42 protein-coding genes are annotated in these 46,535 nt (G+C 30.7%); 29 read left to right on the top strand and 13 right to left on the bottom strand.

Translation table 11 applies throughout. The features are described 5' to 3' along the window. Nucleotides 1–96: 96 nt before the first annotated feature. Nucleotides 97–480, top strand: a complete 384-nt coding sequence (locus tag ACFQ1U_RS03240) for a hypothetical protein (RefSeq protein WP_386105264.1) — start codon at nucleotides 97–99, stop codon at nucleotides 478–480. A gap of 35 nt (nucleotides 481–515) precedes the next feature. Here ACFQ1U_RS03240 and ACFQ1U_RS03235 read toward each other — a convergent pair whose 3' ends face one another. After that, the gene (locus ACFQ1U_RS03235; protein WP_386105262.1) at nucleotides 516–878 is read right to left on the bottom strand and encodes an SPOR domain-containing protein; all 363 of its coding nucleotides are present in this window, start codon (nucleotides 876–878) and stop codon (nucleotides 516–518) included. A 214-nt stretch (nucleotides 879–1,092) separates the two neighbouring features. Between ACFQ1U_RS03235 and ACFQ1U_RS03230 the strand changes: the two genes are divergently transcribed. From ACFQ1U_RS03230 to ACFQ1U_RS03170, 13 genes are all read left to right on the top strand, one after another. Beyond that, complete coding sequence (locus ACFQ1U_RS03230) at nucleotides 1,093–2,388, top strand: c-type cytochrome (RefSeq protein ID WP_386105260.1); 1,296 nt, start codon at nucleotides 1,093–1,095, stop codon at nucleotides 2,386–2,388. A 31-nt stretch (nucleotides 2,389–2,419) separates the two neighbouring features. Continuing rightward, the gene (locus ACFQ1U_RS03225; protein WP_386105258.1) at nucleotides 2,420–5,542 is read left to right on the top strand and encodes a TAT-variant-translocated molybdopterin oxidoreductase; all 3,123 of its coding nucleotides are present in this window, start codon (nucleotides 2,420–2,422) and stop codon (nucleotides 5,540–5,542) included. A 25-nt stretch (nucleotides 5,543–5,567) separates the two neighbouring features. Beyond that, entirely contained in the window at nucleotides 5,568–6,968 is a 1,401-nt protein-coding gene (nrfD, locus tag ACFQ1U_RS03220) for an NrfD/PsrC family molybdoenzyme membrane anchor subunit (RefSeq protein WP_386105256.1), read from the top strand. Further along, on the top strand, nucleotides 6,958–7,485 hold the full coding sequence (locus tag ACFQ1U_RS03215; protein ID WP_386105254.1) for a DUF3341 domain-containing protein: 528 nt from the start codon (nucleotides 6,958–6,960) through the stop codon (nucleotides 7,483–7,485). Before nrfD ends, ACFQ1U_RS03215 begins: the two co-directional genes overlap by 11 nt. 5 nt (nucleotides 7,486–7,490) lie before the next feature. Beyond that, complete coding sequence (locus tag ACFQ1U_RS03210) at nucleotides 7,491–8,036, top strand: c-type cytochrome (RefSeq protein ID WP_386105252.1); 546 nt, start codon at nucleotides 7,491–7,493, stop codon at nucleotides 8,034–8,036. A gap of 23 nt (nucleotides 8,037–8,059) precedes the next feature. Next, nucleotides 8,060–9,694, top strand: a complete 1,635-nt coding sequence (locus ACFQ1U_RS03205; protein ID WP_386105250.1) for a quinol:cytochrome C oxidoreductase — start codon at nucleotides 8,060–8,062, stop codon at nucleotides 9,692–9,694. A 28-nt stretch (nucleotides 9,695–9,722) separates the two neighbouring features. Then, nucleotides 9,723–10,730, top strand: coding sequence for a cytochrome c oxidase subunit II (locus tag ACFQ1U_RS03200; protein ID WP_386105248.1), 1,008 nt, complete (start codon nucleotides 9,723–9,725; stop codon nucleotides 10,728–10,730). Nucleotides 10,731–10,762: 32 nt separating this feature from the next. Then, entirely contained in the window at nucleotides 10,763–12,532 is a 1,770-nt protein-coding gene (locus ACFQ1U_RS03195) for a cytochrome c oxidase subunit I (RefSeq protein ID WP_386105246.1), read from the top strand. Between the two features lie 140 nt (nucleotides 12,533–12,672). Further along, nucleotides 12,673–13,695, top strand: coding sequence for a Holliday junction branch migration DNA helicase RuvB (gene ruvB, locus ACFQ1U_RS03190; RefSeq protein ID WP_386105243.1), 1,023 nt, complete (start codon nucleotides 12,673–12,675; stop codon nucleotides 13,693–13,695). Continuing rightward, nucleotides 13,695–15,422 (top strand): SulP family inorganic anion transporter, encoded by a 1,728-nt coding sequence (locus tag ACFQ1U_RS03185; RefSeq protein WP_386105241.1) that lies wholly within the window; start codon nucleotides 13,695–13,697, stop codon nucleotides 15,420–15,422. The genes ruvB and ACFQ1U_RS03185 overlap by 1 nt, the downstream gene beginning before the upstream one ends. 8 nt (nucleotides 15,423–15,430) lie before the next feature. Then, nucleotides 15,431–16,837 (top strand): MBL fold metallo-hydrolase, encoded by a 1,407-nt coding sequence (locus tag ACFQ1U_RS03180; protein ID WP_386105239.1) that lies wholly within the window; start codon nucleotides 15,431–15,433, stop codon nucleotides 16,835–16,837. A 6-nt stretch (nucleotides 16,838–16,843) separates the two neighbouring features. Next, nucleotides 16,844–17,218, top strand: a complete 375-nt coding sequence (locus tag ACFQ1U_RS03175) for a rhodanese-like domain-containing protein (RefSeq protein ID WP_386105237.1) — start codon at nucleotides 16,844–16,846, stop codon at nucleotides 17,216–17,218. Beyond that, on the top strand, nucleotides 17,194–17,484 hold the full coding sequence (locus ACFQ1U_RS03170; RefSeq protein WP_386105235.1) for a heavy-metal-associated domain-containing protein: 291 nt from the start codon (nucleotides 17,194–17,196) through the stop codon (nucleotides 17,482–17,484). The genes ACFQ1U_RS03175 and ACFQ1U_RS03170 overlap by 25 nt, the downstream gene beginning before the upstream one ends. Nucleotides 17,485–17,551: 67 nt before the next feature. Here the strand turns inward: ACFQ1U_RS03170 and ACFQ1U_RS03165 are convergent, their stop codons facing one another. Continuing rightward, nucleotides 17,552–19,873 (bottom strand): TonB-dependent receptor, encoded by a 2,322-nt coding sequence (locus ACFQ1U_RS03165; RefSeq protein WP_386105233.1) that lies wholly within the window; start codon nucleotides 19,871–19,873, stop codon nucleotides 17,552–17,554. Nucleotides 19,874–20,214: 341 nt separating this feature from the next. Between ACFQ1U_RS03165 and ACFQ1U_RS03160 the strand changes: the two genes are divergently transcribed. From ACFQ1U_RS03160 to ACFQ1U_RS03150, 3 genes are all read left to right on the top strand, one after another. Next, nucleotides 20,215–20,700 (top strand): acetyl-CoA carboxylase biotin carboxyl carrier protein subunit, encoded by a 486-nt coding sequence (locus ACFQ1U_RS03160; protein ID WP_386105231.1) that lies wholly within the window; start codon nucleotides 20,215–20,217, stop codon nucleotides 20,698–20,700. A 1-nt stretch (nucleotide 20,701) separates the two neighbouring features. After that, nucleotides 20,702–22,138, top strand: coding sequence for an acetyl-CoA carboxylase biotin carboxylase subunit (gene accC, locus ACFQ1U_RS03155; RefSeq protein WP_386105229.1), 1,437 nt, complete (start codon nucleotides 20,702–20,704; stop codon nucleotides 22,136–22,138). Between the two features lie 126 nt (nucleotides 22,139–22,264). Then, complete coding sequence (locus tag ACFQ1U_RS03150) at nucleotides 22,265–23,806, top strand: acyl-CoA carboxylase subunit beta (protein ID WP_386105227.1); 1,542 nt, start codon at nucleotides 22,265–22,267, stop codon at nucleotides 23,804–23,806. A gap of 2 nt (nucleotides 23,807–23,808) precedes the next feature. Here the strand turns inward: ACFQ1U_RS03150 and arfB are convergent, their stop codons facing one another. The 6 genes from arfB to ACFQ1U_RS03120 form a co-directional block, all read right to left on the bottom strand. Continuing rightward, the gene (gene arfB / locus ACFQ1U_RS03145) at nucleotides 23,809–24,210 is read right to left on the bottom strand and encodes an alternative ribosome rescue aminoacyl-tRNA hydrolase ArfB (protein WP_386105225.1); all 402 of its coding nucleotides are present in this window, start codon (nucleotides 24,208–24,210) and stop codon (nucleotides 23,809–23,811) included. Further along, entirely contained in the window at nucleotides 24,210–24,863 is a 654-nt protein-coding gene (locus tag ACFQ1U_RS03140) for an AAA family ATPase (RefSeq protein ID WP_386105223.1), read from the bottom strand. The genes arfB and ACFQ1U_RS03140 overlap by 1 nt, the downstream gene beginning before the upstream one ends. After that, on the bottom strand, nucleotides 24,833–25,456 hold the full coding sequence (gene pnuC, locus ACFQ1U_RS03135; RefSeq protein ID WP_386105221.1) for a nicotinamide riboside transporter PnuC: 624 nt from the start codon (nucleotides 25,454–25,456) through the stop codon (nucleotides 24,833–24,835). Before pnuC ends, ACFQ1U_RS03140 begins: the two co-directional genes overlap by 31 nt. Continuing rightward, nucleotides 25,440–25,700, bottom strand: a complete 261-nt coding sequence (locus tag ACFQ1U_RS03130; RefSeq protein ID WP_386105219.1) for a thiamine-binding protein — start codon at nucleotides 25,698–25,700, stop codon at nucleotides 25,440–25,442. Before ACFQ1U_RS03130 ends, pnuC begins: the two co-directional genes overlap by 17 nt. A gap of 31 nt (nucleotides 25,701–25,731) precedes the next feature. Then, the gene (locus ACFQ1U_RS03125; protein WP_386105217.1) at nucleotides 25,732–26,718 is read right to left on the bottom strand and encodes a hypothetical protein; all 987 of its coding nucleotides are present in this window, start codon (nucleotides 26,716–26,718) and stop codon (nucleotides 25,732–25,734) included. A gap of 86 nt (nucleotides 26,719–26,804) precedes the next feature. Beyond that, the gene (locus tag ACFQ1U_RS03120) at nucleotides 26,805–27,431 is read right to left on the bottom strand and encodes a 4'-phosphopantetheinyl transferase family protein (protein ID WP_386105215.1); all 627 of its coding nucleotides are present in this window, start codon (nucleotides 27,429–27,431) and stop codon (nucleotides 26,805–26,807) included. 63 nt (nucleotides 27,432–27,494) lie between these two features. Here ACFQ1U_RS03120 and ahcY point away from each other — a divergent pair, with 63 nt between their 5' ends. Beyond that, nucleotides 27,495–28,811, top strand: coding sequence for an adenosylhomocysteinase (gene ahcY / locus ACFQ1U_RS03115; RefSeq protein WP_386105213.1), 1,317 nt, complete (start codon nucleotides 27,495–27,497; stop codon nucleotides 28,809–28,811). 73 nt (nucleotides 28,812–28,884) lie between these two features. Here the strand turns inward: ahcY and ACFQ1U_RS03110 are convergent, their stop codons facing one another. The 5 genes from ACFQ1U_RS03110 to ACFQ1U_RS03090 form a co-directional block, all read right to left on the bottom strand. Then, a complete protein-coding gene (locus ACFQ1U_RS03110; protein ID WP_386105212.1) occupies nucleotides 28,885–29,886 on the bottom strand; it encodes a TlpA family protein disulfide reductase in 1,002 nt (333 codons plus the stop codon). 71 nt (nucleotides 29,887–29,957) lie between these two features. Beyond that, on the bottom strand, nucleotides 29,958–30,368 hold the full coding sequence (locus ACFQ1U_RS03105; RefSeq protein WP_386105210.1) for a hypothetical protein: 411 nt from the start codon (nucleotides 30,366–30,368) through the stop codon (nucleotides 29,958–29,960). Nucleotides 30,369–30,440: 72 nt separating this feature from the next. Further along, nucleotides 30,441–31,976: a YifB family Mg chelatase-like AAA ATPase gene (locus ACFQ1U_RS03100; RefSeq protein WP_386105208.1), complete on the bottom strand. Its 1,536-nt coding sequence runs from the start codon at nucleotides 31,974–31,976 to the stop codon at nucleotides 30,441–30,443. Between the two features lie 48 nt (nucleotides 31,977–32,024). Continuing rightward, on the bottom strand, nucleotides 32,025–32,813 hold the full coding sequence (locus tag ACFQ1U_RS03095; protein ID WP_386105206.1) for a tetratricopeptide repeat protein: 789 nt from the start codon (nucleotides 32,811–32,813) through the stop codon (nucleotides 32,025–32,027). After that, nucleotides 32,810–33,370, bottom strand: coding sequence for an RNA polymerase sigma factor (locus tag ACFQ1U_RS03090; RefSeq protein ID WP_386105204.1), 561 nt, complete (start codon nucleotides 33,368–33,370; stop codon nucleotides 32,810–32,812). Before ACFQ1U_RS03090 ends, ACFQ1U_RS03095 begins: the two co-directional genes overlap by 4 nt. 78 nt (nucleotides 33,371–33,448) lie before the next feature. Between ACFQ1U_RS03090 and ACFQ1U_RS03085 the strand changes: the two genes are divergently transcribed. From ACFQ1U_RS03085 to ACFQ1U_RS03035, 11 genes are all read left to right on the top strand, one after another. After that, nucleotides 33,449–33,856 carry a hypothetical protein gene (locus ACFQ1U_RS03085; protein WP_386105202.1) on the top strand — a complete coding sequence of 136 codons (408 nt, stop codon included), beginning with the start codon at nucleotides 33,449–33,451 and terminating at the stop codon, nucleotides 33,854–33,856. 1 nt (nucleotide 33,857) lies between these two features. Beyond that, the gene (locus ACFQ1U_RS03080; RefSeq protein WP_386105200.1) at nucleotides 33,858–36,542 is read left to right on the top strand and encodes a CHAT domain-containing protein; all 2,685 of its coding nucleotides are present in this window, start codon (nucleotides 33,858–33,860) and stop codon (nucleotides 36,540–36,542) included. Between the two features lie 339 nt (nucleotides 36,543–36,881). Beyond that, nucleotides 36,882–37,400 carry a hypothetical protein gene (locus ACFQ1U_RS03075; protein WP_386105197.1) on the top strand — a complete coding sequence of 173 codons (519 nt, stop codon included), beginning with the start codon at nucleotides 36,882–36,884 and terminating at the stop codon, nucleotides 37,398–37,400. Then, the gene (locus ACFQ1U_RS03070) at nucleotides 37,381–40,113 is read left to right on the top strand and encodes a CHAT domain-containing protein (protein WP_386105195.1); all 2,733 of its coding nucleotides are present in this window, start codon (nucleotides 37,381–37,383) and stop codon (nucleotides 40,111–40,113) included. The genes ACFQ1U_RS03075 and ACFQ1U_RS03070 overlap by 20 nt, the downstream gene beginning before the upstream one ends. 41 nt (nucleotides 40,114–40,154) lie before the next feature. Then, nucleotides 40,155–41,732 (top strand): vitamin K epoxide reductase family protein, encoded by a 1,578-nt coding sequence (locus tag ACFQ1U_RS03065; protein WP_386105193.1) that lies wholly within the window; start codon nucleotides 40,155–40,157, stop codon nucleotides 41,730–41,732. A 114-nt stretch (nucleotides 41,733–41,846) separates the two neighbouring features. Further along, on the top strand, nucleotides 41,847–42,035 hold the full coding sequence (locus ACFQ1U_RS03060; protein ID WP_386105191.1) for a hypothetical protein: 189 nt from the start codon (nucleotides 41,847–41,849) through the stop codon (nucleotides 42,033–42,035). Nucleotides 42,036–42,089: 54 nt separating this feature from the next. After that, complete coding sequence (locus ACFQ1U_RS03055; RefSeq protein WP_386105189.1) at nucleotides 42,090–44,276, top strand: peptidase domain-containing ABC transporter; 2,187 nt, start codon at nucleotides 42,090–42,092, stop codon at nucleotides 44,274–44,276. An 80-nt stretch (nucleotides 44,277–44,356) separates the two neighbouring features. After that, nucleotides 44,357–44,569 carry a hypothetical protein gene (locus ACFQ1U_RS03050; RefSeq protein ID WP_386105187.1) on the top strand — a complete coding sequence of 71 codons (213 nt, stop codon included), beginning with the start codon at nucleotides 44,357–44,359 and terminating at the stop codon, nucleotides 44,567–44,569. An 11-nt stretch (nucleotides 44,570–44,580) separates the two neighbouring features. Beyond that, nucleotides 44,581–44,814 (top strand): hypothetical protein, encoded by a 234-nt coding sequence (locus ACFQ1U_RS03045; RefSeq protein WP_386105185.1) that lies wholly within the window; start codon nucleotides 44,581–44,583, stop codon nucleotides 44,812–44,814. 41 nt (nucleotides 44,815–44,855) lie between these two features. Further along, nucleotides 44,856–46,148, top strand: a complete 1,293-nt coding sequence (locus ACFQ1U_RS03040) for an HlyD family secretion protein (protein WP_386105183.1) — start codon at nucleotides 44,856–44,858, stop codon at nucleotides 46,146–46,148. Nucleotides 46,149–46,233: 85 nt separating this feature from the next. Continuing rightward, nucleotides 46,234–46,452, top strand: coding sequence for a hypothetical protein (locus ACFQ1U_RS03035; RefSeq protein ID WP_386105181.1), 219 nt, complete (start codon nucleotides 46,234–46,236; stop codon nucleotides 46,450–46,452). Nucleotides 46,453–46,535: the final 83 nt, after the last annotated feature.

The raw sequence follows: 46,535 nt of genomic DNA, 5'->3' as shown, positions 1-46,535 counted from the left end.
ACCAGAGAAGCTAGCTTCTCTGGTTTAAATATATTTTTTAAAACTGTCAACCTATTTTAGGACGACTCATATTTAAGAAAATAAAATTTATCAATAATGAAATGGATACTTGTTATATGCATTAGTTTTTTAACTTGGAATACTAATGCTCAAGAAAGAAAATTACTAAACTTACAAAATAATGTTAAGTTATCTGTAAAAGAAGGTAAGCTGTTTTATCAATCACCAAAAGGAGAAGGTGTATATAATTTATCTGCTTCAGAAAAATCTTACATTAACAATAAGGTTCAATCATTTAAATCAAAATCTATTGTTGGTGAAGATTCTGTTATACAGACAGTCAATCCTAATAAATTGCTGGTAAACGGTAATTATTACGATTTGGATTTATTTTTAAGTGATGCATCTTTCTCTAAAATAAAACAATTATTAGTGAAATTAGATGTTGTAAAGAATGAAGTCATTAGTACTACAAACTAATAAAAAAAGCGAGTTTTAAACTCGCTTTTTTATATTTAGATCTCTAGTATAAAAGCACCAGAAAATTTCTCTCTAATTTTATTTAATGCCCTATCAGCATCCAGTTTTGTTTTGTAACTACCTACCTGAACTTTCCAATCAGGTTGTTCATAGGTTAATTTAGTAAAAACACCAGGAAAATCTCTTTCAAAACTACTTTTTAAACTACGTGCTCTCTTTTCACTACCATTGTAGAGTTGTATTCTAAAACCAGCTCCATTTTTCTTATTAAAGCTTCTTTTTTTCTGTAGTAAACTATTGATATTTTTGTTGTCTGTATAGCTAGATTGTGCTGATAATGAGTGTAAACCCATCAAAGCAAATAGCATAAACGTTAAAAATGCCTTGTTTTTTTTCATAAATTAGTTCTTTATACAAAAGTAACGACTTGTTGGCTAATAGATTGCTTTAAAATGTTATTTAGAATAAGTATAAATTACAAATTAGGATTCTCTTAACATTTCACAATTTAGTTATATGTAGTACTTTTGTGCGAGTTTCTATCACCTATTTTTAATTAGGTAGTATAGAAAAAATCGTACCAAAATAGATACAAAAATTATATTTTATAGTATGAAAAGTGTGAAACATCACAGTAGATTTACTCAAGTACTCTTAAAGAGTTTTACTTTCCTTATTGTCTTTTTATTAAGTTTTTCAGCGCGCTCTCAAGAGGTTGATGCGGCGAGGCAGAAAGAAGGAAAAAAGTTATTCAAGTCTCTTTGTGCATCTTGTCACAAATTAGATAAAAAACTTGTAGGTCCTGCATTAGCGGGAGTTGAAGAAAGAAGGTCAAACGAATGGTTGAAAGCGTGGATACGTGATAATGCTGCGTTAAGAGCTTCTGGAGACAAAGATGCAATTGCAATTTATGAAGAGTACAATCAGTCAAACATGACTGCTTTTCCTCAGTTGTCAGATCAAAATATCGATGATATTTTATATTACACAACTGTAGGTGAGATTGGTGGAGGTCCACAAGATCCAAAAGTTAAAGATCAAGAAGTTAAAGAAGCTGCTCCAAAGTGGTTGTTAGGTATTTTAGCTGCTGCAATTGTGGTTGCGTTCTTAATTATTGGAAGTTTATTAAAAACTATCAGTGAGTTAAGAGGGGCGCCAAAAACTCCTGGTTTAATGGGACAGGCTGCTGAGTTGTGGGCTGGAATCAAAAAGAATACATTTTTACATGTGTTAGGTGTTATTTTTGTTGCTTTAGTTGGTGCGTACTTCTTGTTTGGTACTTTGTTCAAAGTAGGTGTAGATCAAGGGTATCAGCCAATACAGCCAATCGCTTTTTCACATAAAATTCACGCAGGTGATAATAAAATTGAGTGTCAATACTGTCACTCTGCAGCTAAGCATAGTAAGCATTCTGGTATTCCATCAGTAAATATTTGTATGAACTGTCACATGAATATATCTGAGGTAGCTGAAGATACTAAAGTTATTTTGGAAGATGGAGGAACTGTGTTGACTAAGGCTGACTTAGATAAAGAAATTCAAAAGATTTATGATGCCGCAGGTTGGGATAAAGATAAGTTAGCTTACACTGGTGAGCAAAAGCCAATTAAGTGGGTTAGAATTCATAATTTACCAGACTTTGCTTACTTTAACCACTCACAACACGTTGCTGTTGCAGGTGTTGCTTGTCAAAAATGTCATGGTCCTATTCAGGAGATGGATGAAGTGTATCAACATTCTCCGTTAACAATGGGTTGGTGTATTGATTGTCACAAGCAAACAAAAGTAGACTTGAAAGGGAATGAGTACTATGCTAAAATTCATGCAGAATTAGCTAAAAAGTACGGTGTAGATCAAGTTACGATTGCACAGTTAGGAGGAAAAGAGTGTGGTAAGTGCCACTATTAATAATTTAGAAAGTAGAAAAACACATATATAAATGGCTTCAAACAAAAAATACTGGCAAAGTGTTGAAGAACTAAAAGGTAGTTCTGTTGTTGAAACGCTACGTAATACAGAGTTTGTAGAAGAGATTCCAACAGATGAGTTTTTAGGAGATAAAGAAACCTTAGAAACATCTTCTACTTCTCGAAGAGATTTTTTAAAGTACGTTGGGTTTACTACTGCTGCTGCTTCCTTAGCAGCTTGTGAAGGTCCAGTGCGAAAATCAATTCCATACGTTGTTCAACCAGACGATTTAATTGTAGGTGTTGCGGATTGGTATGCAACTACAATTGCTGATGGTTTTGATTTTGCAAATGTTTTAGTAAAAACACGCGAAGGACGTCCAATTCAAATTATGCCTAATAAAGAAGCTGGTGGAGCAACTAATGCTCGTATTCAGGCTTCTGTTTTGTCGTTATACGATGAGAAATTACGTTTAAAAGAACCAAGAAAAGGAGACGCTCAAGTATCTTGGGCTGATGCTGATAAAGAAATTGTAGCTAAATTAAATGAATTAAAAGCAGCTAACGCTCCAGTAGTTTTATTAACTAGTACTTTAGCAAGTCCATCTACTGAAAAAGTTATTGCTGATTTTATAGCTCAATATCCAAATGTAAAGCATGTAGTTTATGATGCAGTATCTGAAAGTGGAACTGCAGATGCATTTGAAGCTATGTATGGTAAACGTGCTTTACCAAATTACGATTTTTCTAAAGCAGAAACTATTGTTTCTATCGGAGCTGATTTCTTAGGAGATTGGCAAGGTGGTTACGAGAAATCATATGCTGATGGTCGTAGACCTGAAACTGGTAAAATGTCTTACCATGTTCAAATAGAAAGTAATATGAGTATGGCTGGAGCTAACGCAGATAAGCGTTTAGTTGTTAAGCCATCTGAACAGGTTTATGCATTAATAAACTTATATAATTTAATTACTGGTGAAAACAAGCCTTCAAAAGTTACTCCTGTAGATGCTGAGTTGAAAAAACTTGCAAAAACATTAAAGAAATCAGGAAGTAAAGGTGTTGTTTTAACTGGTTTAAATGATAAAAATGCTCAATTAGTAGCATTAGCGATTAATAAAGCTTTAGCAAGTACTGTTATCGATGTTGCTTCACCAAGCTACGTTCGTGAAGGTAATGATACTGAAGTTGCTAATTTAATTAGTGGTTTAAAATCGGGGTCTGTTAAAGGATTAGTTACTTACAATGTAAATCCAGTATATACATTACCAGGTTTTGAAGATGCTGCTAAAAAAGCAAGTTTGTTTGTTTCGTTATCAACTCAAGATGATGATACAGCAAGCATAGCTCAATATGCTTTACCAACTCCACACAACTTAGAGAGCTGGGGAGATGTAATGGCTGTTGAAGGTAAGTATAGTTTAGTTCAACCTACTATTGCTCCATTATTTAATTCTCGTCAAATACAAGACGTTTTATTAAAGTGGACGGGAAGCACTAAAAATTATTATGATACTTTAAAAGAGTTCTGGAGCGATAATGTATTAAACGGAGCATCATGGAATAAAGCATTACATGATGGTTTCTTTAAATCATCAAACCAAACAGAAGTTGCTGTTAATGATGTTGATTTATCAGCTGCAATTTCAGAATTAAATAAAAATACAAAGCCATCTCAATTCGAATTGAATTTATATACTTCAGTTGCCTTAGGAGATGGAAAACAGGCTAACAACCCTTGGTTACAAGAATTACCAGATCCAATTACTAGAGCTTCTTGGGATAACTACTTAACAATGTCTATTGCAGATGCAAAAGAGTTAGGTTATGAAAATCCAGTAAGAGATAACGGAGCTATAGATGGTGATTACGCTAACGTAACAGTAAATGGTGTTACTGTTAATAATATACCTGTAATTATTCAGCCAGGTCAAGCTAAAGGATCTTTTGGTTTAGCTCTTGGTTATGGAAGAAAACATGGGTTAAAAGAAGAAATGCAAGTAGGTGTTAATGCATACCCTTTTTATATAAACGCTAGCAACGTTCAGTACGGTGTTACTATTGAAAAGACTTCAGGAGCACATAAATTTGCTTGTACCCAAGTTCAAAGTACTTTAGCGGGTAGAAATGATATTTTAAGAGAAGCAACATTAGCTGATGTTAACAATAAATCTTTAGATCCTAAGCATACTTGGAACCAGCCATTCATGGTTTCTTATGATCACCAAGAGGTAGAGGGAAGTACAATTGATTTATGGGATGATCACGATAGAAGTTTAGGTCACCATTTCAATTTGTCTATTGATTTAACTTCATGTACAGGATGTGGGGCTTGTGTAGTAGCATGTCATGCAGAAAATAATGTTCCTGTTGTAGGAAAAGATGAAGTTCGTGTAGGTAGAGATATGCATTGGTTACGTATTGATCGTTACTACTCATCAACTGTAGAAGATAAGCAATTTGAAGCTTCTATGACTATGGAAGAGTTCAAAGCTCAAAACCCTAATATTGCTAATAAAGACTTAGAAAGAAAGTACACAGAAAAAGTGTTGCAAATTAGCAAAGGAGAATTATTTGATGCTTTAGAAAATCCAGCAGAAAATCCACAGGTAGCTTTTCAACCTATGATGTGTCAGCACTGTAATCACGCACCATGTGAAACAGTATGTCCAGTAGCAGCTACTTCTCATGGTCGTCAAGGTCAAAATCAAATGGCTTATAACCGTTGTGTAGGTACTCGTTATTGTGCAAACAACTGTCCATACCGTGTACGTCGTTTCAACTGGTTTAACTATGCAGAGAACAATGAGTTTGATTTCAATATGAACAATGAATACGGAAAAATGGTATTAAACCCAGACGTAGTTGTTCGTTCTCGAGGAGTTATGGAAAAATGTTCTATGTGTATTCAAATGACGCAAGCTACTATCCTAAAAGCTAAAAAAGAAGGTAGAGCTGTACGTAAAGATGAGTTCCAAACTGCATGTTCACAAGCATGCTCTACAGGAGCTATGGTGTTTGGAGATGTTAATAATACTGAAGACACTGTTACTGCGTTAAAAGAAGATAAAAGAGCTTTCCACGTGTTAGATTATATTGGTACAAAACCAAACGTAGTTTATCAAGTAAAAGTTAGAAATACAAACGAAGCATAATAACAAAATAATAAGAATATAGATTATGTCGTCTCATTACGAATCATCTTATAGAGAACCTCTAATTTTGGGTGACAAAAGTTACCACGATATTACTGAGGATATCGCAAGACCTATTGAAGGTAAAGCCAATAAAAATTGGTATGTAGCATTCTATATCTCTTTAGCAGCAATGTTATGGGGATTTGGATGTATATTTTACACCGTTGGAACAGGTATCGGTGTATGGGGATTAAGTAAAAACATTGGTTGGGCATGGGATATTACCAACTTTGTATGGTGGGTAGGTATTGGTCACGCTGGTACACTTATCTCTGCTGTATTATTACTTTTCCGTCAAAAATGGAGAATGGCAATTAACCGTTCTGCTGAAGCAATGACAATCTTTGCGGTATTTCAAGCAGGATTGTTCCCGATTATTCACATGGGACGTCCATGGAACGGATATTGGGTATTACCAATTCCAAACCAATTCGGTTCATTATGGGTTAACTTTAACTCACCGCTTTTATGGGATGTATTTGCAATTTCAACTTATTTATCAGTTTCGTTAGTTTTCTGGTGGACTGGTTTACTACCTGATTTTGCTACAATACGTGATAGAGCAGTTAAACCTTTTCAAAAGAAGATATATGCTTTATTATCATTTGGATGGTCTGGTAGAGCAAAAGATTGGCAACGTTTTGAAGAAGTATCATTAGTATTAGCTGGTTTAGCTACTCCATTAGTACTTTCTGTACACACGATTGTATCTTTTGACTTTGCTACATCTATTAACCCAGGATGGCACTCTACAATTTTTCCTCCTTATTTCGTAGCTGGGGCAATCTTTTCAGGATTTGCAATGGTACAAACTTTATTAGGAGTTATGCGTAAAGTAACAAATCTTGAAGCTTATATTACACGTTTACACGTGGAGTACATGAATATCGTAATTATCTTAACAGGTGGTATTGTTGCAGTAGCATATGCAACTGAATTTTTTATCGCTTGGTATACGGGATCTCCATATGAAAACTATACATATTTATCTTTTGGTGCCGAAGCTGGTGCTTATGGATGGGCTTTCTGGTCACTTTTAATTTGTAACATCTTCACTCCACAATTATTATGGTTTAAAAAGATAAGAAGAAGCTTTGTTTGGTCTTTCGTTATCTCTATCGTAATTAACATTGGTATGTGGTTTGAGCGTTTCGATATTATTGCAATTGTATTAAGTAAAGGTCAGTTACCATCAACATGGTGGCGTTTTGAGCCTACTTTTGTTGATGTAGGTATCTTTATCGGTACAATCGGTTTCTTTGGAGTGTTATTCTTACTATACGCAAGAACATTCCCTGTTATACCAACTGCAGAGGTTAAAACAATCTTGAAATCTTCAGGAGAAAACTTTAAAAAATTAAGAGAGGAGAACAATGAGCACTAATAAAGTAATTCACGCATTATACAATGATGATGATATCTTAATGGATGCTGTAAAAACAGTAAAAGATGCACATTATCATATCGAGGAAGTTTTTACTCCTTTTCCAGTTCACGGTTTAGATAAAGCAATGGGATTAGCTCCAACGCGTTTAGCAATAACAGCTTTTCTTTACGGTATTACAGGTACAGCTGTAGCAACATGGTTAACTTGGTATACTATGATTGCAGATTGGCCACAAGACATAGGAGGAAAACCTAGTTTTTCTTGGGCTGAAAATATGCCTGCATTTGTGCCAATTTTATTTGAGTTAACCGTATTTTTCGCAGCTCACTTAATGGTTATTACTTTTTATATGAGAAGTAAAATTTGGCCTTTCAAAGAAGCAGAAAATCCAGATCCAAGAACTACAGATGATCATTTCTTAATGGAAATTTCTGTAAATGAAAATGAAGAAGAATTAAAAGCTTTGTTACAAACAACAGGAGCTGTAGAAATTAACGTAGTAGATAAGCACTAAGAGATATGAAGAGTTTAAAAATAATTATCGCTTTAGTAGTAGTTGCAAGCTTAGCTTCTTGTAATAATAAACGTAAGCCACAATTACAATATATGCCAGACATGTATGTTTCTGTTCCTTACGATGCAAATGGACCAAGTTCAGCAGGAAATAAAGTAGTAAATAGGTTACCAGTTGCTGGTACCGTTAGTAGAAAAGGTATTGTTGCTTATGATATCCCAAATTCTAACGAAGGTTATGAAAAAGCCAAAGCTGAATTAAAGAATCCTTTAAAAGTTACTGAAGAAAACTTAGATAAAGGAAAAGAATTATTTGGGATTTACTGTGCAGCATGTCATGGTACAAAAGGAGATGGAAATGGTATTTTATCTCAAAGAGATAAATTTAATGGTATACCAAACTATAAAGATAGAGATATAACAGAAGGAAGTATTTATCATGTTTTAATGTATGGTAGAAACCTTATGGGATCTCATTCATCTCAACTTACTTACAATGAGCGTTGGCAAGTTGTACAGTATGTACAGAAATTAAAAAGTGAATTAAAATAAGTCTATAATTAGATAGTAAAGATATGTACCAGTTTTCAGGAAAATTAAAAATGCTTGCTTTAGCTCTTATTGTTATAGGAGCCGTAGGTACAGCAATTAGTTTCTTATCAGCACCTAAAACTATTGAAGATGCTAAAGATATTTTAGCAGCTCAACATGCACATCACGGAGCATCTCATGGAAATGATCATGCTAGTGAAGGTTCGCATGATTCTCATGCTGAAGAAGTAAAACATGAAGTAAAAGAACACGTTGAAGCTACACACCAAAAAGATTCAACTCATACACAAGAAACTAGTGGTCACGCTACTGATTCTACTGTTGTTTCTCACGAAGAGGTTGCACACACAGCAGATTCTGTTTCTCATCAAGAAGAATCACATGCTGCTTTAATGTCAGATTCAACTAAAGTAGGTTCACACAATGATCATGAAGTAAAAGAGGCACATGCTACCGTTGCTCACGATACTCATGCTGCTGACTCACATGGATCAGATGAAGATCATCATGCAGAACATGCGTTACACCAAATGCAAAATAGACCATGGTCAGCTTTTTATGTAGCAATGTTATTCTTTTTAGGAATTACATTATTAGTATTAGCTTTCTATGCAGCTCAAAGAGTAGCACAAGCAGGTTGGTCTGTAGTTTTATTTAGAGTTATGGAGGCAATATCAGCTAATTTACACTATGTAAGTATTTTTATGTTAGTGTTTTTAATAGCAACCTTTGCACACATGAACCACTTATTCTCTTGGATGGGAGAAGGTGTAGTGGATCCAACTAGCCCTAACTATGATGCAATTGTTGATGGTAAAAAATGGTGGTTAAATACTCCAGGTTGGTTAATTAGAAGTATCTTCTATTTAACAGGATGGAATGCCTATCGTTTCTTTATCAGAAAAAATTCTATTCAACAGGATAATGGTGACTTAAAATTACATAAGAAGAACTACAACATGTCTGTAATATTCATTGTTTTCTTTTTAGTAACAGAATCTATGGCATCTTGGGATTGGATTATGGGATTAGATCCTCACTGGTTCTCAACATTATTTGGATGGTATGTATTAGCTACCTTCTTAGTTTGTGCTGTTACTGTTGTTGCAATGGTTACTATCTATTTAAGATCAAAAGGTCATTTACCTTTCGTTAACGATAGTCATATTCATGACTTAGCTAAATTTATGTTTGGTTTCTCTGTATTCTGGACATACTTATGGTTCGCTCAATTTATGTTAATCTGGTATGCAGATATGCCAGAAGAAACTACTTATTATTTAGCTCGTTTCAATGAATATAAATTACCATTTATAGGTATGGTAGCTTTAAACTTTGTATTCCCTGTATTATTATTAATTAACAGTGATTTTAAAAGTATTCCTTGGTTTGTAGTATTAGGTGGTATTGTAATTTTAGTAGGTCATTATGTTGATTTATTTGTTATGATTATGCCAGGAACAGTTGGTGCTTATTGGGGATTAGGTATTGGAGAAATAAGTGCATTCTTATTATTCTTAGGCATCTTTATTTATGCAACATTTAGTGCCTTTGCCAAAGCAAATCCTTTAGCTAAAGGTAACCCATTCGTACATGAAAGTGAAACTCACCACTATTACATTATAGAACATAGAGGGGAAGAAAATTCACATCATTAATTTTTAAAACAATAATAGTTTAGATAATATGCTCGCTTTATTTTACATTTTTATTGCAGTTGCACTAGGAGTAAGTTTTTGGCAAATTACACGCGTAATGAATTTACGTGAAGTAATAGCTAACGATAAAGATAATGATACACAAGGAAAAATAGCTATAGGTTTCTTAGTAGGTTTATATGCTATGATGATTTACTGCTTAATAGCAATGAATGTTATCATGTTGCCAGAAAGTGCCTCTATAGAAGGAGAACACGATGATAGATTATTTAGTATCACATTCTGGATCATAGGTATTGTTCAATTTGCTATGCAGTTTGTAATTTTTTACTTCTCTTATAAATACAGAGGTAAAAAAGAAAACAAGGCTCTATTCTTTGCTGATAGCCACAAATTAGAATTAATTTGGACAGTTATTCCAGCTGTAACAATTATTTTATTAATTGGATATGGTTTATGGGCTTGGAACAATGTAATGTACGTTGGTGAAGATGAAGATCCAATAGTTATTGAAGTTTATTCTCAACAATTCCGTTGGGATGCTCGTTACGCTGGTGCAGATAACGAGTTAGGTTTAGGAAACGTTAACTTTATAAAAGGTATCAACACAATGGGAGTTGATATGAGTGACCCTAAATCGCAAGATGATAAACAAGTAACAGAATTATATTTACCAAAAGGTAAAAAAGTTTTATTTAAGTTCCGTTCTCAAGATGTTTTGCACTCAGCTTATATGCCTCACTTTAGAGCACAAATGAACTGTGTTCCAGGAATGGTTACTCAATTTGCTTTTACTCCAAAGTATACAACTGAAGAGATGAGAAATAATGAGGAAGTTATTGCTAAAACTAAAGGGATTAACAAAATAAGACAAGTAAAAGGAGAAGATCCTTATGTGTTTGACTACTTGTTATTATGTAATAAAATTTGTGGAGCATCTCACTACAATATGCAAATGAAAATTACAGTTGTAGAAGAAGATGAGTACAACAAATGGTTAGGTGAGCAAAAAACATTAGCTCAAGTTGTAAAATAAGATATTTAAAAAAAAGTTATAATAGATAGATTATGTCAGATCATCATCACAAAGAAACATTTGTAACCAAATACATTTTCAGTACCGACCATAAGATGATTTCTAAACAGTTTTTAGTAACTGGTATGTTTATGGGAATTATCGGGGTATTTATGTCAATGTTATTCCGTTTACAAATTGCATGGCCAGAAAAATCATTTTCTATAATTGAAGCATTTTTAGGAAATCACCAAACAGATGGTGTTATGGATCCTGATATGTATTTAGCATTAGTTACAATTCACGGTACCATAATGGTATTCTTTGTATTAACTGCAGGTTTAAGTGGTACCTTTTCTAACTTATTAATTCCATTACAAATTGGTGCACGTGATATGGCATCAGGATTTATGAATATGGTATCTTACTGGTTATTTTTCTTATCTTCTGTAGTTATGGTTGCTTCTTTATTTTTAGAAGCAGGACCAGCATCAGCAGGTTGGACAATTTATCCACCACTATCTGCTTTACCTCAGGCAATTCCTGGTTCTGGTGCAGGTATGACTTTATGGTTAGTTTCAATGGCTATATTTATTGCATCGTCTTTAATTGGATCATTAAACTATATAGTTACAGTTTTAAATTTACGTACAAAAGGAATGAAGATGACAAGATTGCCTTTAACTATTTGGGCATTCTTCATTACAGCAATCATTGGTGTTATTTCTTTCCCTGTATTATTATCGGCTGCTTTATTATTAATCTTTGATAGAAGTTTTGGTACTTCATTCTACTTATCTGATATATTTATTTCAGGTGAAGTTTTACACTATCAAGGAGGCTCGCCAGTATTATATGAACATTTATTTTGGTTCTTAGGTCACCCAGAAGTATATATCATTTTATTACCAGCATTAGGTATTTCATCAGAAGTTATATCTACCAACGCTCGTAAGCCTATTTTCGGTTATCGTGCAATGATTGGTTCTATTTTAGGTATTGCTTTCTTATCTACAATCGTATGGGGTCACCATATGTTCGTATCTGGGATGAATCCATTTTTAGGATCAGTATTTACATTTACAACAGTTTTAATTGCAATTCCATCAGCAGTAAAGGCGTTTAATTATGTTACTACACTATGGAAAGGTAATTTACAAATGAATCCAGCTATGTTATTCTCTATAGGATTAGTTTCTACCTTCGTAACTGGAGGGTTAACAGGATTAGTTTTAGGAGATTCTGCTTTAGATATTAACGTTCATGATACTTATTTCGTTGTAGCCCATTTCCACTTAGTAATGGGGGTATCTGCGTTATTTGGAATGTTTGCAGGAGTTTATCACTGGTTCCCTAAAATGTATGGTAAAATGATGAACAAAACATTAGGTTATTGGCATTTTTGGCTAACTATTATAGCTGCTTACGGAGTATTCTTCCCAATGCACTTTATTGGTTTAGCTGGTTTACCACGTCGTTACTATACAAATACAAACTTCCCAATGTTTGATGATTTAGCTGACATTAACGTTTTTATGACTGTTATGGCTATCATTGGAGGTTTAGCTCAGTTAATATTCTTAGCAAACTATTTTATTTCAATATACAGAGGTAAAAAAGCCGAGCAAAACCCATGGAAATCTAACACTTTAGAATGGACTACGCCAGTTGAGCATATTCATGGTAACTGGGATGGACCAATTCCTGAGGTACACCGTTGGGCATACGATTACAGTAAAACTGATGAAAACGGAAATTATGTACACGGTCAAGATTTTGTTTTACAAACAGTACCGTTAAAAGATGGAGAATTACCTTCATAATTTCAAAATATAATATTTTAAAAGCCTTTCAATTTGAAAGGCTTTTTTATTTTTTATGGAAACCTTTTGTTATTTTTAAGGTTTCAAGTGTGTAATATTTGTTACATACTAAACTTCATAATTAAAGTATCTTTGTATTAATGAACGAGAATTTGAATCCAGATAAATCACACTTTTCAAAAGACGAATTTGATGTAGAAAAAAAGCTACGTCCATTGTCATTTGATGATTTTACTGGACAACAGCAGGCGTTAGAAAACTTAAAAATCTTTGTTGAAGCAGCTAATCTTAGAGATGAAGCTCTTGATCATACGCTTTTTCACGGTCCTCCAGGTTTAGGTAAAACAACTTTAGCACATATTTTAGCAAATGAACTAGGTGCTGGTATAAAAGTAACTTCAGGACCTGTTTTGGATAAACCAGGGGATTTAGCAGGCCTACTTACCAACCTTGATGAACGAGATGTGTTATTTATTGATGAAATACACCGGTTAAGTCCCGTAGTAGAGGAATATCTGTATTCTGCTATGGAAGATTATAAAATTGATATAATGATTGAGTCTGGTCCTAATGCCAGAACTGTCCAAATTAACCTTGAACCATTTACATTAGTTGGAGCAACTACCCGATCAGGTTTATTAACCGCTCCAATGAGAGCAAGGTTTGGAATTAGTAGTAGACTCCATTATTATTCTACAGAGCTATTATCAACAATAGTTCAAAGAAGTGCTCACATTCTTGGTGTTCCAATTTCAATGGAGGCAGCTATAGAAATTGCAGGAAGAAGTAGAGGGACACCACGTATAGCCAATGCTTTACTTCGTAGAGTACGAGATTTTGCACAAATTAAAGGAGATGGTACTATTACCATACAAATTGCTAAATATGCTCTTAAAGCGTTAAATGTTGATGCACACGGGCTAGATGAAATGGACAATAAAATTCTAACAACAATTATAGATAAGTTTAAGGGAGGTCCTGTTGGAATCACAACCTTAGCAACAGCGGTTGCTGAAAACGCAGAAACTATTGAAGAGGTTTATGAGCCTTTTTTAATTCAGCAAGGTTTTATAATAAGAACTCCCAGAGGAAGAGAAGTAACCGATTCAGCTTATAAACATTTAGGAAGAATAAAATCAAGTAATCAAGGAGAATTGTTTTAGTGAGCTTACATAAAATCATACCAATATTATCGTGGTTGCCTAACTACAAAAAATCGCAATTAAAAGGTGATTTAATTGCTGGTTTAACTGTGGCTATAATTTTAATTCCGCAAGGTATAGCATATGCATTAATAGCAGGTTTACCACCAATTTATGGTTTGTATAGTGCACTCGTACCTCAAATAGTATATGCAATTTTTGGAACCTCTAGACAAGTAGCCATTGGGCCTGTGGCCATGGATTCTTTAATTGTTGCAACAGGAGTATCTACTCTAGCTTTAGCAGGTTCAGAAAGTTATATAGCAATTACTATTCTTTTAGCATTAGTAGTTGGTGTTATTCAATTATTGATGGGGATATTTAGATTAGGTTTTATTGTTAATTTTTTATCTCGTCCTGTTATTACTGGATTTACATCAGCTGTTGCGCTAACTATTGGTTTAAATCAATTTAGAAATTTATTAGGAGTAGATTTTATTCAAAGCGATCAAGTTCATGTATTATTATTTGATATTATTACTAAGCTAAAAGATTTCCATCTAGAAACTACTTTAATTGGAGTTTTTGCATGTTTAATAATTATTATTTTTAGAAAAATCAATAAAAAAATACCCAATGCACTCATTGTTGTAGTTTTAGGGATATTAGTTGTTAAATTTTTCAATGCAACATTTCATGGAGTTTCAATAGTAAAAGACATCCCTTCAGGTTTACCCTCTTTCTATTTTCCTGAGTTAGATATTGCTCAAATAAAAGAATTAATGCCTATTGCTTTCACGCTTGTTATGGTTGGTTACTTAGAGACTATATCTATAGGAAAAACCTTAGAGGCTAAACAAGATGAATATAGAGTAGATGCCAACCAAGAATTAGTAGCGTTGGGTTTAGGCAATATAACAGGATCTTTATTTCAAGCATACCCATCAACATCTAGTTTTTCAAGGTCAGCAATTAATGCAGAATCTGGTGGTACAACAGGGGTATCAGCATTAGTGTCAGCTTTATTAGTAGTAATTACATTACTTTTTTTAACCCCTGTCTTTTATTATTTGCCAAAAGCAGTATTAGCAGCTATTATTGTAGTGGCAGTGTTTAATTTGATAAGTTTAAAAGAAGCTAAGTTTTTATGGAAAGCCAATGTACTTGACTTTTGGTTACTAGTAGCCACTTTTGTATCAACACTAGTTTTTGGAATTGAATATGGTATTTTAATTGGTGTAGGCTTATCAATTGTAGTGTTAATTTTTAGAACATCGAGACCTTATGTAGTTGAATTAGGAAAAGTACCAGATTCTGATTTTTACAGAAATAAAGCACGTTTTAGTGAGGTAATTGTAGATGATATTGTTTTAGTATTTAGGTTTGATGCTCAGTTATTTTATGCAAATGCAAATTATTTTAGAGATAAATTAGATGAACTTGCAAATCAAAAAGGAAAAAAACTTGAACTTATCGTACTCGATGGTGAAAGTATTAATAGGGTAGATAGTACTGGAGTAGAAATGTTAAAAGACCGTATTAAATTTTTCAGAAAAAAAGGAGTAACATTTTATTTTGCAGGTATTAAAGGTCCTGTTAGAGATGCACTTTTTAGAGGAGGATTATTAGAGATTATAGATATTAATCATTTTTTTATGCGTGCTAACGACGCAGTGATTTTTCATAAAACAGGAGATAACGAGAGCCAAAAGAAATATGCTCAATACATTCATCAATCATATAAATAAATAGCCATATGAAGATAGAACAAATTTATACAGGTTGCCTTGCACAAGGGGCTTATTATATAGAAAGTAACGGAGAAGTAGCTATTATAGATCCATTAAGAGAAGTTCAGCCTTATATTGAAAGAGCTGAAAAAAATAATGCTGTAGTGAAATACATTTTTGAAACACATTTTCATGCCGATTTTGTTAGTGGTCATGTAACGTTAGCAGAAAAAACTGGAGCAAAAATTATATACGGTCCAACAGCAAAAACAAGTTTTGAAGCTTATATAGCTTCAGATGAAGAGGTGTTTACTTTAGGAAATATTACAATTACCGCTTTGCACACACCAGGTCATACATTAGAAAGTACTACTTATTTATTGAAAGATGAAAATGGTAAAGACCATGCCATTTTTAGTGGAGATACCTTATTTTTAGGTGATGTAGGAAGACCAGACTTGGCTCAAAAAGGAACTATCACTCAAGAAGATTTAGCAGGAATGCTTTTTGATAGTTTACGAACCAAAATAATGCCTTTATCAGATGACGTAATTGTATATCCTGCACACGGAGCTGGTTCGGCTTGTGGTAAAAACTTAAGTAAAGAAACCGTAGGAACTATTGGCGAACAGAAAAAAACAAACTACGCGTTAAGAGCTGATATGACAAAGCAAGAGTTTGTGAAAGAAGTTACAGATGGTTTATTACCACCTCCAGAATACTTTCCGTTAAACGTAAAATTAAATAAAGAAGGTTATGCTTCTATTGATGACGTTTTAGCCCAAGGGACACAATCATTATCAGTTAATGATTTTGAACGCACAGCTAATGAAAATGATGCTTTAATTTTAGATGTAAGACATCAATCAGAGTTTATTAAAGGATTTATTCCACAATCAATTTTTATAGGTTTAGGAGGAACATTTGCGCCTTGGGTAGGAGCATTGATAAAAGATATACACCAACCAATTTTATTAGTAACTCCAGAAGGAAAAGAAGAAGAAACAGTTACAAGATTGTCTCGTGTTGGCTTTGACAACGTTTTAGGATATTTAAAAGGAGGTTTTCCAACATGGAAAGAGGCAGGTAAACAGGTTGATCAAATTACATCGGTTGATGCTGCTACCTTATCAAAAGCTATGTCAAACAATGCTATAGTTTTTGATGTTAGAAAGCCTGGTGAATATACCAGTGAACATATTGTAAATGTAGCGAACACACCTTTGGATTATTTAAATGAACACCTTTCAGAATTTCCAACAAAAGAAAAATTTTATATTCATTGTGCAGGAGGATATAGATCTGTAATTGCAGCATCAATTTTAAAAGCAAGAGGTTTTCATAATGTAATAGATGTTGCAGGAGGTTATAAGGCAATTAAAGAAACAGAAATAGAACGAACAGCATATGTTTGTCCATCAACCATAAAATAATTAAAAATGAAATTTAAAGTAATTATTATAATGCTATTTATGCTAACAATAGCATGCAAGCAAGATGTAAAAGGTGTAGTTAATGTGTCTGTTTCAGATATGAAAACAGAAATGACAGAAGGTGAAATTCAATTATTAGATGTTAGAACACCTGAAGAGTGGTCTAATGGAGTAATAAAAGGAGCTGAAAAAATAAACTTTTATGATGATAATTTTGAGGCTACTGTAGCTAATAAAATAGATATGAATAAACCCGTTTATGTTTATTGTAAATCTGGAGGAAGAAGTTTACAAGCTTCAGAATTATTAGTAAAAAAAGGGTATAAAGTGTACAATATGTTAGGTGGTTACGACCAATGGAAAGAGAAATACGAAGAATAATGGAGTTACAATTTAATATAGAAAATTTAAAATGTGGTGGTTGTGCCAACACAATTATAAAAGAAATAGGAAGTCTTGAAGATGTTTTGGATGTCACTGTTTCTGTTGATGCAGCAATGGTAACCATTAATGCTAATTCAGATGTTTCTGTGTCTGTGAAAGAAAAATTATCCCAATTAGGATATCCTGAAGTAGGGGATAAAAATAGTGTAATTCATAAAGCAAAATCATTTGTGAGTTGTGCTGTAGGTAGAGTAAAATCATAATTAAAAATCCCGTGTTAACTTAATAACACGGGATTTTTGTTTCTTCTTTTTATAACGCATTCCCCAATTAAAATTTAAAAGTAACTCCTGCTAAGAAGTTAATAGTAGCTTGAGGATAATATCCTTGAACCTCAAAAGAGGTTGGTCCAGACCAATAATCTAAATACGTATATCCTCTATCAACGTATTTTTTATTTGTTAAATTGTTAATTAAACCAGTTATAATAATAGATTTAAATATCTTATTAGTCTTAATTTCATATACTAAATTTAAATCGTTAGTAAAATAACCATCAATTTTAGAAGCTTCAGTATCTGTATTACTTAAATATTGAGAACTTACATACTTTCCTAATAAACTTATTTGAAAATTATCTGTAGGTTTTAAAGTTAAACTACTTCCAGAAATAATATTAGGAGAAAAAGCAATATTAGTTGTTCCTAAATTTACAGTTTGACCATCTCTTTCTATGGTTAAATTGTTAATTTTATTAGTGCTAATTGCTAAATTAGATTGAAAAGTTAATTCATCTGTAATTAAAAAAGTTCCGTCTATTTCTATACCTAAACGATAGCTATCTTTAACATTTTCTCTTAAATATTCTCCAACATCATCAATAGCACCAGTAAGTACTAATTGATTGTTGTAATCCATGTAATAAATGTTGGTATTCATATTTACTCTTTCAGAATTAAATCTCCAACCTAATTCAAAGTCGTTTAAACTTTCATGTAAAACATTAGGATTTCCTTCAAAGTCATTTCTGTTAGGTTCTTTGTTAGCTCTTGCGTAAGAGGCATATAAGCTAAAAGTATCATTAATAGTATAGGTTAAACCTACTTTAGGATTAAAGAAACTAAAATTAGTATCAATATCTATTGGATTAATATCAGAAGTAATACCTCCTGTGTCATAACTAACAAATCTTCCTTGTAAATCAATATAAGCCTTTAAACTTGGTGATAATTTAAAGTTTGCTTTAGAGAAAATACTAAAATCACTCTTTTGTGCATCACTAAAATAATAACGATCTTTAATATTTGTACCGTCTGCTAAATCACTTCCCCAAATTATTTCTCCGTAATGATCATTAAAATATTCACTGTATGAAACTCCAGATATTATTTCTAAATTATCATTTCTGAAGGTAGCATTACCATTAGCAACATAAAAATGATTATCTAACCACCTTCTTACTATTACATCGCTATCATCTACAATTAAATTGTTATAATCAGCGGCACTCTCACCGTCTTTAAACTGCTCAAAAAAACCTTTACCTCTAGTATAGTTTAAGCCAATGTTTGTTGACCAATTTTTATTTAGTTGCTCGTTCCAATGAAGTTGGTAATGATCTTGTTGATAATCATCTACCTCATTTTCATAGGTATATGGGTTTTGTCTTCTGTCTTCCTCTAGCTCTTCAGCAGATAAACCATACCAAGCTTGGTAAGTTCTTTCTTTACCACCAAAAACAAGTGCTTTAATTAAGGTGTTATCATCAGTATAACTACCTTGTAAAAAGTAAGATTTTAAATCTGTAAAAGCTCTATCAACATACCCATCAGAATAAATGTTAGAAACTCTACCAGCAAGTTCGAAATGATCATTTAATTTTCCAGTAGTATACTTTACGGTATGCTTTCTGGTACCAAAAGAACCAAATGAATTAGAAATTTCTCCTCCGGCTTCTTCGGAAACAGCATCAGTTAAAATATTTAAACTAGCTCCAAATGCACCAGCACCATTGGTAGATGTACCCACACCACGTTGTAATTGAAGGTTTTCTGTTGAAGAAGCGAAATCTCCTAAATTAACCCAAAATGTACCTTGACTTTCAGCATCATTGTAAGGAATACCATTAATAGTTACATTTACTCTTGTTGCATCTGAACCACGAACACGTAAATAAGTGTATCCAACACCTGCTCCAGCATCTGAAGATGAAATTACAGACGGTAAATAATTAACCAACATAGGTATATCTTGACCAAGATTTCGTTTGGCAATTTCCTTTTTAGTTAAGTTGGAGTGTGTAACTGGTGCATCTGCTTTAACTCTTACAGCAGAAACTAATACTTCATCTAAAACATCATTTTCTAAATCAAGTTCAATAACAATGTCTTCATCTTGTTGAATAGTTTGGTTAAAATAACCTGTTCTAAAACCTACATAAGAAACTTTAATAACATAGTTTCCTTTAGGTAAAGCAAAGGTAAATTTACCATCAAAATCAGACGAAGTACCTTTTTCAAGGTCTGTAATGACAATAGTGGCACCAGCTAGTGGTTCTTGATTTTTATCAACCACTTTTCCTTTAAGTGTATACGTTTGTGCTTGTAGTGAAAAGGCTACAAACAGAAGTAAAAAAGATACTAAAAACTTCACTTTTTTACAGTTGAATTGTACATTCATTTAAAAATATAGGAATAAAAAGAGGCAATTATTCGTTTTTAACAATTGAATAATAGTATGTGAGCTATCATTAAATAATGAATAGCTTTTTTCCAATTTGACGATTCTTTCGTCTCCCTAAACAGCATTACCTGTTCTAGGTTCAATGGGTATGATCTCAGCCCGAATTTTGAATAAACTGTAATAATAATTATTACAGTTTAATTAAGGCACCCCTTTATGAGAACGCTGCAAATTTACATCGTTAATTTCAAGAAACATATCAATAAAGCTATATTTTTTTGATATTTTTATAGGCGAAATTCAATTATGTTATGAGTAAAACTTTTCAATTAAAGGTTAACGAAACCTATAGTTTTGATATAACAGAAGCAGAAATTAATGCTTTTGATAGTATTAAAACAGAAGTTAATAACCAACACATTTTACACAACAATACTTCTTTTAAAGCACAAATTATATCTCAAAATTTTAATAAAAAAACATATACCGTTCAAGTAAACGGTAATGTATATGAGGTTGCTATTGCTAATGAGTTAGATATGCTGATTAACCAGTTAGGTTTAGAGGTTACTTCTGCAAAGAAAGAAAACGATATGAAAGCACCTATGCCCGGACTTATTGTTTCGGTTGATGTAGTAGTAGGTCAAGAAGTAGCAGAAGGAGAAGGCGTTTTAGTCCTTGAAGCCATGAAAATGGAAAACACATTAACAGCACCAAAATCAGGAGTCATAAAATCGATAGCAGTTTCAACAGGAGACAAAGTTGAAAAAAATGCTGTATTAATAGAAATGGAATAACATGAAGAAAATATTAGTAGCCAATAGAGGAGAAATTGCGTTACGTGTAATGCGTACAGCTAAAAAAATGGGTATTAAAACGGTAGCTATTTTTTCTGAAGCAGATAGACATGCACCGCATGTACAGTTTGCAGATGAAGCCGTTTGTATTGGTCCAGCACCATCTAATCAATCATATCTTTTAGGAGATAAAATTATTGAAGTTGCGAAATCGTTATCGGTAGATGGAATTCATCCAGGATATGGTTTTTTAAGTGAAAATGCTGCTTTTGGTGAAGCAGTTGCCAAAAGTGGAATAACCTTTATAGGACCTAAAACTAAGGCTATTGAGGTTATGGGTAGTAAATTAGCCGCAAAAGAAGCCGTAAAAGCGTATGATATACCAATGGTGCCAGGAATTGATGAAGCAGTAACAGATGTAGCTTATGCTTCTAAAATTGCTGATGAAATAGGATATCCTATTTTAATAAAAGCTTCTGCTGGAGGAGGAGGTAAAGGAATGCGTGTTGTAGAAAAGGCTACCGATATTAAAGAGCAGATGCAAAGAGCTATTTCTGAAGCAGAATCTGCATTCGGAGACGGATCTGTTTTTATTGAAAAGTATGTAGGCTCGCCAAGACATATAGAAATTCAAGTATTAGCAGATAGGCATGGTAATGTGGTTCATTTATTTGAACGCGAATGTTCAGTGCAACGTCGTCATCAAAAAGTAATAGAGGAAGCCCCATCTAGTGTTTTAACTCCTGAAATTAGAAAAAACATGGGAGAGGCTGCTGTTAGAGTAGCCAAAGCATGTGATTATTTAGGAGCAGGAACAGTTGAGTTTTTATTAGATGAAAATAAAAACTTTTATTTTCTAGAAATGAATACGCGTTTGCAAGTAGAGCATCCGGTTACAGAATTAATTACTGGTATTGATTTAGTTGAAGAACAAATAAAAATAGCAAGAGGTGAGGCATTGTCTTTTACACAAGATGATCTAGAAATAAAAGGTCATGCACTAGAGTTGAGAGTTTATGCAGAAGATCCACTAGATGGTTTTACACCAAGTATAGGAGTTTTAGAAACCTATCAGCCACCAGTAGGAAAAAATATAAGAGTTGATGATGGATTTAAAGAAGGAATGGAGGTTCCTATTTATTATGACCCTATGATTTCTAAATTAATTACTTACGGAAAAACTAGAGAAGAAGCCATAGAGTTTATGAAACAGGCTATTGATAATTATAAAATTAAAGGTATAGAAACAACCTTGTCTTTTGGGAAGTTTGTATGCGAACATGAAGCTTTTACTTCAGGGAATTTTGACACCCATTTTGTAAAAAAGTATTACGCTCCAGAATTGTTAGAAGCTACATACAAAACAGAAGCAGAAATAGCTGCACGTATTGCTTTACAACAATATTTAAAAGAGCAACGTATTTTAAAAACTTGTTAATAAACTTGCGTTAGGGATTGACACGGTATCCTTTTGTTACAAGTGTAATGTTATTAATACATATAAAAATTAGACAAAAGATATAGTGGAAAGCCCGACCGAAGGGAACGCCCAAAAAGAACAATCATGAAATCTAAAATAGAAGAATTACAAGATAAAATTTCTGAAGCCAAATTAGGTGGAGGTCAAAAAAGAATTGATCGTCAGCATCAGCAAGGAAAACTAACAGCAAGAGAGCGAATAGATTATTTATTAGATGAAGGCTCTTTTGAAGAAGTTGGTATTTTAGTTACTCATAGAACCACAGATTTTGGTATGGACCAACAAAAGTTTTACGGTGATGGTGTTGTGACAGGTTACGGTACTGTTAATGGAAGACTTATTTATGTTTTTGCTCAAGACTTTACAGTTTTTGGAGGATCATTATCTGAAACACATGCTGAGAAAATATGTAAGATTATGGATTTGGCAATGAAAATGAGAGCGCCATTAATTGGTTTAAACGATTCTGGAGGTGCTAGAATACAAGAAGGAGTTAGATCATTGGGAGGTTATGCCGATATTTTTTATAGAAACGTACAAGCATCTGGAGTAATTCCACAAATTTCAGCCATCATGGGGCCTTGTGCAGGAGGAGCAGTGTATTCTCCAGCAATGACCGATTTTACCATCATGGTTGAAAATTCTAGTTATATGTTTGTAACAGGACCCAATGTAGTAAAAACTGTCACCAATGAAGAGGTTACATCAGAAGAGTTAGGTGGTGCTAGTACCCATGCTACAAAATCTGGTGTTACACATTTAACAGCAGCTAATGATGTGCAATGTTTGGAAGATGTGAAAACCTTATTAAGTTATATGCCTCAAAATAATGAAGAAACTACGGAAAAGTTACCATTTGATTTAGGAGAGGAGTTACGAGAAGAGTTAATAAACATTGTGCCTGATAATGCTAATAAGCCGTATGATATGCGTGCAGTAATTGATGGTATAGCAGATGAAAATTCATTTTTTGAAATTCATAAAGATTATGCAGATAATATTGTAGTTGGTTTTGCTAGAATTGCTGGAAGAAGTATTGGTATAGTTGCAAATCAACCAATGAGTTTAGCTGGTTGTTTAGATGTAGAAAGTTCTAAAAAAGCTGCACGTTTTACTCGTTTTTGCGATTGTTTTAATATTCCATTATTAGTTTTAATTGATGTACCTGGTTTCTTACCAGGAACAGATCAAGAATGGAATGCTATTATTACCAACGGAGCAAAATTATTATATGCTTTAAGTGAAGCAACAGTTCCGAGAGTAAGTGTTATAACAAGAAAAGCTTACGGAGGTGCTTATGATGTTATGAACTCTAAACATATTGGAGCAGATATGAACTTTGCGTGGCCAACAGCAGAAATTGCCGTAATGGGAGCAAAAGGAGCAAGTGAGATTATTTTTAAGAAGGAAATAGCAGAAGCTACCGATCATGAAGCTAAATTAGCTGAAAAAGAAGCAGAATACGCTGATAAATTTGCAAACCCATATAGAGCAGCAGAACGTGGTTTTATAGATGAGGTAATTTTACCACAAGAAACCCGTAGAAAACTAATTAAAGCTTTTGCTATGCTAGAAAATAAAAAGGTAGAAAGACCCAATAGAAAACACGGTAATATACCTTTGTAATACTACAATTTAAATTTCTTGCGGTTTTCTTTTTTTTCAGAAAGCCGCTTTTTTTCATTTAAACGTTTTTGTTTTTGTAGTTTACTAGGTTTGGTAGCTTTTCTTTTTTTAGGAACAAATAATCCTTGTTTTAAGGTAGTTAATAATTGTTGAATTACTTCTTCTTTATTTTGGTGTTGAGACCTACTGCTTTGACAGCTTATTTGAATAATCCCTTGCTTATTTAATTTATTTGCTAGCTTTTTTGTTAGTTTTTCTTTTTCATCTTCTGAAAAAGCTTCAGAATTCACAAGGTTAAAAAACACAACTACTTTTGAGGATACTTTGTTTACGTGTTGTCCGCCAGCACCAGAGCTTCTTACAGCTTTAAATTGAAGTTCTTTAAGAAGTTGTTCTATATTCATTATAAATCGTAATTAGTAGTGTTGGCAGATTGATGCATAAAATGTAAGTCTAAATCAATTAAGTTATTTGAATAAGTATATAAGTTGCTTTTTTTAGCAATTAGTTTATCGATTATAGCGACTGCTTTTTTTAAACGAGTTTCTTTATCTCCTTTAAGTAAAACATAAGGGCGGTTGTATTTTTGTAATGTCTTTTCAAAAGCCTGAAACATTTCTAAACGTTGTTCAGGTCGGTCTCTTAAATCATCTTCTTCCCAAGGAGTATCTATATACGTTAAAAAGTAAATATCGTAGCTGTTTTTTATAGCAGCTTCATCTAATTTAGGATCAACAAAACCGCCATAGTATTCTTCAGAATATACTTTGGTCTCTAGTAAATCAGTATCACAAATAAGTAGTTTGTCGGCTTTTTTTGCTAATTGATTTTCTAGTTGAATTTGTCCTTCAGCAATAGGTATAATATCTTTTTGTTCACAAATTTTACGCTCATTATTCCATTTGTTTTGAAGATATTCACGGGCGAATTCTGGCGTCCAAACAGTATTGTAATAACGTGCTAACTGACGAGATAATGTAGTTTTTCCTGTGCTTTCTGGACCAAAAAGTACAACTTTAACTAAGTTTATTGGTTGTTGCGTAAGTGTTTTTTCCATGCTATATATCCAGCTATTGCTATAAAGGTAAATATTAAATATTGAAAGCTTGTAAAGGTAAACCCTTTATAAAAGTATAATGGAACAGAAATAATATCACCAATAATCCAATAAACCCAATTTTCAATTTTTCGTCGTGCCATTAACCACATTCCTACAAAAAAGATGGCTGTAGTAAAGGTATCTACATAAGCAGTCCAATGTGTCCACTTGTTGAAAGTAACATAAACAAGATAAACAAATAGGAGCGTAGCCGTAAAAATTGCTATGCTTATTTTCTTTTCCTTTAAAGTCGTTCTTGAAATAGGATGTACTACTTGTCCGTCTTTAGTTTGAGTCCAAATGAACCAACCGTAAACGCTCATGATAAAATAATAACCGTTAATCATCATGTCACCAAGTAGTTCCCATTTAAATAAAAGGTATACAAAAATGGCCGTACTAATCATTCCAGTAGGAAAGACCCAAATTTTATTCTGTTTTGAATACCAGACAGATAAAAATCCAAAGATTACAGCAATGATTTCTAACCAAATATCTATAGTTGCATATTCGGAATATTGACTGAAAAGAAAATCAAAAATTTGGTTCATAATCGCTTCTATCCGTTTTTACAATTTTCATTTGAAGCAATCCATTATCTATGTTTTGAAAAGCTTCTTTAACTTCGGAAGTTAATAATTGCATTACCTTATCGTAGTCGCCATATACTTGTGTGCTTAACGGATTTTCAAGAATAGTTAAACCAGAAGCTCTAAGTTTTTTGATGAAATTAATAATAGGTGCTTCAAAATTATCTTGAAGAGGTGTGAATGTTAACTCTACTGATATTTTCATTGGATAGTATTTACTACAAAAATAAGGACTATTATTCAAATAGTTTTTTCAGATTTTGTTTTGAAGTTTTTTTCATATTTAAAGTTATCTCTGAATTATTAGTGATTGAATTTAAGTTTTTTTCATCATAAAACGTTCCTTGTAAATTTTTGCCAATGGTAATTAGTTTAACTTTTCCAACTATTGGGACGTCTGGAAAGAATAACAAATTATTTGTTACTGAATAACTAATAAATGAATTTAGGTTTTCATACTTAATGTAAATATTGAAACCAGAAAAGTTATCATGTTCTTTAATTTTAAAAGTGAGTTTTCTCTCAGGATTTACTAATCTATCAATATTAATCCATTTCCAATATTTTTGATCTAAAACGAAAAAAGTATTAATTTCATTATCTATATCTATGGAGTTATTATCATAAACACCTAATAAATCATTTCCAGTATTTTCATTATAATTTTCTAAAGAGTCATTTCTAATTGTAATAATTTTTGTTAGTCCACCACCAATATTAACTATTGCTCTTGTAAAATTTTGATTAGTAATATTCCATTTGATATTAGTTATAGAATCTTTTTCTGACAAGAAAATATCATTGTTTTTTAACCTTCCTTTTGGAGGGTAAACTATTAATTTTTCACCATTACGAATTTTAAGTTCTTTTCCGTTAGAAGTAAATTTAATTTTTAATACTCCCGATGTTTCTAACAATTCATCTTTTGTTGTTACGGTTGGAATATTTCGATAAAGAATTTCTTTAAAATCATATAATTCAATTAATTCTAATTGAATAGGATCCTTATAAATAGTATCAAAGAGTTCTCGATAATACATAATTTTTGTACCGTGTTTTCCAATAATTGTTTTGTACTCTAAAGTATCTAAATCAAAAAACTGTGGCTTTTCAGTTTGAAAACTCTCTAAATGGTTTTCTGAAACAAATGGTTCTAATTTGTCTGTTTTACAATTGAAGAATAAAATTGTTACACTGACTAATAATATGTATTGTAATTTCATAGTAATTTAGTTTTTAAGTTATGAGTAGAACAAAATCAAAACTCATACCAAAAACTTTTCTCTTTTCTTTTCTCTCTTTTTATTAATTACAGCGCATACACACAGGTAAAATCTTCTATTTCTTCAAAATAAATATCGTATTCAGAAGTAACACCTTCGTATAATATTTTTCCAGTAGTTGAATCCGTGTCAAAAGAGAAATCTTCAATATAAATATGATCCAAGAATAGCAGTTTTTTCTTTCCATAAATTTTATACAAACTTTCTTTTGCGCCCCAAACAATGGTTAACTTACTTACTAACGCATCATGGTTAGCAATGGATTTGTACTCTTCTATTGGAGTAAATTTATGCGCAATTTTTACAATCTTATCTCGTCTTTTTTCAATATCAATTCCAACTTTATTTTCTTTAGAAATAATTAAAGCTGAAAAAGTAAAAGAATGAGTTATTGAAATATGAGTTCCGTCTTTTAGATGTGGTTTTCCATATTCGTCATAAAACAAATCGCTGTCGTTGTAATCAATTTCTTTCAATAAATGGCGAATACTTAAAAAACCTCTTTGATGAAGATCAGATTTCATTCCATTAACTCGCTCTGCACTATTTTTTGTAAGTTCTATTCCTTTAGATAAGGTTTCAAAAGACTCTTCAATCTTCCAAATCAAAACTTTAGCATCATTGTTAATATGGATTGTTTTATATAGCGGCATGTTTTAGAAAGTTATTTTGTAATTTTGCATAACAAATACAAGATTAATAAATATACAAAAAATATGAGCACAAAAACAGCTACATACGTTCCTTACAAAGTTAAAGATATTTCTTTAGCAGACTGGGGAAGAAAAGAAATTGAATTGGCAGAAGCTGAAATGCCTGGGTTAATGAGCCTACGCGAAGAATATAAAGACGAGCAACCGTTAAAAGGTGCAAGAATTGCAGGATGTTTACACATGACCATTCAAACGGCTGTTTTAATTGAAACTTTACAAGCTTTAGGTGCTGAGGTTACTTGGAGTTCTTGTAATATTTTCTCCACTCAAGATCAAGCTGCTGCTGCTATTGCTGCTGCTGGTACTCCAGTATATGCTTGGAAAGGAATGAATGAAGAAGAGTTTGATTGGTGTATTGAACAAACGTTATTTTTTGGAGAAGACAAGAAGCCTTTAAACATGATTTTAGATGATGGTGGTGATTTAACAAACATGGTGTTAGATAAATACCCTGAGTTAGCTCCAGGAATTAAAGGTTTATCTGAAGAAACTACTACTGGTGTACACCGTTTATACGAACGTATGAAAAACGGAACATTACCTATGCCAGCTATTAATGTAAATGATTCTGTTACCAAATCTAAGTTTGATAACAAATACGGATGTAAAGAGTCTGCTGTAGATGCAATTCGTCGTGCTACAGATGTAATGTTAGCAGGAAAAAGAGTTGTGGTTTGTGGATATGGAGATGTAGGAAAAGGTACAGCTGCTTCTTTCCGTGGAGCTGGATCTATTGTAACGGTAACTGAAATTGATCCAATTTGTGCATTACAAGCTGCAATGGACGGATTTGAAGTGAAGAAATTAGAAACTGTTGTTGGTAATGCAGATATCGTTATTACAACTACAGGAAATAAAGACATCGTTCGTGGAGAGCACTTCGAAGCAATGAAAGACAAAACAATTGTTTGTAACATTGGACACTTCGATAACGAAATCGATATGGCTTGGTTAAATGGAACGTACGGAGCATCTAAAGTTGAAATTAAACCTCAAGTTGATAAGTATAATGTAAAAGGAAACGATATTATTGTTTTAGCTGAAGGTCGTTTAGTAAACTTAGGTTGTGCAACTGGGCATCCGAGTTTTGTAATGTCTAACTCATTTACAAACCAAACATTAGCACAAATCGAATTATGGAATAATGCTGATGCTTATAAAAATGAAGTGTATATGTTACCAAAACATTTAGATGAGAAAGTAGCAAAATTACACTTAGCTAAAATTGGTGTTGAATTAACAGAGTTACGTGAAGATCAAGCAAGTTATATTGGAGTAACAGTTGAGGGACCATTTAAACCTGAACATTACAGATACTAAAATATTTTAGTTTTAAGAATAAAAAAAACCGCAACAAATTTGTTGCGGTTTTTTTTTATAAATTCAATATTGTTTACAGAATGTTATTCAGTACTTCAATAAGTTTTGGATTAGAAGGTCTTGGTGCATTAGAATCAACAATATTTCCGTCTTTATCTAATAAAATAAAACGAGGAATTCCACTTACTCTATATGCTGTGGTAAACGTTTTATCATCACCAGCGTATAATTGAACGCCACCTAAGTTTTTATCTTTAACCATATTTTTCCAGGCATCATGATCTTTTTTACTATCGATAGAAATGCTAACAAATTCAATGTTTTTATTATGAAATTGCTTTTCTATTTTTTGTAAATAAGGGATTTCGGCTTTACAAGGTTGACACCAAGTAGCCCATAAATCTATGTACACATATTTGCCTTTTAAATCTTGTAAAGAAGTAGTACCGCCTTTATAATTTTCATAATTAGTAAATACAGGAGATGGTTTTCCTTTACTTAATACTGTAGCGACATAGTTTCTTTCTTCAAAAATTCTACTAACTTGATTTTGTAAATTGGCTATGTAATTTTTTTGTGTAACAACAAAAGCGCTGTCTAACTCTTGATTACTTAAGTTTTTATTAAAGTCGGTAACAAAACCATTTAATTTACTTTCGAACTCATCTTTTTCTAAGCTAAATAAAGTTTGATTTTGTAATAGTTCTTTTTGTCCGTTAGTAGAAGTAACTAAAAAGTTACTTTCTTCTGCACCTTTGCCTGAAAAAGTTAACGTTTCATCATAATTTTGAGTATCAAAACTCATGTTTATGTCATCTCCTTTTTGAAAGTAGGTTGTTAGGTATTGTTTACCATCAAAAACAGAGAAAAAACCATTTTGTTGAAGTTGTAAAGTATCTTTAAAACTTCCATTTTCGTCTAATTTAATAGTTTTTGTATAACCAAATTGCGGATTAGCAATAACCAACGAGTCTGAATTTGGGTTAGTGATACTTCCAGAAAAAGTAACAGCATCATTTTTAGTACATGCAATGGCAGTTAATGCAATTGCTGATAAATAAAATATTTTTTTCATTTTAAATATATAGTTTGAAGGGAAAGTGTAAAAGTACGGCAATTATATGGTTTTTTATTCTGTAGAAATTGTTAATTACAATTTAGTTTTCTGAAAATATTCATTTTTTGAATAGATACTTTTTCACCATTAATTTCATAATCATTTTTAGCTTTAGGAAAAATTATGGCAATAATCCTTATTACTATAATTAAAAAAGGAATACAAAATATTATTACTAAAAGAGCTAGAATAATTTTAGATAGTATATTTCCTTCAATATATTTTTCATTTTTATCATGGCAGTAAGCAACAAAACAATGTTTAATTCCATCTATAGGTTTAAAAGAAAAGTCCACTATACTTTCTAAAACCTTCCAGTAATTACTAGGGTTTCCTTCTTGGCTATGCATAAAATACCCAATTCTTGCCGAAACGGTATTATCTGGGTTTCCCATAGCTATGGCATTTCCTAATTGGTCTAAAGAAACAAGAATGTTCATTAGCCAACTGGTTTTTCTATGAATGCTATTTTGTTGTATTAAGGAGCAATAGTTGTGTTTATTCATTGTAAGTTAGCTTAGCCAACCTTCTCTATCTAAGCTTCTGTATTGAATAGCTTCTGCGATATGGTTGGGTCGAATGTTTTCTGAAGCATCTAAATCTGCAATTGTACGAGAAACTTTTAAAATCCTGTCGTAAGCTCTAGCAGATAAATTAAGTTGCTCCATGGCGTTTTTTAATAAATTTTTACTTTCTGTTGATAGTTTGCAATAGTTTCGTATTTGTTTAACGCTCATTTGAGCGTTATAATGTGTGTTTTCATGATTTTTAAATCTTGCTGATTGTATTTCTCTAGCTTGGGTAACGCGTTCTCTAATTTCAGTACTATTTTCTCCTTTTCTTTCATCAGATAGCTTATCAAAAGGAACAGGTGTAACTTCAATATGTATATCTATTCTATCGAGTAACGGACCTGATATTTTACTTAAATAACGTTGCATTTCAGCAGGTGATGAGGTTACAGGGCTGTTTTCATCATTAAAATAACCAGATGGACTAGGATTCATACTTGCCACTAGCATAAAACTACTAGGATAATTTACGGTAAAACGTGCTCTGGAAATAGTAACCTCTCTATCTTCTAATGGTTGCCTCATCACTTCTAATACACTTCTTTTAAACTCAGGAAGCTCATCTAAAAATAATACTCCATTATGAGCTAAGGAAATCTCTCCAGGCTGTGGATATTGTCCGCCACCTACCAATGCTACATCAGAAATAGTATGATGAGGTGACCTAAATGGACGTTGATACATAAGTCCTGTATTAGTAACTTTTCCAACTACTGAATGAATTTTAGTGGTTTCTAATGCCTCATGTAAAGTCATTGGAGGTAAAATAGAAGGAAGTCTTTTGGCTAGCATAGTTTTCCCAGCTCCTGGAGGACCTATTAAAATGATGTTATGTCCACCTGCAGCTGCTATTTCCATACATCTTTTTATAGATTCTTGTCCTTTTACATCAGCAAAGTCAAATTCTGGGAATTCTAAATTTTTGTAAAATTCTGCTCTGGTATCTACAATGGTTGGTGTAATTTTTTCAGTTTCATTAAAATGATTAATAACCTCTAAAATATTAGATACACCTAAAACTTCGAGGTCATTAACAATAGCAGCCTCTTTAGCATTTTCTTTAGGTAAAATAAAGTATTTAAAACCTTCTTCTCTAGCTTTTATGGCAATAGGTAAGGCTCCTTTTATTGGTTGTAAACTTCCGTCTAAAGAAAGTTCGCCCATAATAATATACTCTTCAATAGCGGGAGAGTTAATTTGGTTAGAAGCTGCTAAAATTCCAATAGCTATTGTTAAATCATAAGCAGCACCTTCTTTTCTAATATCAGCAGGTGCCATGTTTATGATTATTTTTTTACCAGGAAGTTTAAAGTTGTTATTTGCTAGTGCGGCTGAAATTCTGTAAGAACTTTCTCTAACAGCGTTATCAGGGAGTCCTACCAAGTGATAGCCAATTCCTTTATCAATATTAACTTCAACAGTAATTGTAGTAGCTTCAACGCCAAAAACAGCGCTGCCATAGGTTTTTACTAGCATACTTTTTCTTTTTTTGTTGAAAGATAAAGAAAAAGTATGAATGTCATTTTACAAAATGCTTAATAATTCTATAGCTTCTTCTTTTTTATACAGAGAGTTATCAACTATTTTTTGTAAAGTTTTTTTGGCTTTATCTACTTGTTTAGATTTTATATAAAGTAAACTTTTATACCAATATCCTTTTTCAGCATCTATTAAATCACTTTTAATTAAAGCGTCTAAAATATTTTCAGCTTTTTCATATTTGGATAGTTCTATGTAGGCAATAGCTAAATAAATGAAAATATTACTATTGGTTTTGTTGCTTCTATATTCTTGAGTAAAGTTATTTATAGCTTCTTTATAATTTTTTTGTTTGAAAAGTTTTTCTGCTTTGATTAACTTTTTTTGAGAGTTTTCAACATCTCTTGTAACAAAAGAGGGCAATTCGTTGAGTGCTATATTTTGTTTATACAATGCATCTAGATCTGTGTTCTGGTAAAAGAAAAGGGTAGAAAGTATTAATAAAGTAAAAGATGCAGCAACTAATGAGAAAAAGATAGTTTTATTCTTTTTTTTAAGTTTTTTGTTGATTAGCACTTTTTCTATCGTGTTTTTTACCTTTTTAACATCATCACTTTTGTAAATAGCAGTATATTGCTCAATTTCATCTTTGTTTGGGTTTTCTATAAAACTCCAATCTTCTTCATTTAAAGATTCAAAAAGCTGTTTTTCTAAAATAAACTGAGCTTTAAACTCAGGGTTTGTATTCACTTTTTCTAAAAAAGAAGCTTTTTCATTATCTGAGAGCTCATTTTTCAAGTATTTCTCTATCAATATATCTTCCTCTAAACTCATAACTCTATTAGTGAATTATACCTTGCATCTTGTTTTATTAAATCGGTAAGTTTTTTTTTGCATTTAAATACGCGTTGTCTTACCACAGTTTCAGAATTATAATCTGTTTTTGCTACAATTTCAGCATAGCTTCTTTTCTGAAAAAATAAAGATAATATCAATCTACAGTTTTCAGATATTACATTTAGTTTTTCTATAAATAACTCTTGTCTTTTTTGTTCAATAATGGCCAGAGAGTTTTCGTTTGATTCACTTATAAGTTCCACAACTCCTGAATCTGTTACCCTTTTTTTATGTAAATTTAATTCTCTACGCCATAAATTTTTACAAACTGTAAAAAAATAGGCTTCAAAGTTAGTGTTAATGACTAATTCTTCCTTTTTTGCCCTAACTACTAATTGTAACAATGCTTTTTGAAAAATATCTTCGGCATCTTCAGCGTTTCCTTTATTATTGATAATAAAGCGTTTTATTTTATAAAAAGTGGTGTCGTATATAGATGATATAATTTTAGAGTCACCTTTTACAAGACCGTTTATGTATAAATTGGTATCCATAAATAGTTGATGTAGTACAAAAATATAATTTTATACATTTGTTGGCTAACAAATTTTAAAAACTAATTATACATAACTATGAAAAAGTTAACTTTTTTTTTCATATTCTTTTTTTTAATTATATCAATTTTAGCTTTCAAATCAAAAACTTTATACAATCAAGACTCTATAAAGGTTTACATTACATATAGTTTTGAAGATAATTTACAAATAAGAGAACAAAAAAGACTTTGCTTTGCGAGTTCTATGGGTGCAGACATAAAAGAAATTAGATTATTGGTTGGGGTGCCAAATACAGAAATGATTGAGTTGTATAATTTTTCATATCCTATTCCAGGAAATGGAGGAGATCTTGAAAATACAGATCCGAAAGAAGGACATCCAAACAGCAATTTGTACCTTTTTTTTAATAATTTAAATTTAGCCATACAATCTTGTAATGTGAAGATTTCCTTTGAAAGCAACAAGAAGATAAAAATTAATTAGTTTGATAAATAATAAATTTTTTTTAGTTTTTTTTTTATTTGTAACATCTGTAAATGCTCAGTATTCTAAAGATTATATTTTACAATTTTCAAATAAATTAGAATTAAACGAATCAACAATAGATAGTATATTAACTTCTATTCCTAAAAAAGATTCGCTATATGCCAAAGCAGCACATAATTTTTCATTTTACCATTACAAAATGAAAAATTATGAATTGGCTATTAAATATGGTTTACTTGAATTAGATGTTCTTGATAAAAACGAATTATTCAATAACGATTACACTAACATACTATATAACTTAGGAAGATATTATTATTTTAAAAATCAGTATAATAAAGCTATAGGTTTTTATAGTAAAGCTATTAAAACAAATATTTATCAGAGTAAAATAGCACAATCTTATTGTCAAATAGGGGAATGCTATTTTAAAAAAGGGGATTACTACAATTCTTCAGATTATTTTAAAAAAGGGATTAAACTGTTAGAAAAACATGGAGAAAAAATTAGTGTTATTTCGCAATGTATTAGGTATGCTGATAACTGTAATAAAACAAATACTAAATCAGCAATGATTTCCGGGTTAGTTTATCTAAAAAAAGCAGACAGTTTAGTACCTTTATCAAGGTATAAGAAAATTAAAAATTATAAGAAGTTACTGTATAATACTTTTGGTAATTTTTATTCATCAGATTGGCTTTATGATTTTGAGAAAGCTAAGACTTATTATAATAAATCAATAACTATTTGTAATTCTTTAAATGACAATAGATTTAAATCTAACGTTTTGATGAATAAAGGAGAATTATATGCTAAGGCAAAATCTGATAGTAGTTTGTTTTTTTTAAATAAGTCACTTGATATTAATAATGATGATTTTAAGTTTAGGGTTCTCGAAAATTTATCAAATTACTATTATAAGAAGAAACAGTATAAATTATCTGCAGAAAATTCAAAAAAATCTATTATAAATAATTTGTTCTTTGAAGACAGTAATTTTCTAATTGATATCTCAACTAATGAAATTTTAAAAGCAAAAGATAAGAGGTCACTAATACAAGCCTTATTCGAATTACTAAAATCTTATTATTATTTATACAAGAATAATAACCAAAAAGAATATTTAAAAGATTTAGTAAAAACATCTCTATTTGCCGAAAAAGTTGTAAAAACCTTAGTTAATGAGTCTAAAAACAGTAGAACAAAGTTTTTATGGAGATCAGAAGTTTCAAGTATATATAATTTAGCCATTGAGGCTTCAAATTTATTGAATGACAAAGCATCTCTTTATTATTTTAACGAGGCAAATAAAGCATTCTTATTACAACAAAGTATTATTCAAAATTCAGGATTATTAGAGCTGCCTGAAACAATTTTAGCTAAAGAGCAGGCTTTGAAAAATATAATTCTGTCTATAGAAAAAAGTAAAGTGAATAATGATTTAACTGTCAACCAGAGGGAAGCGCTTTTTGATGCAAAAAACAAATATGAGGCATTTAAAGACTCAATATTTGAGATATATCCATATATTAAAGAAAGTATTTTAGATACTTCACCTGTAAGTTATACTAGTTTTAAAGAAGAAATAAAAAAAGATGAAGCTTATTTACATTTTAGTATCAACAAAATGTCTGAACAGCAAGCTAGTTTATCACTATTATTTTCAACAAATCTAAAAGTTACTAATTTCTTAGTTAATTTAACTAAACATGATTTAGAACAAATAGCAATTTATAAGTCGTTTCTTTTAAAACCTTTACAGTCTTCAGTTGATTTAAATTTATTTAAAAAAGCTGCTCAACATGTTTTTAAATTATTTTTCCCAGATGATATACTAAAAGAATTAAAAGGTAAACATTTATACATAATTCCTGATGTTAAATATGAAAACTTCCCTTTCGAATCGTTAGTAGTGTCAGATAAACTAAATGATTATCTAATACATTATTTAGATGTTTCTTATGCATATTCCTTTACTTTTTTAACGAATAATAATAATTATAGAAAAGTTACTGATTCTTCAGTAAGTGTTTTTGCTCCTGTTGATTTTAGTTTGTTAAACCTTAACAATTTATCAAGTTCTTATGATGAAGCAGTGGGTGTTTCTTCCATTCTGAATGCAAAACTATATTTAAAAAATAAAGCTACTAAGGCTAATTTTATCAAAGAATTAGCAACAAGTAATGTTATTCATTTATCAACACATGCAACTTCAAATTCAACACCAAAAATTTATTTTTCAGATACAAGTATAGACTTGTCAGATTTATATGTATACAAATCTAATTTAGATTTAGTGGTTTTAAGCGCCTGTGAAACAAATATAGGAGAAACTAAAGTTGGAGAAGGAACTTTAAATTTATCAAGAGGTTTTTTTACTTCTGGAACCAAAAGTGTTGTTTCTTCTTTGTGGAACGTAAATGATAAATCTAGTTCATTTATAATGGAGTCATTTTATAAAGAATTAAAAGCAGGGAAAACCAAATCTAAGGCTTTAAATAATGCTAAAAGAGATTATTTATCTAAACATTCACTCTCTGAATTATCACCTTATTATTGGTCATCTTTTATACTAATAGGAGATACAAATACTATTAATTTGAATAGTTTTAATTATTTGTTAATTAGTGTTTTAATTTTATTGTTTATGTTAATAATTATTTTTTTAAAAAAAAGAGGGTAACGTTTTTGTTTTTACATAACTATTAGTTGATTATAAGATATAGTTTAGACTATTAAGATATTTCGGGGGAGAATAGTTATGAGATCAAAAATGCTATGAAGAAGTATAAATATTCACAATAATTACATAATATCTTTCATCTTAATAATCACTTTGACTAAATTTTATTAAAAGTTTTTAGTTAGAATTTATAATAAAAAGCAACAATCTAGAGTTTGTTGCTTTTTTTGTTTATAAATGGTTTCAATTTTTATTAAAAATATAATTTTATACATTTGTTGGGTAACAAAATTTATTACTTGGAACTAAATTTTGAATATAAACTAATTTCAAAAAAGTATGAACAGGATAAAATATTATTTAATAGTTAGTTTACTAATATTAAATTACGGGTGTAATCAGAATGAAGAAAATTTAGTAGAGATTGAGTCAATTGAAAAAGATTTAAAAAATGATTTATTTTCTAGAGATATTAATATTGAAGATGGAGTAAAGCCAACAACTCATGATGAATTACCAGGCTTTGAATACGAAGAAGGATATTCTAGCGAAAACGCGACGGTACAATATGAATATTTTGCTGTGAAGGTTCAATATGCTGATGGCACATCTGATGAAGAAAAAAGCGAGATACGAAGTAGATATTACTCAGAAGGAATAAATGGATTTAAACTGTTTTATGTTGAAGAATGTGACGTAGATATTAATGTGGAGTTCTGGACTTTAATAATTATAAAAGAAATTTATGATGAGTTGCCACTTCAATACAAGAATCCCTCAGATGGAATTAATGATAGTGAACCAATTGTATGTACTGCCAAAGAAGTAAGATTAGGAGATGAAAAATGCAAAAAATAATTTATTATTACTAATCTTATTATTTACTACTAATAGTTTTAGTCAAAATTATTTTGAAAACTATAACAAGAATAATAAAAATTATAAAGAGTCTGAAATAGACTCTTTATTTGCTTATAGTAAAGACGCAATTGAAGTTAAAATATTAGAAGCAGATTATTACTCAGTTTATTTCTATAGAAAAGGTAGAGTAGATTTAGCTATCAAATATGCGGACCTAGGTATATCACTGTGCAAAAGTATAAACAAAAAAGATCAACATTATATTCATATTTTATATTACAATGGACTCTTTAATCATAAATTAGGTTATTGTAAAAATGCAATTAAACATTATCTTGAATTAATAAACCAGAATAATTATCCAGTTTATAAAGGGCTTGCTTTTGCTGAATTAGGAAGATGCTATAGAGATAATGGAGATTTTTATAGAGCTTTAGATTATTACTCTAAAGCAATACCTATTTTAAAAAAAGAAGAAGCATTCAGATCTTTATTTAATACTTATATATACAATGTAAACACTTTTATATTAATAAGAGATAAAGAGTCAATAAATAAAGCATTAAATTTATTAAGCAATTTAGATGAAATTATAAATGATATCGATGATTTAAAATCAGATAAAAATAATTATATCGTAAATAATGCTTTAGGAAATGCCCATTTAATTCTATCAGATTTAGAGTTAAAAGAAAATGAATCTCCGATTAATAATTTTTCCAAAAGCTCTGTTTTTTTTAAGAAAAGCTTGTATTTCGCTAATAAAATTGTTGATTCTACAAGAATTTCGCTTGCTTATAATAACTTAGGTAGATTAAATCTCTTAAAAAATAATGATAGTGCAAGGTTATATTTAAATAATAGTTTAAAGTTTTCAATTAATAGTAGCCATACAAAAGCATTAAGTACACAAAACTTAAGTGAATATTATTTAAAGCATAAAGACTATGATAGTGCTCTAGAATACATTAATAAGTCAATCGATCTAACCTTAGGTTTTGAATACTCAAAAGGAAAAGACTTAATAGATCATTCTAAGTTGATTAATGTTAAAAATAAAATTTACCTAATTGGTTTTTTAAAAAGAAAAGCACAGGTTTTAATTAAACGTTATGAGGATAAAAAAAATAAAGAAGATTTATTTAGTGCCATTAGTTTACTTAAAACCTGTGATATTGTATCAAATTACATCATTGGTGAAAGTACCAATATAGACAGTAAATTAAACTGGAGAGAAACAATGTCTGATGTATACTTTCTAGGTGTAGAAGCATCAGAATATTTAAAAGATTATAATAGTATGCTTTATTTTATAGAAAAAAATAAAGCTGAATTATTATTGTCTGAAATTAAAAGTCAATCAGGTCTTACAATGTTACCTGTTAAAATTACAAATAGCATTAGAAATTTTAAAAATAAAATTTTTAAAATCGAAGAAGCCATAAGTTTTGATAGTAAACAAAATATAATTTTACGAGATTCTTTATTAGATATTAAACTTAATTTCAATCGTTTTAAAGACTCTGTTAGCCAGTTTTATCCTTCTACTTTCAATAAGAAATTTGAATTTAAACAATCTGAAATTAATCATATTCAGAGTTCAATTGATGATGATAGTGTTTTTATTTCATTTATAACTAATAGAATCGATTTAGATAAAGAAAAACTATTTATTCTTGTAGTAACCAAACAAAACGTTTACTGTTACAAGACTACAGATTATAGTGGGTTAAAAAATAATATAGAAGATTACCAAAAGTACCTATCTAAACCTTTACAAACAAAAAGTGAGTTTAAAGATTTTAATATTTTATCTAATATTCTTTTCAATAGTTTTTTTCCTACTGAAGAAATTAGAAATGTATTACGTGAAAAGAGACGACTTATTATTTCTCCAGATATATCATTTGAAAACCTCCCATTTGAAACATTGTGTGAAAATAATAAAGATTTAGCTTATTTACTATTAAATCATGATCTAGAATATACATATTCATGGTCCTTTTTCACTAAAGAAAATAATAATTTAAAAAATAACAATTCAAATAAGCTATTAGGTATTGCACCCGTAAGCTTTTTTGATAGTTCTCATGATGAGTTATTATCAACTCAAAAAGAAGTGGAAAAGTTATCTAAGAAATTCAATTCCGAAGTTTTTTTAAATAAAGAAGCTACAAAAGAGAACTTTTTAGCAAAAGTTAATGAGTTTAACTTAATTCATTTGGCGACTCATTCAAAGCCAGGGAAAAGTCCTGAAATTTATTTTTATAAAGATACATTGAAAGTAAATGAGCTATATGGTTTAAATATTCAAGCTGATTTAGTGACACTAAGCGCATGTAAAACCAATTTAGGTGAGTTAAAGAAAGGTGAAGGGGTTTTTAGTTTATCTAGAGGATTTTTTACCTCTGGTGTTAAAGCGGTAGTCTCATCGCTCTGGAATGTAAATGATAAGTCAACAACTTATATAATGAATCATTTTTATGATGGACTTAATAAGAATAAAACCAAATCTCAAGCGTTAAATGATGCTAAAAGGACGTATTTGTTAAACCACACACTTTCAGATCAGTCACCGTATTATTGGGCTTCTTTTGTAATAACTGGAGATGTAAGTGCAATTAATAATTATAGTTATAAAAATATTATTGTTGTAGTGTTGATAACATTTTTAACCCTATTGTTTATTTTTTATAAAAAAAGAGGGTAACATTTGAGTTTTTATTGAACCTAAGGATAAATACTTTAGGTTTGAAAGATCAATTAATTACTATTACAAAGAAATTATTGAAAAGTAATAAGATTAGCTTTGATGCTAAAGAACTAGCTTTTCAAATTAAATCTCATCCTTCGTACCCGAGTTTACACTCAATAACGGGTGTGTTAGATCATTTTGGTATAGAGAATATTGCAGCAGAAGTACCAACCACATTAGATGTATTAAATCAACTACCAAGCAGTTTTATAGCTCAATTATCAACAGATAAAGGAGATGATTTATATTATGTTAATAAGAGGTCTGATAACTATTCGATATTTAGTGATGAATTATCATACATTAGTAAAAAAGATTTTTTATTAGATTTCACAGGTGTTATTTTAGCTGTTGAAAAGACAGAACTTAATAAAGATATTAAAAGAAAAAATAATGGCTTAAACTTTTTATTTTTAGGACTAGGGTTAATATTAACTTCTGCCTACCTCTATAATTCTTTAATTAGTTACTCGCAATTAATTTATTTTTTATTATCAGCTTTAGGTTCTTTAATAAGTTATAGTATAATAAGGCAAGAGCTTGGAGACTCTACAATAATTGGTGACGCTTTTTGTTCGGGTAATTCAGAAAAGAAAGATTGTGATGCTGTTTTAAGCTCTAAGGGAGCAAATTTATTTTTCGGACTTAAGTTGAGTGATTTAAGTATTGTTTATTTCTTAAGTAACCTATTGTTATCAGTTTTCAACTATAACAATGCTATGTTAATCAGCTTTCTTTCAATTCCAGTTATATTTTATTCTTTAATTTATCAGTATAAGGTAATTAAATCGTGGTGCTTATTATGTTTAAGTATAGCGGGTGTTTTAGTATTACAAACATTAGTCTCTTATTTGTCGCTTACATCAGCAGATTATACTTTACAGTCATTTATAGCTTCATCTTTAGTTTTTGTTCTTAATTTCATTATTTGGTATAATGCAAGACCTTTAATTGATGAGTACGTCAGTTTACAATCAGATAAGTTAGAATCTCAGAAATTCAAACGAAATTTTGACTTGTTTGAAACAATGCTTCAAAAATCACAAACATACGATACCGTTATAACAAATAGTAATGAAATAGTTTTAGGAAATAAGAATGCGTTGTTAGAAATTGTTGTGGTCACAAATCCTTTTTGTGGTCATTGTAAGCCGGTTCATAAAACTGTTGAAAAAATATTAGAAGTATATTCTGATATAGTTAAAGTTATTATTCGATTTAATGTAGACACTTCAAAAGATAACTCTAAAGGATTAAAGGTTGCCTCTGTACTAAACGATATTTACTTTAATAGAAATGAAGTAATATGTTTAGAAGCAATGAGTGAAATTTACGAAGGGGCTAATTATGAAGATTGGTTAATTAAATGGGAATCTGATGATAGCTTAAATCCTAATACAGTAAAATCACAAAAAGAATGGTGTGTGAGGAATGCTATAAATTTTACACCAGAATTATTAGTGAATGGTAAATCCTATCCAAAGGAATATAAAAGAAATGATTTATTATTTTTTATAGAGGATTTACATGAGAGTTGTTCAAAAAAATATGGCATTCAACAAAATATAACGTGAGTAATGCCCCAAAGGGGCATTACCTGTATAAACATATTCTCTCGCGAAGAATAGACACAAAAAGTGAGTGTCTCAAAATGTTCACTACAAAATTAACTTTTTATTTTTTTGAATATGAAAAAATCAATTAAAAAACTAGGTGTTGAATTAACAAAAGCTAACCAACTTCAGATAAATGGAGGTAAGTCTGAATTATGTTATACAAATTCAGATTGTCCTGGTAATATGGGGTGTTGTAAAAATGGGCCATATTATGGAACTTGTTTTGAAGGCGAAGACTATAGAAGACTTTGTACCTATTAATTCTATGATGAGGGGCTTAGCCCCTCATATTAACCTGTTATTCATATTTAAACATTGAAAAAGTTTCCACATTATAAACAAACCGAATCGAAAGATTGCGGTCCTACTTGTATTAAGATTATCGCTAAGTATTATGGTAAGATGATCAATACACAACAGCTTAGGCGGTTAAGTGAAACTACAAGAGAAGGGAGTAGTTTACTTGGTTTAAGCGAGGCTGTAGAGAGTATTGGTTTAAAAAGTTTGGGAATGCAGTTATGTTTTAATAAACTAAAAGAAGCTCCTTTACCATGTATTATTCATTGGAATAAAAATCACTATGTTGTTGTATATGAAATAAGAAAAGATAAAGTGTATATTTCAGATCCAGCTCATGGAAGAATCGTTTTATCAAAAGAAGAATTTATTAATCATTGGATAGATAATAATGCAGATGAAAATACTGAAGAGGGTATCGCTTTATTTATTGAGCCAACCGCTAAATTTTATGATGAAGAATTTGAAGAGGATAATAGTTTTGGATTTTCTTTTGTATTTAAATATCTAATTAAATATAAACGTTTTGTATTACAGCTTATTATAGGCTTATTAGCGGGAAGTTTATTACAGTTAATATTGCCATTTTTAACTCAAAGTATTGTAGATGTTGGAATAAAAAATAAAGATCTCAATTTTATATATGTTGTATTAATTGCTCAATTATTTCTTTTTTTAGGTAAAGCATCTTTAGAGATTATAAGAAGTTGGATATTACTTCACCTTAGTACGCGTATTAATATTTCTCTAATTTCTGATTTTTTTATCAAATTAATGAAGTTGCCAATATCATATTTTGATGTGAGAATGACAGGTGATTTACTTCAAAGAATTAATGATCATAAACGTATTGAAAGGATTCTCACTACATCATCTTTAACAGTTCTATTCTCATTTTTTAACTTGTTAATATTTAGTGTTGTCTTAATATATTATAATATATCAATCTTTGGTGTATTTGTAATAGGTAGTGTTGTGTATTTTGGCTGGGTTTTATTCTTTTTTAAAAAAAGAAAAGAACTCGATTATAAAAAGTTTTCAGAAGTTAGTCAAGAGCAAAGTAAAGTTATAGAGCTCATTAATGGTATGCAAGAAATAAAGCTCCATAATGCTGAACGTAAAATGCGTTGGAATTGGGAGTATTTACAGGCTAGGTTGTTTAAGGTTGCTACTAAAAGTTTATCATTAGAGCAGACTCAAAGTGTTGGGTCTAGTTTGATTAATGAACTTAAAAATATGTTCATTACTATATTATCAGCTAAACTTGTTATTGATGGAGAAATAACTTTAGGTATGATGATGGCTATAAGTTATATAGTAGGTCAGTTAAATGGACCAATAACTCAATTAATTAATTTTTTAAGAGACTTACAAGACGCTAAAATTTCTTTAGATAGATTAGGGGAAATTCATAATATGGAGGACGAAGAACCGTATACCGAAGAAAAATTAAAAGAAATCCCTAAAAATGCTCCCTTGGTTCTTAATAATATATCTTTTCGTTATACAGGAGCTCTAAGCCCTGTAATTAAAGAGTTGTCACTTGTTATTCCTGCTAACAAAACTACTGCAATAGTTGGAGTTAGTGGAAGTGGAAAAACAACTTTAATGAAGTTATTGTTAGGTTTTTACAAACCAGATAAGGGTGATTATAATATAGGTAGTTTTAATTTTAATAACATATCTCAGAAATCTTGGAGAGCTACTTGTGGTGTTGTTATGCAAGAGGGTTTTATATTTAATGATACTATTGCCAAAAACATTGCTATAGGTGAAGATTTTATTGATAGAAATAAATTACTACATGCAATTGAGGTAGCAAATATTCAAGATTATATTGAAGGGTTGCCTTTAGGTATAAATACCAAAATAGGTAGTGAAGGAGTCGGTTTAAGCACAGGGCAAAAACAACGTTTATTAATAGCTAGATCTGTTTATAAAAACCCTAGATATTTATTTTTTGATGAGGCAACTTCAGCATTAGATGCTAATAATGAAAAAGTAATTATGGGGAAATTACAAGATTTTTTCAATAATAAAACGGCTGTTGTTATCGCTCATAGATTAAGTACAGTTAAAAATGCGCATCAAATAGTAGTTTTAGATAAGGGCAGAATAGTTGAAGTAGGAAATCATACCGAATTAATTAATAAAAAAGGTAGTTATTATCACTTAGTTAAAAATCAACTAGAGTTAGGAAAATAAAAATATTCATCGCGAAGAATAGACACAAACCTTGAGTGTCTTTAAATGTTCAAGGATTTAATTATTTAAATCATATTATAATGAAAAAATCAATTTTAAATTTAGGAAAAGCTTTAAGTAAGTCTGAACAACAACAATTAACAGGAGGAAGAATGTCTTTACAGTTATGTTCTGGTCCTTTTTATTTTTGTGGTGTTAATGATTGCTATGAAGATGGTGCAAGATGTGCTTTCAGATCACCATCGGGTGAAATTGTAAGAGGTACAGTTAAAAATAGAGTTTGTTGCGCCTAAAATTTATTATAATGAAAAAATCAATTTTAAATTTAGGAAAGGCTTTAAGTAAGTCTGAACAACAACAATTATTAGGCGGACGTGATAAGTTTAAAAACCCATGTCCATGTACATCATCATTTGAAACACATGGAGGTGGAGAGTGTTCTTATCCATCTACAGGTTCTACGCCTTGGGGAGATCCATTTCCAGGATCAAGATGTTATGGAGAAATTAAGAGTGACGGAAGATGTTGCGTTAATTAATAAGAGGGGGCTATGCCCCTTCTTTAATCAAATTGTTAAATATGCCTAACAACATTTCTATAGATAATATAAGAAGTCAAGAAGTTCAAGAGATATTGACTAAGGTTCCTAATTGGATGATTAGATGGGGTAACACTTTGGTTTTAGTTATAATCTTTTTTTTATTATGCCTTTCTTGGTTTATAAAGTACCCCGATATTATTACAGCAGATGCTGTAATTACTACGCAATTACCCCCAGAAAAATTATATGCTAAATCATCAGGAAAGTTAGATGCTATTTTAGTAGAAAATAATTCTAGAGTTGCTTCAAACCAAGTGTTAGCAATTATTCAAAATAGTGCTTCTTATAAAGACGTATTATTTTTACAAAGTATTATTGATTCAATTGATATTTACAATAATGAGTTTCAATTTCCAATTCAAAACCTACCTCCACTTATTTTAGGAGATATAACGCCAGTATTTTCACAATTTGAGAATGATTATAATAATTATTTGTTAAACGCAAGTTTAGCCCCTTTTGAATCACAAAAAACAGTTGATAAATTATCCGTTATAGAAGCTCAATACAGACTAAAAACATTAATTAATCAACAAGATTTAAGTAAAAAAGAATTAGCATTTAAAGAAAAAGATTTAGAAAGAAATAGGTATTTATTCAAACAAGGTGTAATTTCTCAACAATCTTTAGAAACAGCAGAATTAGATTTCTTGCAAGCAACAAAATCTTATAAATCATTATTAAATCATATTTCACAAACTCGTGATCTAATCAACAGTTCAAATAATAATAAAGTTTCTACAATTATAAAAGAAAAACAAGAAAGCCTTAATTTAAAAAATAGAGCATTGCAATCATTTTTGTATTTAAAGAATGCTGTTAATGATTGGTTATTAAAATATGCATTTGTTTCCTCAGAAAAAGGTCGTGTATCTTTTTTTTCAGTATGGAATAAAAATCAAAAAGTAAATTCAAATGATTTAATTTTTACAGTTATACCGTCTGTTGATGATAATCGTTTTATTGCAAAAATTAAAGCTCCAGTTTTAAATTCTGGTAAAATTAAGTTAGGTCAAAGTGTACAAATTAGTATTGCTAATTATCCGTCTAATGAATATGGAGAATTAATAGGTAAAGTTAATGAAATATCATTATTGCCAGATGATGATAATAATTATCTAATAGATGTTTTGTTGCCTAATAAACTCATTACTACTTACAATAAAGAAATCATTTTTAAGCAAGAAATGATTGGAACAGCTAATATAATTACTAAAGACTTACGTCTTATACAGCGTTTTTTTAATCAGTTTACAAGCTTAATAAATTAACAATATTCATCGCGAAGAATACACATAAGCCTTGAGTGTCTTTAAAATGTTCAAGGATTTGATCATTTAAATTATTTTAATTATTATGAAAAAATCAATTTTAAATTTAGGAAAAGCTCTTAAAAAATCACATCAAAAAACAGTTTATGGTGGAGGGATTCCTTTTACGCATGCTGATGACCCTTGTTATGATAGAGTAAATGGAAGACGTACACCTGGTGGATGTCCATGTTCAGAAGGTAGCGATTGTGCATCCGGATCTTGTTATACACCTGGCCCCGGAGCTAGTCCAGTATGTTATTAGGTTTTTTTTACATGTGAGTCGTCCTAAAATAGGTTGACAGTTTTAAAAAATATATTTAAACCAGAGAAGCTAGCTTCTCTGGT

The sequence above is a fragment of the Tenacibaculum geojense genome (genome assembly GCF_042676005.1).
Taxonomy (GTDB): Bacteria; Bacteroidota; Bacteroidia; order Flavobacteriales; family Flavobacteriaceae; genus Polaribacter; species Polaribacter geojense.
The sequence above is the reverse complement of the archived record's forward strand: the minus strand, read 5'-3'. Positions and strand labels throughout refer to the sequence as shown.

What these genes read in the sequence shown, in the direction of transcription:
- ACFQ1U_RS03240 (WP_386105264.1), top strand. Translation starts at nt 97, where the DNA reads ATGAAATGGATACTTGTTATATGCATTAGTTTTTTAACTTGGAATACT.
- ACFQ1U_RS03235 (WP_386105262.1), bottom strand. Translation starts at nt 878, where the DNA reads ATGAAAAAAAACAAGGCATTTTTAACGTTTATGCTATTTGCTTTGATG.
- ACFQ1U_RS03230 (WP_386105260.1), top strand. Translation starts at nt 1,093, where the DNA reads ATGAAAAGTGTGAAACATCACAGTAGATTTACTCAAGTACTCTTAAAG.
- ACFQ1U_RS03225 (WP_386105258.1), top strand. Translation starts at nt 2,420, where the DNA reads ATGGCTTCAAACAAAAAATACTGGCAAAGTGTTGAAGAACTAAAAGGT.
- nrfD (WP_386105256.1), top strand. Translation starts at nt 5,568, where the DNA reads ATGTCGTCTCATTACGAATCATCTTATAGAGAACCTCTAATTTTGGGT.
- ACFQ1U_RS03215 (WP_386105254.1), top strand. Translation starts at nt 6,958, where the DNA reads ATGAGCACTAATAAAGTAATTCACGCATTATACAATGATGATGATATC.
- ACFQ1U_RS03210 (WP_386105252.1), top strand. Translation starts at nt 7,491, where the DNA reads ATGAAGAGTTTAAAAATAATTATCGCTTTAGTAGTAGTTGCAAGCTTA.
- ACFQ1U_RS03205 (WP_386105250.1), top strand. Translation starts at nt 8,060, where the DNA reads ATGTACCAGTTTTCAGGAAAATTAAAAATGCTTGCTTTAGCTCTTATT.
- ACFQ1U_RS03200 (WP_386105248.1), top strand. Translation starts at nt 9,723, where the DNA reads ATGCTCGCTTTATTTTACATTTTTATTGCAGTTGCACTAGGAGTAAGT.
- ACFQ1U_RS03195 (WP_386105246.1), top strand. Translation starts at nt 10,763, where the DNA reads ATGTCAGATCATCATCACAAAGAAACATTTGTAACCAAATACATTTTC.
- ruvB (WP_386105243.1), top strand. Translation starts at nt 12,673, where the DNA reads ATGAACGAGAATTTGAATCCAGATAAATCACACTTTTCAAAAGACGAA.
- ACFQ1U_RS03180 (WP_386105239.1), top strand. Translation starts at nt 15,431, where the DNA reads ATGAAGATAGAACAAATTTATACAGGTTGCCTTGCACAAGGGGCTTAT.
- ACFQ1U_RS03175 (WP_386105237.1), top strand. Translation starts at nt 16,844, where the DNA reads ATGAAATTTAAAGTAATTATTATAATGCTATTTATGCTAACAATAGCA.
- ACFQ1U_RS03170 (WP_386105235.1), top strand. Translation starts at nt 17,194, where the DNA reads ATGGAAAGAGAAATACGAAGAATAATGGAGTTACAATTTAATATAGAA.
- ACFQ1U_RS03160 (WP_386105231.1), top strand. Translation starts at nt 20,215, where the DNA reads ATGAGTAAAACTTTTCAATTAAAGGTTAACGAAACCTATAGTTTTGAT.
- accC (WP_386105229.1), top strand. Translation starts at nt 20,702, where the DNA reads ATGAAGAAAATATTAGTAGCCAATAGAGGAGAAATTGCGTTACGTGTA.
- ACFQ1U_RS03150 (WP_386105227.1), top strand. Translation starts at nt 22,265, where the DNA reads ATGAAATCTAAAATAGAAGAATTACAAGATAAAATTTCTGAAGCCAAA.
- arfB (WP_386105225.1), bottom strand. Translation starts at nt 24,210, where the DNA reads ATGAATATAGAACAACTTCTTAAAGAACTTCAATTTAAAGCTGTAAGA.
- ACFQ1U_RS03140 (WP_386105223.1), bottom strand. Translation starts at nt 24,863, where the DNA reads ATGGAAAAAACACTTACGCAACAACCAATAAACTTAGTTAAAGTTGTA.
- pnuC (WP_386105221.1), bottom strand. Translation starts at nt 25,456, where the DNA reads ATGAACCAAATTTTTGATTTTCTTTTCAGTCAATATTCCGAATATGCA.
- ACFQ1U_RS03130 (WP_386105219.1), bottom strand. Translation starts at nt 25,700, where the DNA reads ATGAAAATATCAGTAGAGTTAACATTCACACCTCTTCAAGATAATTTT.
- ACFQ1U_RS03125 (WP_386105217.1), bottom strand. Translation starts at nt 26,718, where the DNA reads ATGAAATTACAATACATATTATTAGTCAGTGTAACAATTTTATTCTTC.
- ACFQ1U_RS03120 (WP_386105215.1), bottom strand. Translation starts at nt 27,431, where the DNA reads ATGCCGCTATATAAAACAATCCATATTAACAATGATGCTAAAGTTTTG.
- ahcY (WP_386105213.1), top strand. Translation starts at nt 27,495, where the DNA reads ATGAGCACAAAAACAGCTACATACGTTCCTTACAAAGTTAAAGATATT.
- ACFQ1U_RS03110 (WP_386105212.1), bottom strand. Translation starts at nt 29,886, where the DNA reads ATGAAAAAAATATTTTATTTATCAGCAATTGCATTAACTGCCATTGCA.
- ACFQ1U_RS03105 (WP_386105210.1), bottom strand. Translation starts at nt 30,368, where the DNA reads ATGAACATTCTTGTTTCTTTAGACCAATTAGGAAATGCCATAGCTATG.
- ACFQ1U_RS03100 (WP_386105208.1), bottom strand. Translation starts at nt 31,976, where the DNA reads ATGCTAGTAAAAACCTATGGCAGCGCTGTTTTTGGCGTTGAAGCTACT.
- ACFQ1U_RS03095 (WP_386105206.1), bottom strand. Translation starts at nt 32,813, where the DNA reads ATGAGTTTAGAGGAAGATATATTGATAGAGAAATACTTGAAAAATGAG.
- ACFQ1U_RS03090 (WP_386105204.1), bottom strand. Translation starts at nt 33,370, where the DNA reads ATGGATACCAATTTATACATAAACGGTCTTGTAAAAGGTGACTCTAAA.
- ACFQ1U_RS03085 (WP_386105202.1), top strand. Translation starts at nt 33,449, where the DNA reads ATGAAAAAGTTAACTTTTTTTTTCATATTCTTTTTTTTAATTATATCA.
- ACFQ1U_RS03075 (WP_386105197.1), top strand. Translation starts at nt 36,882, where the DNA reads ATGAACAGGATAAAATATTATTTAATAGTTAGTTTACTAATATTAAAT.
- ACFQ1U_RS03070 (WP_386105195.1), top strand. Translation starts at nt 37,381, where the DNA reads ATGAAAAATGCAAAAAATAATTTATTATTACTAATCTTATTATTTACT.
- ACFQ1U_RS03060 (WP_386105191.1), top strand. Translation starts at nt 41,847, where the DNA reads ATGAAAAAATCAATTAAAAAACTAGGTGTTGAATTAACAAAAGCTAAC.
- ACFQ1U_RS03050 (WP_386105187.1), top strand. Translation starts at nt 44,357, where the DNA reads ATGAAAAAATCAATTTTAAATTTAGGAAAAGCTTTAAGTAAGTCTGAA.
- ACFQ1U_RS03045 (WP_386105185.1), top strand. Translation starts at nt 44,581, where the DNA reads ATGAAAAAATCAATTTTAAATTTAGGAAAGGCTTTAAGTAAGTCTGAA.
- ACFQ1U_RS03040 (WP_386105183.1), top strand. Translation starts at nt 44,856, where the DNA reads ATGCCTAACAACATTTCTATAGATAATATAAGAAGTCAAGAAGTTCAA.
- ACFQ1U_RS03035 (WP_386105181.1), top strand. Translation starts at nt 46,234, where the DNA reads ATGAAAAAATCAATTTTAAATTTAGGAAAAGCTCTTAAAAAATCACAT.